The organism is Variovorax sp. GW821-FHT10C12, from assembly GCF_059415405.1.
On record NZ_JBWKNE010000005.1, the window covers coordinates 1 to 56,630 of the forward strand.

Consider the following 56,630-nt stretch of genomic DNA (forward strand, 5'->3'; position numbering starts at 1 on the left):
GACGTCAGAGCTTCCAGCGTCTCTTCTGCAAAGAATCGAGCTCGAATCAGCTCGAAATACGGCGTCCCAGCAAGCCATGCATCCCACTCAGCGGGTGACACCGCATGCAACTCCAGAAGTTTGAACTTCATCAGCACTTTCATCGCATGACGTGCGTGCTTCTCCGGGTCTCGTTGCAAGCCAGCTAAACGCTTGCGCGCCGTCTGCAACGCGCGCTCGACATCCGCGAAGACGCCTCCGTGCCCTGGAATCACCTGCTGAGGCGCCAATTGAGCACCACCTAAAACAAGAAAGCCCGATGAGATGAACTCATCGGGCTTTCTATTGAGCTTTCAAGGCCCGCACTTCGCAGGCTGCGAGAGCCTGCGAGAAGAAATGACTCAGGCCGCCAGCCGCTGCTCAATCGCAGCCTTCGTCTCCGGCAATTCCTTCGGCAGATGGTGCGCCAGCTGCTGGAACAGCTCCGTATGCAGCTTCAGCTCGGCTTGCCAAGCAGCCTTGTCGATGCTCGTGACCGTCGCGAACTGCTCGGCGCTGAAATCCAGGCCGGTCCAGTTCAGGTCTTCGTAGCGTGGGCTCACGCCGGTGATGTGCTCAACGCCTTCCGTCGCCTTGCCTTCCACGCGGTCGATCATCCACTTCAGCACGCGCATGTTCTCGCCGTAGCCTGGCCAGACGAACTTGCCGTCCGCGCCCTTGCGGAACCAGTTGGTCGTGTAGATCTTCGGCAGCTGGGCGCCCGAGGCTTCCAGCTTCTTGCCCAGGTCGAGCCAATGCTGGAAGTAGTCGCTCATGTTGTAGCCCATGAACGGCAGCATGGCGAACGGGTCGCGGCGCACCACGCCCTGCTGGCCGGCGGCTGCAGCGGTGGTTTCGGAGCCCATCGTGGCGGCCATGTAGACGCCTTCGACCCAGTTGCGGGCTTCGGTGACCAGCGGCACGGTCGTCGAGCGGCGGCCGCCGAAGATGAAGGCGTCGATCTTCACGCCCTTCGGGTCGTCCCAGGCTTCGTCGAGCGCGGGGTTGTTGGTGGCGGCGACGGTGAAACGCGCGTTCGGGTGCGCGGCCTTGGCGCCGGTTTCCTTGGCGATCTGCGGCGTCCACTCCTTGCCTTGCCAGTCGATGCAGTGCGCGGGCGCGTCGCCCATGCCTTCCCACCAGACGTCGCCGTCGTCGGTCAGCGCCACGTTCGTGAAGATCACGTCACGGTGCAGGCTGGCCATGCAGTTCGGGTTGGTCAGGTCGTTGGTGCCCGGGGCCACGCCGAAGTAGCCGGCTTCCGGGTTGATGGCGCGCAGCGTGCCGTCGGCTTGCGGCTTGATCCAGGCGATGTCGTCACCGATGGTCGTGACCTTCCAGCCGTCGAAGCCCGCCGGCGGGATCAGCATCGCGAAGTTGGTCTTGCCGCAGGCGCTCGGGAAGGCGGCGGCCACGTGGTGCTTCTTGCCCTCTGGGCTGGTCACGCCGAGGATCAGCATGTGCTCGGCCAGCCAGCCTTCATCGCGGCCCATGTTCGAGGCGATGCGCAGTGCGAAGCACTTCTTGCCCAGCAGCGCGTTGCCGCCGTAGCCCGAGCCGTAGCTCCAGATCTCGCGCGTCTCAGGGTAGTGAACGATGTACTTGGTGGTGTTGCAGGGCCAGGTCACGTCCTTCTGGCCGGCCTCGAGCGGCGCACCCACGGTGTGGACGCAGGGCACGAACTCGCCATCGGTGCCCAGCACCTCGTACACGGCCTTGCCCATGCGGGTCATGATGCGCATGTTGACGGCCACGTAGGGGCTGTCGGACAGCTCGATGCCGATGTGTGCAATGGGCGAGCCCAGCGGGCCCATGCTGAAGGGCACCACGTACATGGTGCGGCCCTTCATGCAGCCGTCGAACAGGGGCTGCAGCGTCGTGCGCATCTCGGCCGGGGCCATCCAGTTGTTGGTGGGGCCGGCGTTTTCCTTCTGTGCGGAGCAGATGAAGGTGCGGTCTTCCACGCGCGCGACGTCGCTCGGATCGGACATCGCGAGGAACGAGCCCGGGCGCTTGGCGGGGTTCAGCTTCTTGAAGGTGCCGGCGTCGACCAGTTGCTGGCAGAGGCGGTCGTATTCTTCCTTGCTGCCGTCGCACCAGTGGACGGCATCGGGTTTGCACAGTGCGGCCATGTCGGCCACCCAGGCGATCAGCTTGGCGTTCTTGACGTATGAGGGCGCCTGAATGGGAAGGCCCTTCATCGTGGGTGCGTTCATCGGAAATCTCCTAAGTTGAAAAATCGTCTTTCCGAACGGGGCGCCGCGCCGGGTCAGTCACGGAGGTCCGTTTGAGAAAACGTTTCGCTTTGGGAGATTGCGTCAACGCGGGCCGCACAGCCCGCGGACAAAAGCGCGAAAGCCTGTCAGCTCAGGCGAGAAAAACGGCGATCGACGCCAGCAGCAGCATCAGCACGCCGCCAGCCAGCGGGAGCACGAGCGGCATCAGGTGAACGACCGATTCGACGGCGTCATGTTCAGCGGCGGCAGCGTGGCCGTGCTCGGCGGGGGTGGGATGGGACATCGGGAAATACCTCGAATACGCAAATGACAACGCATCAAATGCAGTCAACCGCAAATGACAAAACTCCCGCCATTTTACCGGCGAGGCGCCCTTAGCGGGTCTAGGGGGTTGCGAGGAGCCCTCAGTGCTGCTCCACCGCTTCGAAACCGGCGTCTTTCAGGGCGCTCAACACGCTCGCCAGGTGGGCCCGGCCGCGCGTTTGCAGCACCAGCTCGACGTCGACATTCTGCGCCGCCAGCATGGTGAAGGCGCGCTGGTGGTGCACTTCGTCGACGTTAGCGCCCGCTTCGGCCACAGTGGCCGTGATCTGGGCCAACGAGCCCGGCACGTCGCGCGCGCTGACGCGCACCCGGGCGAGCCGCCCGGCGCGCACCATGCCGCGTTCGATGATGGCCGCGAGCAGCAGCGGATCGATGTTGCCGCCCGACAGCACCAGGCCCACGCGCTTGCCGCGAAAGCGTTCCGGGTGGCGGATCAGCGCCGCCAGGCCTGCCGCGCCGGCGCCTTCGACCAGGGTCTTTTCGATCTCGAGCAGCATCAGCACGCCCTGCTCGATGTCGCCTTCGTCCACCAGCAGCAGGTCGTCGACCTTGGCGGCGATGATCTCCTGCGTCAGCACGCCGGGCGTGCCGACCGCGATGCCTTCGGCGATCGTGCTCGTGCCTTGCGCGTGGTGCGTGCCCTTGACGGCATTCACCATCGCCGGAAAGCGCTGCGTCTGCACGCCGACGATCTCGATGCCGGGCTTGATCTCGCGCGCCGCGACCGCCATGCCGGCGATGAGCCCGCCACCGCCGACCGCCACCACCAGCGTGTCGAGGTCGGGCACCGCGTCGAGCATCTCGAGCGCGATCGTGCCCTGGCCGGCAATGATGGCTTCGTCGTCGTAGGGGTGCACGAAGGTCAGGCCTTCGCGCTCGGCCAACGCCAGCGCATGGGCGCGCGCTGCGTCGAGCGTGTCGCCGTGCAGCACCACCTCGGCGCCGAAGCCGCGCGTGCGCTCGATCTTCACGCCGGGCGTGAAGCGCGGCATCACGATGAGTGCGCGCAGGCCCAGCCGCTGCGCGTGATAAGCCACACCCTGCGCATGGTTGCCGGCCGACATGGCGATCACGCCGCGCGTGCCGCCTTCAGAAAGATCGACCAACTTGTTGCACGCCCCGCGCTCCTTGAACGAGGACGTGAACTGCAGGTTCTCGAACTTGAGGAACACCTGCGCGCCCACGATTTCAGAGAGCGTGCGCGACTCCACGCAGGGCGTGTTGAGCACCTGGCCCTGCAGGCGCGCCGCGGCGCGACGGATAGCTTCGATTCCGACCATGGCGCGCATTGTGGCTGGAATCCAGCGGATCAGGGTTTTTACTCTTTCGGCGTCTTCCCGAAGCCAAAAGTCTGCGTTATGGTCGCTCCAAGTATTTCCTCGCAGGAGGTTGCCTGATGGTCAAGCGTGCGGGTGTCGATGTGGTGGCTGCTGCGGTGCGCGGGCAGGCCTTGCCTTCGCCCGGCCTCAAGGAAGCACCGGTGCTCGAGCTCATGTGCTCGCACTTCGTGCTCACGCTCGCCGCCAAGCAGGGGCCGCGCTTCAATGTGCGGCGCGATATCAACGGATTGCTCTCGCTCACCGGGCGCCACCTTGTGTGGCCCGCCGCGGTGTTGCAGCGATTGCGCGAGTTCCTGGGCCGCCGCTGTGCGGGCAACGAAGCGTGGAAGGGCGTCGAAGACTTCGACGGCCGCACGCTGCTCGAACGCCACGGCGTGTGGCGCGGCCCGTATGAAGAGGGCACGCTGTTCTTCTACCTCGACGAGTACGCGAAAGACCAGCCGAAAGACCTGCTCTCGGTCCTGGCCGTCACGCGCGACTGGCTCACGCACGCGCTGCGCAAGCAGTCGACGCTGGTCGAGAAGAACATCGACGCGCTCGCCGGCCTCTTGCAGCTCAACAAGGCCGAGCGCGCGCTGCTCCTGTACGGCACGCTCGCGCGCTACCAGCGCGACCTGCGCTCGCTGCTGGTCGAGTTCAAGGTCAACAACGCGCCCGAGGCCTATGCCGCCATCGCCGACATCGCGGGCGTCAACGCGAGCGAGGTGGGCGAGGCGCTGCGCGCGGGCTCGCGGCTGGAGCGCATCGGCCTCGTCGAAAATCTCATCTCCGAGCACAACATCACCGACCTCGCCGACCTCATGAAGGTCAGCGAGAAGCTGCCGCCCGTGCTCATGCGCGAGTACCGCGACCACAACGAGCTGATGGCCGTGTTCACGCGGCCCTCGGCCAAGAGCGCGCTCACGCCGTACGACTTCTCCTTCGTGCAGGAAGACGCACAGATGCTCGTCACGCTGCTGCGCGCCGCCGTCGCGCGCAAGGAGCCCGGCGTCAACGTGCTGCTCTACGGCCCGCCCGGTACCGGCAAGACCGAGCTGGCCAAGGTGGTCGCGCAGGCCGCGGGCCTCGAACTCTTCGAGGTCGAGTACGCCGACCGCGACGGCAACTCGCTCAGCGGCCGCGACCGCTACCGCTCGCTGCAGATCGCGCAGGTGTTTCTCAAGGGCAGCGCCCAGGCCGCGCTGCTGTTCGACGAGGTCGAGGACGTCTTCCCGCCCATCAGCACCGAGGCCGCGCAGTTCATGGCGCGCGCCGAGCAGATCCCCGCGCCCGCCAGCGGCAGCGTGAGCGGCAAGGCCTGGGTCAACCAGATCCTCGAGGCCAACCCCGTGCCCACGCTGTGGGTCACCAACCGCATCGAGCAGATCGATCCGGCCTTCCGCCGCCGCTTCGCCTACCACCTGGAGCTCAAGTCGCCGCCGCCCGGCGCGCGCGAGCAGCTCGTCAAGAAGACGCTCGAAGGCGTGGTCGTGTCCGAGGCCTTTACCGCCAAGCTGGCCGAGCGCAAGGGCCTCACGCCCGCGCAGATCCGCACCGCCGTGCGCTTCGCCGGCCTGGCGAAGACCGACGAGGCCTCGGTCGAGGCCCTCATCGAGCGCCAGCTGCGCAACGCCGACCTCGCGCTGGGCACGCTCGACAAGAGCCCGGCCGAGCGCCGCAGTGTCACCACCTACGACCTGGACATGCTCCATGTCGAGACCCGCTTCGAGATCCCGCGCATCGTCGAGGCGCTGAAGGCGCGCGGGCACGGCACGCTGTGCTTCTACGGCGCGCCCGGCACCGGCAAGACCGCGCTGGCCGAGCACATCGCCAAGGCCGTGGGCCGCCCGCTCATCGTCAAGCAGGCCAGCGACCTCATGAGCAAGTACGTCGGTGAGACCGAGCAGAACATGGCCGCCATGTTCAAGGAGGCCGAGTCCGAGAAGGCCGTGCTGCTGCTCGACGAGGCCGACTCGTTCCTGCAGGACCGGCGCGGCGCGCAGCGCACCTACGAGGTCACCGAGGTCAACGAGATGCTGCAGGGCATGGAGCGCTTTCGCGGCGTGTTCGTGTGCACCACCAACCTGCTCGACCGGCTCGACCAGGCGGCGCTGCGGCGCTTCACCTTCAAGATCAAGTTCATGCCGCTCACCGCGGCGCAGCGCGAACGCATGTTCGTCACCGAGGCGCTCGCGGGCGACGCGGCCCTGCTCACGGGCGAGGTGCGCGCGCGGCTGGCGCTGCTGGCGCAGCTGTGCCCGGGCGACTTCGCGGCCGTGAAGCGGCAGACCGACATCCTCGCGGCCGAGTTCTCGGCGGCGGAGTTTCTCGAGCAGCTCGAAGCCGAGCACCGGATCAAGCCCGAGGTGCGCGAATCGCGCGGCATGGGCTTCATCCAGTAGCGGGCGGGCGTCCCGCCGCAGCCCCCCAACACAACAAGCAGACACTGTCCGCCATCGCGGACGCCAGGAGGAACCGATGGCTTTTCGCAAAGCAGATGCGTCGCGGCGCTCGCGGGCCGTGGCGGCCACCGCAGGGGCCATGGCGCTTGCGCTGGCTGGCCTGCTGGCGGGGTGCGGCGGAGGAGGCGGGGGCGGAGGTGGCGGCGGTGGGTTCCCGATCGGCGTGGTGCCGACCCCCACCCCCGGCGGCGGCGGTGAAAGCGGCGGCATCGTCGCGTCCTCGACCGTCGCCGGCCAGTGCGCCGCGCCGCGCCGGGGCATCAACCCCGAGACCCGCGTTGCCTATCCCGACACCGCCGGCACCGTCGACAACGAAAAGAGCTGGGTGCGCGGCTGGATCGACGAAACCTACCTTTGGTACAACGAGGTGCCTACGACTCTCAAGGCCTCGGACTACGCCACGCCGTTGACCTGGTTCAACGTGCTCAAGACGCCCGCCACCACACCCTCGGGCCAGCTCAAGGACCGCTTCCACTTCTACCTCGACACCGAGGCGTACCGCCTGGAGTCGGAGGGCGGCGTGTCGGTCGGCTACGGCATGGAGACGGCGGCCGTGCGCAGTTCGCCGCCGCGCAACATCCGTCTCGCCTTCGTCGAGCCGGGTTCGCCGGCGGCGTCGGCCGGCCTGGCGCGCGGGGCCAAGCTGGTCGTCGTCGACGGCGTCGACGTGGTGGCCAGCACCGGGCAGGCCAACGTCGACATCATCAACCGCGCGATCTCGCCGCAGGCCCTCGGCGAGAAGCACACCTTCACCTTCGAGGTGAGCGGCACGCGCGGCAGTCCGATCGAGCTCACGGCCCAGCGCATCACGAGCAGTCCGGTGCTGTACACCCGCACCATCGGGCCGGCCGGCAACCGCGTGGGCTACCTGCTGTTCAACGACCACATCTCGACCGCCGAGGGGCAGCTCGTCACGGCCATGAACACGCTCAAGCAGGACGGCGGCATCCAGGACCTCGTGATCGACATGCGCTACAACGGCGGCGGCCAGCTGCGCATCGCGAGCCAGCTGGCCTACATGGTGGCCGGGCCGGGCCCGACGAACGGCAAGACCTTCGAGCTGTTGACCTTCAACGACAAGAATCCGTACCGCCGCACGCTCGCCGAGAACCTCACGCCCTTTCTTACGACCACCCGCGTCAACCAGCCCCTGCCCACGCTGGGCCTGTCGCGCGTCACGCTGCTGACGGGCCGCAGCACCTGCTCGGCCAGCGAGTCGGTCATCAACAGCCTGCGCGGCGTGGGCGTCACGGTCAACCTCGTGGGTGCCACCACCTGCGGCAAGCCCTACGGCTTCATCCCGCAGGACAACTGCGGCACCACCTACTTCGCGGTCAACTTCAAGGGCGTCAACCAGGCCGGTTTCGGCGACTACGGCGATGGCTTCGCGCCCAATGCCAGCTGCGCCGTGGCCGACGACTTCGACCACCTCCTGGGCGACGCCGCCGAAGGCCGGCTGGCCGCGGCGCTGCGGTTGCGCGACACCGGGTCGTGCACCGCACCGACTGCGTCCGCCAAGGCCGCGGATGTCTCGGGCCTGGAGAAGGCCGCCACGTCGGCCGAAGAAGAGGAACCCTTCCTGCGCCCCCGCTCGCCGCTGCGCGAGAACCGGCTGATCGACCCCGTGCCCAACCCGGGTTGATGACACCCTGACCCCCGCGCGAGGCCGACGCTCCGGCCTCGCGGAAAACCCCTAGCCGCACCCCATTGCCCGCCTGCGGCCTGCCATTTAGAGTTTGGCAAACGTTTGCGCAAAGGTTTGCGCAAACGTTTTCACTCCCTGGCGCTCCTCTGGAAACCGGGCTTGAAACCAAACACTTAGGAGAAGCAGATGCGCAAATGGACAGTGACGACCTTCTGGCTCGTCGTCGTGGCCGTGCTCACGGCATGCGGCGGCGGGGGCGATGGTGGTGGCGGCATCGGCCTGGCGCCCGGGTACGCGGCGACGCCGGTGGCTCAGAAGGTCATCATCGACAGCGACTACAACACCATGAGCGACGACGGCCAGCTCGGCGTCATGGCCGCGCAGCTGCAGGCCGAGGGCAAGGTGCAGGTGATGGGCATCAGCGTGGTGTCGGGCAACCAGTGGCTCAAGCAGGGCGTGGCCGACGCGCTGATGTCGGTCGAGCGCCTGGGCGTGGGCCAGCGCATCGGCGTCTACGTGGGCGAAAACTACGCGCTGAACCATACCTTCGCGGACATCGAGGCCGAAATGAAGGCCGGCGCGGGCGGCGACGGCTACCTGGGCGCCTGGAGCGGCCCCGAGCCCAAGACCGACGCCGACCTCAAGCCTTCGCCCGACGGCTTTGCCACCCGCACCGTGGTGCAGCGCAAGAGCGCGGTCGATTTCATCATCGACACCGTCAAGGCCAACCCGAACGAGATCACCCTCCTGGCCATCGGCCCGCTCACCAACATCGCGCTGGCCGTGAAGAAGAGCCCCGAGATCGTGCCGCTGATCAAGAAGATCATCTACATGGGCGGCGCGGTCGACGTGGCGGGCAACACCACCCATTTCGCCGAGTTCAACTGGTGGTTCGACCCCGAGGCCGCGCAGTTCGTGGTGCGCCTGCCGATCCCGCAGGTGGTGGTGCCGCTGGACGTGACCGACACCGTGTTCCTCACCAAGCCCATCTACGACCGCATCGCGCACCCGGCCAAGCCCACGGCCGTGACCGAGGTGTTCCGCAAGCTCAACGGCTACGGCTTCAGCGGCACCAATGGCTTCGAGAACAACCCGAACTACACGCAGAACATCTGGGACACGCTGGTGCTGGCCTACCTCATCGATCCGCGCTACGCCACGCAGACCGTCGAGCGCTATGTCGACGTGGTCGCCAAGCCCGGCGCCGCCGACAACGGCCGCTCCATCGGCTACACCACGCCGCCCGCGGGCGTGCCGCTGCAGAAGATGACCGTCGTGAAGAAGTTCGACAACGCGCGCTTCTTCGAGCTCTACATCGACCTGCTCACGCGGCCGGTGCCGATCACGCTGCCGGCGACCGGCTCGTAAACCGCCTGCCGTCCACAGCCTGCGCGACTGGCCGGAGCGCCGATACTCCGGCCCTCGAACAGGGAACACACGCATGCTGATCGGCATCGATATCGGAACCTCCGCGGTCAAGATCGTCCTGACCGACCTGCAACTGCTGCAGGTCGTCGCCACGGTCGATCGGCCGCTCAGCTCGCAGTACCCGCAGCCGCTGTGGTGCGAGCACGACCCCGACCAGTGGTGGGCCGCCGTGGCGGATGGCCTCGACGAGCTGGCGCGCTCGCACCCGACGGCCATGGCCGGCGTGCAAGGCATCGGCCTGTCGGGCCAGATGCACTCGCTGGTGCTGCTCGACGCGGCCGACCGCCCGGTGCGCCCCGCGATCTTGTGGAACGACGGCCGCGCCGCCGCCGAGGCCGCCGAACTGATGCAGACCGACCTGGCCCTGCGCCGCGCCGTCGGCGTGCAGCCGATGGCGGGCTTCACCGGCCCCAAGCTGCGCTGGCTGCGCACCCATGAGCCCGAGGCCGTGGCGCGCGCCCGCTCGCTGCTGCTGACCAAGGACTACGTGCGCCTGCAGCTGTCGGGCGAGAAGGTGACCGACGTCACCGACGCGGCCGGCACCTGGCTGTTCGACCAGGCGCAGCGCCGCTGGTCGCCGCAGGCGCTCGTCGCCTGCGGGGTCGATCCCGCCTGGCTGCCGCGCGTGGTCGAGTCGTGCGAACCCTGCGCCACCGTGCGCGACACGCTGGCCGCGCGCTGGGGCCTGCCGCGCGGCGTGCCGATCGCCGGCGGCGCGGGCGATGCCGCGGCGGGCGGCGTCGGCATCGGCGTGGTCGGGCCGGGCGACGGCTTCGTGTCGCTCGGCACCTCGGCGCAGATCCTGGTGGCCGACACCGCGCACCGCCCCGACCCCGAGCGGCTGGTGCACGCCTTCTGCCACGCGCTGCCGCAGCGCTGGTACCGCATGGCGGCGCTGCTCAACGGCGCGAGCCCGCTGGCCGCGCTGGCGTCGTGCACCGGCGGTGCATCGGTCGGCGCGCTGCTGGCCGAGGTCGAGGCCGCGTACACCGGGCCGTCGCGCCTGCTCGCGCTGCCTTATCTGTTCGGCGAACGCACGCCGCACAACAACCCCTTCGCGCGCGGCGCGATCGTCGGCCTGTCGGGCGCCACCACGCGCGCCGACCTGATGCAGGCCGTCTGCGAAGGCATCGCCTTCTCGCTCGCCGATGGCCTGGAAGCGCTGAGCGCGCAGACGGCGCGGCCCGAGCGCCTGGCGCTGATCGGCGGCGGCGCGCGCTCCGCCTTCCTGGCGCAGCTGATCGCCTCGGTGCTCGATGTGCCGCTGGTGCTGTACGAATCCGCCGACCGCGGCCCGGCCTTCGGTGCGGCGCGGCTCGCGCGGCTGGCGGTCACGGGCGAAGACCCGGCGGGTGTGGTCGTCGCGCCGGCCGTGCGCCAGGTGCTCGCGCCCGACGCCGCCCTGCACGCGGCCTACCAGCCGCGGCTCGAGGCCTTCCGCACGCTCTACCGCGCGATGGCGCCGGTCTGGGCGTCGGTGGCCTGACGAGGCGCTCGCCGGCTCAGTCCGGCGTGAGCCCGGCGGTGTCCACCACCTTCTTGTACACGTCGAACTCGGCGGCGATCTGCTGCGTGAATTCCTGCGGCGTGTTGCCGACGACGAAGGAGCCGGTGTCCTGGATGCGCTTGCGCACGGCAGGCTCTTCGAGCGACTTGCGCGCCGCCGCATGCACCTTGTCCACCACGTCCTTGGGCAGGCCCTTGGGGCCCACGATGCCGTAGTACGCCATGCGGTTCACCGGCGCGAGCCCGACCTCCTTGAAGGTCGGCACGTCGGGCAGGTCCTTCAGGCGCTCGGACGCCGCCACGACGATCGGGATCAGCCGGCGGTCCTTGATGAAGGGCAGCGCCGACGGCAGGTTGTCGAAGATCATCGCGACCTGGCCCGCGACGGTGTCGTTGAGCGCCGGGCCCGACCCCCGGTAGGGAATGTGCGTGACCGACGCGCCGGCCATGCCCTTGTACAGCTCCATCTGCAGGTGCCCGATGCTGCCCGTGCCTGCGGTGGCGTAGGCGTACTTGCCGGGGTTCTTCTTCAGCACCTCGATGAAGCCCTTGTAGTCCCGGGCCGGAAAGCTGGGGTGGACCGCAATGACATTGGGCGTCGCCGCCAGGTTGATGATCGGCGTGAAGTCGGCCTTCGGGTTGTACGGCACCTTGGGGTTGATGGCCGGATTCGCCGCCGTCGTCGACACCGTGCCGATGCCCAGCGCGTAGCCGTCGGGCGTGGCGCGCGCGGTCTCGGCGGCGCCGATCGCGCCGCCCGCGCCCGACTTGTTCTCGACGATGACGCTCTGCCCCAGGTGCCTGCCCAGGGGCTCGGAGATGACGCGCGCAATGATGTCCGTCGTGCCGCCCGGCGCGAACGGCACCTGCAGCTTGACGGGCTTGTCGGGGTAGCCCTGCGCATGGGCGGGCACGGTCGCTGCCAGCAGGCAGGCGAGGGCGAACAGGGTGGGTTTTTTGGGCAAGGTGTCTTCCTCCTCTTGGATTGATGGGATGGGGGGTGAGGGCGCAGGTCAGGGGCGCCGCGGAATCAGGCAGCTCGCGTCGAGCTCGCCCGGGTCGTTGACGCCGAGCATGGCCATGTTCCGGTCGACCTCGTCCCGCAGCAGCCGGATCGCGTGCGTGACGCCCGCGTGGCCGCCCACGGCGGCGGCATACATGAACGGGCGGCCCGCGAACACAGCCTTGGCGCCCAGCGCCAGCGCCTTCAGCACGTCGCTGCCACGCCGCACGCCGCCGTCGACCATCACGGGCAGCTCGCCCGCGGCGTCGAGCACTTGCGGCAGCGCGCGCAGCGCGGGTGCCGCGCCGTCGAGCTGCCGGCCGCCGTGGTTGGAGACGATGAGCCCATCGGCGCCGAGCTGCCGCGCGCGCCGCGCATCGGCCGGATGAAGAATGCCCTTCAGGATCAGCGGCCCGCGCCACTGCTGCCGGATGCGGGCGATGTGGTCCCAGTGGATGTGGTCGCGGCCGGTCGTGTCGCGGATCGCGGTGCTGGAGAAAAGAGGCGCGCCGCGCGTGGCGAACGAGTTCTCGAAATGCGGCATGCCCTGCGTCACGAAGGTCCGGGCGAGCGTGCCGAGCAGCCAGCGCGGCCGCACGAGGCCGTCCCATGCCAGCCGCAGGCTGGGCCGCAGCGGCGTCGTGAAGCCGGCACGCACGTTGTTTTCGCGGTTCGCCCAGACGGGAATGTCGACCGTCACGACCAGGTGGCGAAAGCCCGCGTCGGCGATGCGCGCCACCAGGCCGTCGATGCGCGCCGCATCGCCTGGCAGGTAGGCCTGGAACCACGTGCCGGGCGCGGCCTGGGCCACTTCTTCCATCGGAATGAGCGAGGTGCCGCTCATGACCGCGGGAATGCCGGCCGCCTGCGCCGCCTGCGCGAGCACCAGGTCGCCGCGGTAGGCCGACAGCGCGCTGATGCCGACCGGCGCGATCCCGAAGGGCGACGCGTAGCGCTGGCCGAACAGCGTGACCTCCTGCGAGCGCCGGGAGACGTCGACCAGCACCCGGGGCAGGAAGTCGTGCGCGTCGAACGCGGCGCGGTTGGCGTCCAGCGAGCGGTTGTCTTCCGCCGCACCGGCGATGTAGCCGAACAGCGGGCGTGGCAGGCGGCGCCGGGCCGCGTGCTCGAAGTCCTGCAGCGACAGGATGCCGGCCAGGCGGCGCGGCGTCGCGGCAGCAGCCGCCGGGGCATGCGCCGGCGCGGTGCGCGGGGCATCGAAGGTGCGCGAGAAAACAGTCATGTCCGCCATCCAGTCAGTCGTTCGGTCCGCGCGGACTGTAGGGGGGCAGAAGGTTTTAAAAAAGCGAATTTATGGTAATTTGTCATTTCGCTTTTTTCGAAATGACCGAGGGAGACGGCGCATGACGCTGAAGCAACTGGAGGCCTTCTACTGGGCCGCGACCTGCGCCAGCTTCGCGCTCGCGGCGCAGCGGCTGCACCTGTCGACCTCGTCGCTGTCCAAGCGCCTGGCCGAGCTGGAGGTGTCGCTCGGCGCGCCGCTGTTCGACCGCGCCGGGCAGCGGGCCACGCTCACCGACGCGGGCGAGCGCTTCCTGCCGCGCGCCGCCGCTTTGCTGCTGGCGGCCGACGAAACGAAACGGTCGATCGGCGCACCCGCCAGCCTCGGTGGCCGTTGCACCTTCGGCATCGGCGAGCTGAGCGCGCTGACCTGGCTGCCCCAGCTCGTCGCGCACGTGGGGCGGCACCTGCCCGACCTGCGCCTGGAGCCGCACGTCAACTTCGGTTCGGTGCTGGACGAGCGCCTTCGCAACGGCGAGCTCGACTGCGCGGTGATCGCGGGGCGCTCACCGCACCACGGGCTGATCTCGTCGCACACCGTGGGCCAGGCGCATTTCGTGTGGGTGGCCGCGCCCGCGCTGGCGGGCAAGACCACGACCCTCGGCGCGCCGCTGCTCGCGCAACATCCCATCGTGACGCTGCCGACCGGCGCGGGCACCAGCCGCCTGCTCGACGAATGGCTCATGGCCGAGAACCTCGAGGCGCCACACCGCCTCAGCTGCAACAGCTGGGGCGCCGTCGCCGGCCTGCTGATCGAGGGGATCGGTGTCGGGTTCCTGCCGGAAGGCTGGGCGCGCCTGCTGTCGCGCCGCGGCGACCTGCGCATCCTGAAGACCCGCCAGGCCTTGCCCGCGCTGACCTACACCTTCCAGAAGCGCAGCAACGACGAGCGCCATCTGCTGACGGCCATGCGCGCCGCGGTGCTCGCGTCCATCGATTTCTCGAAGGCCGCCCGCCTGCTCTAGCCGGAGAGCGTTAGAAGGCCTCGCACACGCGAAGCACTTCAGAGCCGTAGGCCTCGAGCTTCTTCGTGCCGATGCCGCTGATGCCCTGCAGGTCTTCCAGCGTCGCGGGTGCGCGCTCGGCAATGGCGGCCAGCGTGGCGTCGTGGAAGATCACGTAGGCCGGCAGGTTGTGTTCCTTCGCCACCTCGGCGCGCCAGGCCTTGAGCGCCTCGAAGCGCTTCTTGCCGGTGTCGTCGAGCGAGGCGGCTGCCGGCGACGGTGCGCCCTTGGCCACCTTCTCGCGCCGGGGCTTGCGCTCGGCCGGCGACGACACCGACTCGCGCAGCGACACCGAGGTCTCGCCCTTGAGCACCGCGCGCGAGCCCTCGGTGAGCTTCAGCGTGTTGAACGCCTCGGCGTCCACCGCCAGCGCGCCCGTGGCGATCAGCTGGCGCAGCACGCCGCGCAGCGCCACCTCGCTGAACTCCGCGCCGATGCCGAAGGTGCTGATGCGCTCGTGGCCGAACTGCTTGACCTTCTCGGTCGCCTTGCCGCGCAGGATGTCCATGATGTGGCCCGCGCCGAAGCTGATGCCGCTGAGCTGCTGCACGCGGTAGATGGTGCTCAGCAGCTTGCGCGCGGCATCGGTGCCGTCCCACACCTGCGGCGGGTTCAGGCAGTTGTCGCAGTTGCCGCAGGGCGTGCTCTTCTCGCCGAAGTAGCCCAGCAGGCGCACGCGGCGGCAGTCGCTGGCCTCGGCCAGCGAGAGCAGGGCGTCGAGCTTGCCGCGCATCACCTGCTTGAACTCTTCGCCGGCCGGGCTCTCGTCGATCATGCGGCGCTGGTTCACCACGTCGTTCAGGCCGTAGGCCATCCAGGCGTCGGCGGGGGCGCCGTCGCGGCCCGCGCGGCCGGTTTCCTGGTAGTAGCCCTCGATGTTCTTGGGCATGTCGACGTGGCCGACGAAGCGCACGTCGGGCTTGTCGATGCCCATGCCGAAGGCGATGGTCGCGACCATCACGATGCCTTCTTCGCGCAGGAAGCGGTCCTGGTGCTTCTGGCGCACCGCGGCGTCCAGGCCCGCGTGGTACGGCAGCGCGTTGATGCCGGCGCCCTGCAATGTCGTCGCGAGGTCTTCCACGCGCTTGCGTGACTGGCAATAGACCACCCCCGCGTCGCCCTCGTGCTCGCGCTCGATGAAGCGCAGCAGTTGCGTGGTGGCGTCCTTTTTCTCGACGATGGTGTAGCGGATGTTCGGGCGGTCGAAGCTGGAGACGAACTGGCGCGCCTCCTCGAGCTGCAGCCGCTCGACGATGTCGGCGCGCGTGAGGTCGTCGGCCGTGGCCGTGAGCGCGATGCGCGGCACGCCCGGGTAGCGCTCGTGCAGCACGGTGAGCGCGCGGTACTCGGGGCGGAAGTCGTGGCCCCACTGGCTCACGCAATGCGCCTCGTCGATGGCGAACAGCGAGAGCTTGCCGCGCTCGTTCAGCGAATCGAGCTGTGACAAAAAGCGCGGCGTGTTCACGCGCTCGGGCGCCGCGTACAGCAGCGTGATCTCGCCGCGCAGCATGCGGCGCTCCACGTCCTGCGTCTGCTCCCAGTCGAGCGTGGAATTGAGGAACGCCGCGCTCACCCCCGCCTCGTGCAGCGCGCCGACCTGGTCGTGCATCAGCGCGATCAGCGGCGACACCACCACCGACACGCCGCGCCCCGCGCGCTGCCGCGCGATGGCCGGGATCTGATAACAGAGCGACTTGCCGCCGCCCGTGGGCATGAGCACCAGCGCGTCGCCGCCGCCCACCACGTGCTCCACGATGTCCTGCTGGGCCCCGCGAAAGCGCGCGTAGCCGAACACGTCGTGAAGGATGTCGGCGGGGGCCGCGCTGCCGGGGCTGCTGCCGTCGCTGGAGGCGTCGAAGGGGCGGGGAGCGAGGGAGGACACAGGCGGGGGTGCGAAGGGCGGGAGAGGGGGAGAAAAGGGCCGGAGCCGGGGCGGACGCCGATTGTCCCCCAGCGGCTCCGATATGACTGTGGCACGGCGTTTGCAATGGTGAACCCCGTCCCGGCACCCCTCTTGTCTAGACAGCAAACTGGGGCATTTCTCTCGGAGATGCACCAAAACAGGACTTTCGGGTTATCCTGTATAGACAAGTTGGGGCGCCTGGCAACAATGCGAGGCGTGCTGCCCACATCCCCCGGGCATGTATCGCCGAGTCACCTCTCTCAAAAAATGGAACCAGGAGTCCCCATGGTCAAGACGGTAGTTGTGAAAGTCGCTTCGCTGCTGGCAGCAGGTGCATGTGCAGCGGGCATGGCCGGAACGGCCGCCGCCCAGGACACGAAGATTTCGCTCGGCATGTCCGGCTGGACCGGCTTTGCGCCGCTGTCGCTGGCCGACAAGGCCGGCATCTTCAAGAAGAACGGGCTGGACGTCGAACTCAAGATGATCCCGCAGAAGGACCGCCACCTGGCGCTGGCCTCCGGCGCGATCCAGTGCGCGGCCACCACGGTGGAGACGCACGTGGCCTGGAACGCCAACGGCGTGCCGATCGTGCAGATCTTCCAGATGGACAAGTCCTACGGCGCCGACGGCCTGGCCGTGCGCAACGACGTGAAGAGCTTCTCCGACCTCAAGGGCAAGAGCATCGGCGTGAGCGCCCCGGGCACCGCGCCGTACTTCGGCCTGGCCTGGATGCTCAGCAAGAACGGCATGAGCCTGAAGGACGTGAAGGTGGTCTCGCTCGAGCCGCAGCCCGCTGCGCAGGCCTTCGTGGCCGGCCAGAACGACGCCGCCATGACCTACGAGCCCTACCTGTCGACCGTGCGCGCCAACCCCGCCGCCGGCAAGATCCTGGCCACCACGCTCGACTACCCGATGGTGATGGACACCGTCGGTTGCGCCCCCACCTGGCTCAAGACCAACGGCAAGGCCGCCGCCGCGCTCACCAAGTCGTACTTCGACGCGCTGGACCTGATCAAGGCCGACCCGGCCAAGGCCAACGAACTCATGGGTTCGGCCGTCAAGCAAAGCGGCGAGCAGTTCGCCAAGTCGTCGGCCTACCTGCGCTGGCAGGACAAGGCCGCCAACCAGAAGTTCTTCGCGGGCGAGCTCACCAGCTTCATGAAGGAAGCCGCGGCCATCCTGCTGGAGGCCGGCGTGATCCGCAAGGCGCCGGAAGACTATGCCGCCACCTTCGACGCCAGCTATGTCAAGTAAGGCCTTGCCGCAGATGCAACCGATGACCGCCGCTCCGGCGCGCGCCGTGACGCCGCCGCCCGCGCCTCCCGTGCGGCGTCGCGTGTTCGCGCCGCTCGAACCCATCAGCGCGTCCGCGCGCACGATGCTGGGGCTGGGCTTCTTCGTGCTCTTCGTGGTGGTGTGGGGCATCGCCACGCTGGGCGGCTTCGTGTCGCCCACCTTCCTGGCGAGCCCGATCACGATGGTCAAGGAGGGCTGGCTGCTCTTCACCGAGTACGGCTTCATCGGCGACATCGGCATGACCGTGTGGCGCGTGTTCGGCGGCTTCCTGCTGGCGGCCGTCATCGCGGTGCCGCTGGGCGTGGCCATGGGCACCTGGAAGACGGTCGAGGCCTTCTTCGAGCCCTTCGTGTCGTTCTGTCGCTACCTGCCGGCCTCGGCCTTCATTCCGCTGCTCATCCTGTGGGCGGGCCTGGGCGAAATGCAGAAGCTCCTGGTGATCTTCATCGGCTCGTTCTTCCAGATCGTGCTGATGGTGGCCGTCACCGTGGGCGGCGCGCGGCGCGACCTCGTCGAGGCCGCCTACACGCTGGGCGCGAACAGCCGCGGCATCGTGGCGCGCGTGCTCATTCCGGGCGCCGCGCCCGGCATCGCCGAAACGCTGCGCCTCGTGCTGGGCTGGGCCTGGACGTATGTGATCGTGGCGGAACTGATCGGCTCCTCGTCGGGCATCGGCCACATGATCACCGACAGCCAGGCGCTGTTGAACACCGGGCAGATCATCTTCGGGATCATCGTGATCGGCGTCATCGGCCTGTTGTCCGACTTCGCTTTCAAGGCGATGAATCGCCGTCTGTTTGCATGGGCTGCACTGTGAAGAACCAACTCTCCATCCAGGGCGTCTCGCGCGTCTTCACCGGCACCAAGGGCCAGCGCACGCAGGCGCTGCAGCCGATCGACTTCGAGGTGAAGGAGAACGACTTCGTCACCATCCTCGGCCCCTCGGGCTGTGGCAAGTCGACGCTCTTGCGCATCGTGGCGGGGCTCGACTTCCCGACCACCGGCCAGGTGATGCTCGACGGCGAGCGCATCGAAGGCCCCGGCGCCGACCGCGGCGTGGTGTTCCAGAGCTACACGCTCTTCCCGTGGCTCACGGTGGCGCAGAACATCCGCTTCGGCCTGCGCGAGCGCGGCATGAGCGAAGCCGACCAGAAGGAGCGCAGCGAGTTCTTCATCGCCAAGGTCGGCCTGCGCGGCTTCGAGCACCACTTTCCCAAGCAGCTCTCGGGCGGCATGCAGCAGCGCACCGCCATTGCGCGCGCGCTGGCCAACGACCCCAAGATGCTGCTGCTCGACGAGCCCTTCGGCGCACTCGACAACCAGACCCGCGTGCTCATGCAGGAGCTGCTGCTGGGCATCTGGGAGTCGGCGCAGAAGACGGTGCTGTTCGTCACGCACGACATCGACGAGGCGATCTTCATGGCCAACCGCGTGGCGGTGTTCAGCGCGCGGCCGGGGCGCATCAAGACCGAGATCGCGGTCGACTTCCCGCACCCGCGCAGCTACACCATCAAGACCTCGCCCGAGTTCATGGACATCAAGGCGCGCCTGACCGAAGAAATCCGCGCCGAGTCGATGGCCGCCGCGGAACATTGAAAGCACGATGAAACGCGACCTGCCGTCCCTCGCGCTCTATGCGCAAGTCAAGGATCACATCTCCCGCAAGATCCAGGACGGCACGTGGCCGCCCGGCCACCGCCTGCCTTCCGAGAACGAGCTGGTCGCGCAGTTCGGCATGGCGCGCATGACCGTGAACCGCGCCCTGCGCGAACTCATGGAGCAGGGGCGCATCGTGCGCGTGGCCGGTGTCGGCAGCTTCGTGGCCGAGAACAAGCCGCAGTCGACGCTGCTGCAGATCGCCAACATCGCCAGCGAAATCCGCCAGCGCGGCCACGACTACCGCTGCGAGATGCTCGCGGTCGAGCGCCTCGCGGCCTCGCCCGACGTGGCCGCCTGGCTCGACCTGCGCGCGGGCGACTCGGTGTTCCACAGCGCCTGCCTGCACCTGGACAACGACACGCCCGTGCAGCTCGAGGAGCGCTACGTCAACCCGCAGGTCGTGCCCGACTTTCTCGAGCAGGACTTCACGGCCGTGCCGCCCAGCGAGTACCTAGTGCGCAACGTGCCCTTCGACCAGATCGAACACGTCGTCGATGCCGTGCTGCCCAGCGCCGAACAGGCCGAGCGGCTCGCGATGGCGCCCACCGACCCCTGCCTGCTGCTGACGCGCCGCACCTGGATCCGCAACACGCCCGTGACCTGGGTGCGCTGCCTGCATCCCGCTTCGCGCTACAGCCTGGGCAGCCGATTCAAGTCCGACGGCAACCCCACCTTCGGCTGAATATGACGCTCCCCCAGTCTTCGCGCACTTCGTGTCGCTTCGCCAACCCCCTCGCCGGGGGCAACACCAGCGGCCCGGCAAAGCCGGTTCCGCGGTGTTCCACGAAGGGACCGTGAGTCTTTTTTAAATGTCCAAAGGACAAGGTTTTCTCTCGCAACCACTTGTATAGACAGGTTCACATGCCAAGCAATCACACCGCCACTTCCCACGCCACATTGACCCTCACGCCCGGCAAGGTCGACCTTGCGATGCTGCGACGCATCCAGGCCGGCGGCGTGCACCTTGCGCTCGACCCGTCGGTGCAGGACGGCATGGCCAAGGCCGAAGCCGCGGTGCGCCACATCGTCGAGAACGACGAGGTGGTCTACGGCATCAACACCGGTTTCGGCAAGCTCGCCAGCACGCGCATCGGCAACGACCACCTGGCCGAGCTGCAGCGCAACCTCGTGCTGTCGCACAGCGTGGGCACGGGCGAGCCGCTGGCCGCGCCGGTGGTGCGCATGATCCTCGCGACCAAGGCCGTGAGCCTGGCGCGCGGCCACTCGGGCGTGCGGCCCGCGCTGGTCGATGCGCTGCTGGCGCTGTTCAATGCGGGCGTCACGCCCAGCATTCCGTGCAAGGGCTCGGTCGGCGCCTCGGGCGACCTCGCGCCGCTGGCCCACATGGCCTGCGTGCTGATCGGCGAAGGCGAAGCCACGCTGGCCGACGGCCAGAAGGTGAGCGGCGCCGAAGCCATGCGCAGCATCGGCCTCGAGCCCTTCGTGCTCGGCCCCAAGGAAGGCCTGGCGCTGCTCAACGGCACGCAGGTGTCGACCGCGCTGGCGCTGGCCGGCCTGTTCGGCGCCGAAGACGTGTTCGCCGCCGCGCTGATGTCGGGCGCGCTGTCGCTCGAAGCCATCCAGGGCTCGATCAAGCCCTTCGACGCCCGCATCCACGCCGCGCGCGGCCAGCCCGGCCAGATCGCCGTGGCCGGCGCCGTGCGCACGCTGCTCGACGGCAGCGAGATCGTTCCCTCGCACGCCGACTGCGGCCGCGTGCAGGACCCGTACTCGGTGCGCTGCATCCCGCAGGTGATGGGCGCCTGCCTCGACAACCTGGCCCACGCCTCGCGCGTGCTGGTCATCGAAGCCAATGCCGCATCGGACAACCCGCTCGTGTTCTGCGACACCGGCGAGGTGATCTCGGGCGGCAACTTCCACGCCGAGCCCGTCGCCTTCGCGGCCGACATCATTGCGCTGGCCGTGAGCGAAGTCGGCGCCATCGCCGAGCGCCGCCTCGCGCTGCTGCTCGACAGCGGCCTGTCGGGCCTGCCGCCCTTCCTGGTGCGCGACGGCGGCCTGAACTCCGGCTTCATGATCGCGCAGGTCACGGCCGCCGCGCTCGCCTCGGAAAACAAGTCGCACGCGCACCCCGCCAGCGTCGACAGCCTGCCGACCTCGGCCAACCAGGAAGACCACGTGTCGATGGCCACCTTCGCCGCGCGCCGCCTGGGCGACATGGTCAACAACACCGCCGTGGTGGTGGGCATCGAAGCGATGGCCGCCGCCCAAGGCATCGAACTCAAGCGCAAGCTGAAGAGCTCGCCGCTGGTCGAAGCGGAGTTCGCCCGCATCCGCCAGAAGGTCGCGTTCCTCGAGACCGACCGCTACCTCGCACCCGACATCGAAGCCATGCGCCTGTGGGCGCTCGCGGCCGACCTGCCGGCCGCGCTGCTCGACATCCTGCCCAGCCACTCGAAGTGATCCGTACCGACCGCCACCCGACAAGGAGAACCACGCCATGAACGCACCCGACAAATTCGCCCTGAACACTCCCACCGGCGCCGATCCGCGCCATGACCCGACCCGCGTGATCCGCGCCCCGCGCGGCACCGAGCTCAACTGCAAGAGCTGGCTCACCGAAGCGCCGTACCGCATGCTGCAGAACAACCTCGACGCCGAGGTGGCCGAGCGCCCGCAAGACCTCGTGGTGTACGGCGGCATCGGCCGCGCCGCGCGCGACTGGGCCTGCTACGACCAGATCCTCGCCTCGCTGAAGGAACTGGAAGACGACGAGACGCTGCTCATTCAATCGGGCAAGCCGGTCGGTGTGTTCAAGACGCATGCCGATGCACCGCGCGTGCTGCTCGCCAACTCCAACCTCGTGCCGAAGTGGGCCAACTGGGAGCACTTCAACGAGCTCGATCGCCAGGGCCTCTTCATGTACGGCCAGATGACGGCGGGCAGCTGGATCTACATCGGCAGCCAGGGCATCGTGCAAGGCACCTTCGAGACCTTCGTCGAAGCCGGCCGCCAGCACTACAACAACAGCCTCGCGGGCAAGTGGATCTTGACGGCTGGCCTGGGCGGCATGGGCGGCGCGCAGCCGCTCGCGGCCACGCTGGCCGGCGCCGTGTCGCTGAACATCGAGTGCCAGCAGTCGAGCATCGACTTCCGCCTGCGCACGCGCTACGTCGACAAGCAGGCACGCGACATCGACCACGCCTTCGAGCTCATCCAGCAGCATTGCGATGCCAAGGAAGCCGTGTCGATCGCGCTGCTGGGCAACGCGGCCGACATCCTGCCCGAGCTGGTCAAGCGCGCGAAGGCCGGCGGCCTCAAGCCCGACCTCGTGACCGACCAGACCTCCGCGCACGACCTGATCAACGGCTACCTGCCCTCGGGCTGGACCGTGCCGCAATGGCAGGCCGCCATGAAGGACGCGTCGCAACACGACGCGCTGAAGAAGGCCGCCGCCAAGTCGTGCGCCGTGCACGTGCAGGCCATGCTCGACTTCCAGGCCATGGGCATCCCCACGGTCGACTACGGCAACAACATCCGCCAGGTCGCGTTCGACGAAGGCGTGAAGAACGCCTTCGACTTCCCGGGCTTCGTGCCGGCCTACATCCGTCCGCTGTTCTGCGAGGGCAAGGGCCCGTTCCGCTGGGTGGCGCTCTCGGGCGACCCGGAAGACATCTACAAGACCGACGCCAAGATCAAGGAGCTGTTCCCCGACAACACCCACACGCACCGCTGGCTCGACATGGCGCGCGAGCGCATCGCCTTCCAGGGCCTGCCCGCGCGCATCTGCTGGCTCGGCCTGGGCGAGCGCCACATCGCCGGCCTGGCCTTCAACGAGATGGTGAAGAACGGCGAGCTCAAGGGCCCCATCGTCATCGGCCGCGACCACCTGGACACCGGCTCGGTCGCCAGCCCGAACCGCGAGACCGAAGCCATGAAGGACGGCACCGACGCCGTCTCCGACTGGCCGCTGCTCAACGCCCTGCTCAACACGGCCGGCGGCGCGACCTGGGTCAGCCTGCACCACGGCGGCGGCGTGGGCATGGGCTACTCGCAGCACTCGGGCGTGGTGATCGTGTGCGACGGCACCGACGCGGCGGCCAAGCGCATCGGGCGCGTGCTCTTCAACGACCCGGCCACCGGTGTCATGCGCCATGCGGACGCGGGCTACGACATCGCGGTCGCCACGGCGAAGAAGCAGGGCCTCAAGTTGCCGATGATCAAGTAACGCCGGCAGGCGCCGCAGGTGAAGTAAAAAAGCGGGTCACCGACACCCCGACAAAGAAGGAGACCCGACGATGACCCTCGATGCTTCCGACCTGCAGCGCCGCGTGCGCGAACGCGTGGACGACGCGCTGGTGGCGCAGTTCCAGCGCGACGGCGCGGTCTGCATCCGCCAGCTGCTCACGGCCGACGAACTCGCGCTGCTGCGTGACGGCATCGAGGCGAACCTGGCGGCGCCCAGCCCGCGCGCCAAGGTCGCGAGCCGGCCCGACGACCCGGGCCGCTTCTTCGAGGACTTCTGCAACTGGCAGGAGATCGACGCCTTCGGCCGCTTCATCCGGCAGGCACCGCTGGCGCCCCTCGCGCAGCGGCTCATGGGCTCGGACACCGTGCGCCTGTACCACGACCACCTGCTCGTGAAGGAGCCCGGCACGCGTCAGCGCACGCCGTGGCACCAGGACCAGCCCTACTACAACATCGAGGGCATGCAGAACGTCAGCATGTGGATTCCGGTCGACCCGGTGTCGCGTGCCGCCACGCTCGAGTTCGTGGCCGGCTCCCACAAGGGGCCGTGGCTCATGCCGCGCACCTTCATGGACAACCACGCCAAGTGGTTCCCCGAAGGCAGCCTCGACGACCTGCCCGACATCGAGGGTGCGCGCGAGCGCTTTCCCATCGTCGGCTGGGACATCGAGCCGGGCGACTTCGTCTGCTTCCACATGCTTACCCTGCATGCGGCGGCCGGCGTCGAGGGGCCGAACCGGCGCCGCGTGTTCTCGGTGCGCTTCCTGGGCGACGACATCCGCCACGCCCCGCGCAGCTGGAAGACCTCGCCCGATTTCCCGGGCCTGGCCGAGCGCCTGCCGGCCGGCGCGCCGATGGACGATCCGCTCTTTCCGCTGCTGGTGCGCTGAGTCCGACCCGCTTGGTAAGACGAAGGTAGAAAGAAAAAACGCGCTCATTCCCATCGAGTGGGAATTCGGGCTTGGTCGTGAGAACGGCGAGCAAGATACTGCACGCCGCATCCACTTTCGACCGCCCAGCGATTGCCCCCGATGACGACCCCCCTTGACGCTCCCGCCCACAACGACCGCGCGCTGTTCGTGCTGTCGGTGCTGGCGCAAAGCAAGGCGGCGATGACGGCGGCCGAGCTGGTGCAGGCCACCGGCCTGTCGCAGAGCACGCTGTACCGCCAGGTCGCCACCTTGCGCCGCTGGGGCTTCGTGATGGAGTCCGAGGGCCGCTACTCGCCGGGGCCCGTCAGCGTGCAGCTGGCCAGCGGCTTCGACGGCAACTCCGACCTCGTGATGGCCGCGCGCGCCGACATGCGCGTGCTGGCGCAGCAGAGCCACGAGAGCGTGGCGCTCGTCACCCTGGTGAACGAGCGCGTCGTGTGCCTGGAGATGATCGACAGCGAACAGTCGCTGCGCTGCTCCTTCGACCGCGGCCGCAGCGTGCCCGCGCGCGACGGCGCCAGCGCCAAGTGCCTGCTGGCCCACGCGCCCGACGACGCGCGCGACCTGCTGCTCGACGGCCTCGACGAAGCCCCCGAACGCCGCGCCGAGCGCGCCGCCGAACTCGACGCCATCCGCGCCGCCGGCCATGCCGTGACCCACGGCGAGGTCGATGCCGGCGTGTGGGGCGCGAGCGCGCCGGTGCTGGCCGCGGGCCGGCGCCTGCGCGGGGCGATCACGCTCATGGCGCCGCTCACGCGCGTCGAAGGCATGGAAGCTGCATTGGTCCACATGACCGTCGTCACGGCGGCCCGCATCTCGCGCGCACTGCAGTAGTCGCCGCTTTTCTTTTTCTTTCTCCCTCCCTCACCTCCACGAAAGCCCTCCCATGAACACCCGTCGCACCCTCGTCGCCGCCGCCCTGTCCGGCCTCGCCTTCTTCGGTTTCGCTGGCGCCGCGCAAGCCCAGGGCGAGCCGCTGCGCGTGGCCACCGACGCCACCTTCCCTCCGATGGAGTTCGTGGAAAACGGCAAGCGCACCGGCTTCGACGTGGAGCTGGTGGAAGCCATCGGCAAGACGCTGGGCCGCAAGATCGAGTGGATCGACATCGACTTCAAGGGTCTCGTGCCGGGCCTCATTTCGAAGCGCTTCGACATGGCCGTGTCGGGCATCTACATCACCGACGAGCGCAAGAAGGTTGTCGACTTCACCGTGCCGTACTACGCCGGCGGCCTCGTGGTCATGGTGAAGGACGGCAACACCACCATCAAGAAGCCGGCCGACATCAACGGCAAGAAGGTCAGCGTGCAGGTGGGCACCAAGTCGGTGGCCTACACCAAGGAGAAATTCCCGCAGGTGCAGCTGATGGAAGTCGAGAAGAACCAGGAGATGTTCAACCTCGTGGACATCGGCCGCGCCGACGCCGCCGTCACCGGCAAGCCCGCGGCCTTCCAGTACGTGCGCACGCGCGGCGGCCTGAAGGTGCTCGACGAGCAGATCACCACCGAGGAATACGGCATGGCCATCCGCAAGGACACGCCCGAGCTCACCAAGGCCGTGAACGGCGCGATCGAGAAGCTCAAGGCCGACGGCACCTACGCGGCCATCGTCAAGAAGTGGTTCAGCGCGAACGCCAAGTAAGCGCGCCATGGACTTCGATTTCTCGCCCGTCTGGCAGGGCTGGCCCGACCTGCTGCGCGGCGCGCTGGTCACGGTGGAGATCACCGCCTGCGCGCTGGCGCTCGGTTGCGTGCTGGGCCTGCTGGTCGGCATCGGCCGGCTGAACCCGAAGCGGCGCTGGATCTACGGCGTGTGCACCGCCTACGTGGCGGCGATTCGCGGCACGCCGCTGCTGGTGCAGCTGTTCATCCTGTTCTTCGGCCTGCCGCACTTCGGCATCCTGCTGCCCGCCTTTGTGTGCGGCGTGCTGGGGCTCGGCGTGTACTCGGGCGCCTACGTGTCCGAGATCGTGCGCGGCGCGATCCAGTCGATCGACAAGGGCCAGACCATGGCCGCGCAATCGCTGGGCATGACGCCCGGCGTGGCGATGCGCCAGATCGTGCTGCCGCAGGCCGTGGTGCGCATGATTCCGCCGCTGGGCAACGAGTTCATCGCGCTCATCAAGAACTCGGCGCTGGTGTCGCTGCTCACGATCCATGACGTGATGCACGAAGGCCAGAAGATCATCAGCGTGTCGTACCGCTCGCTCGAGGTGTACCTGGCCATCGCGCTCGTGTACTTCATGCTCACGGGAACGATGACCTTGATCCTGCGGCATTTCGAACAGAAGCTGCGCCAGGGCGGGTTGATGCGATGAGCGTGCAGCGTTTTTCGCGCGCGACCCTGCGCGCCACGCCCTGGAAGAACGGCGGCGGCACCACGCAGGAAATCGCCAGCTGGCCGCCAGGCGCGGGGCTTGACAGCTTCGGCTGGCGCGTGAGCATCGCCACCATCGCGTCGCCGGGCCCGTTCTCGGTGTTCCCGGGCATCGAGCGCCAGATCATGCTGCTCGAAGGCGACGGCGTGCGCCTCTTCACGCACGACGGCCGCGTGTCGCACCGGCTCGACGTGCCGCACCAGCCCTTCGCCTTCTCGGGCGACGACCCGATCGACTGCACGCTGCTCGGCGGCGCCTCGAACGACTTCAACGTGATGGCGCGCGGCGGCCAGTGGCGCGCCGAGGTGCAGGTGCTGGAACGCGCCGCCGACATCGCGCCCGCGCCGCACGGCGTGCTGCTGGCCTTGCGCGGCGAGTGGCGCTTGAATGACGGCGAGGCCCTGGGCGAAGGCGAGGGCCTGTGCTGGACCGACGCCGCGCAGGCATGGCAGGCCGCACCGGTGAGCGACGGCGCGCGGCTGGTGGCCGTGCGCTTCCTGCCGGCCTGAGCGGCCCAAGCAAAGAACAGGAGATGACGATGACACCCCCCAGCGAATTCCCCTCGGCCGACGGCCTGTGGACCGGCCTGCGCCTGGCGCCCGGTGCGGCGCCCGGCCTGACCTTGGCGCCCGACGCCGAAGCCGCCCTCGTGGTCGCACAGGGCACGGTCCGCTGGGTCGGCGCGCGCGCCGACCTGCCCGCCGAATTCGCGGGGCTCGCGCCGCACGACGGCGGCGGCGCGCTCGTCACGCCCGGGCTCGTCGACTGCCACACGCACCTGGTCTACGGTGGCCAGCGCGCCAACGAGTTCGCGATGCGGCTGGCGGGTGCCACCTACGAAGAGGTGGCGAAGGCCGGTGGCGGCATCGTCTCGTCGGTGCGCGCCACGCGCGAGGCCGACGAAGACACGCTGTTCGCCCAGGCCGCCGCGCGCCTCGAGCAGCTGCTGGCTGACGGTGTGTGCGCCATCGAGATCAAGTCGGGCTACGGCCTGGCGCTCGCGCACGAGCGCAAGCAGCTGCGCGTGGCGCGGCGCCTGGGCCAGGCCTACGGCGTCACCGTGCGCACCACCTTCCTCGGTGCGCACGCGCTGCCGCCCGAGTACGCGGGCCGCAGCGGCGACTACATCGACCTCGTCTGCAAGGAGATGCTGCCTGCGCTCGCCGCCGAAGGGCTGGTCGATGCGGTCGACGTGTTCTGCGAACGCATCGCCTTCTCGCTCGCGGAAACCGAGCAGGTCTTCCAGGCCGCGCAGGCGCTGGGCCTGCCGGTGAAGCTGCATGCCGAGCAGCTCTCGGACATGGGCGGCGCGGCGCTGGCCGCGCGCTACGGCGCGCTGTCGTGCGACCACATCGAGCACCTGTCGGCCGACGGCATCGCGGCCATGCGCCAGTCGGGCACCGTGGCCGTGCTGCTGCCCGGCGCCTACTACACGCTGCGCGACACGCACCTGCCGCCCATCGACGCGCTGCGCGCCGCGGGCGTGCCGATGGCCGTGTCGACCGACCACAACCCCGGCACCTCGCCGACGCTGAGCCTGCTGCTGATGGCCAACATGGCCTGCACGCTGTTCCGCCTCACCGTGCCCGAGGCGCTGGCCGGCGTCACCGTGCACGCCGCGCGCGCGCTGGGCCTGCAGGACACGCACGGCGCCATCGCGCCCGGCATGCCCGCCAACTTCGTGCTCTGGAACCTGCACGACGCCGCCGAGCTGGCCTACTGGTTCGGCCAGCAGCCGGTGCGCGTCGTGGTGCGCCAGGGACGCATCGCCATCGGAGCCACCGAATGACACACACGCTTTTCGCAGCCGATGCGCTGCTGCCCGCAGGCTGGACGAAGAACGTCCTGCTGACGTGGAACGACGCCGGCCAGCTCACGCAGGTTCAGTCCGCCGCGCAACCGCCAGCGGGCGCGCAGGTGGCGACCGGCCCGGTGATCCCGGGCATGCCCAACCTGCATTCGCACGCCTTCCAGCGCGCCTTCGCCGGACTCACCGAGCACCGCGCCGAGCAGCAGGACAGCTTCTGGAGCTGGCGCACGCTGATGTACCGCTTTGCCGCGCGCCTCGGCCCGCAGCACATGGAGGCCATCGCCACCTGGCTCTACGCCGAGATGCTCGAGGCGGGCTACACCAGCGTGTGCGAGTTCCAGTACGTGCACCACGACACCGACGGCCGCCCCTACGCCGACGACGCGGCGCTGAGCCGCGCGCTGCTGCGCGCCGCGCAGAACACGGGCATCGGCTTCACGCTGCTGCCCGTGCTCTACCAGACCAGCGGCTTCGGCGACCAGCCGCCCACCGAGGGGCAGCGCCGCTTCATCCGCTCGACCGAATCGATGCTGCGCCTGCTCGACGCGCTCAAGCCCGACTGCGACGCGCAGGGCGCGCGCCTGGGCCTGGCGCCGCATTCGCTGCGCGCCGTGCCGCCCGAGGCGCTGCGCGAGGCGCTCGCCGGCCTGGACGCCATCGACCGCACCGCGCCGGTCCACATCCACATCGCCGAGCAGACGAAGGAAGTGGACGACTGCGTGGAGTGGAGCGGCCTGCGCCCGGTCGAATGGCTGCTCGACCACGCGGCTGTCGACGCGCGCTGGTGCCTCGTGCACGCCACGCACATGAACGACGCCGAGTACGAATACGCGGCCCAGAGCGGCGCGGTCGCGGGCCTGTGCCCGACCACCGAGGCCAACCTGGGTGACGGCATCTTCGACTTCGCGCGCTGGCGCAGCCACGGCGGCGCCTGGGGCGTGGGCTCCGACAGCCATGCCAGCGTCAACGCGGCCGAAGAACTGCTGATGCTCGAATACAGCCAGCGCCTGGGCCGGCGCCAGCGCAACGTCGGCGCCAGCGCGGCGCAGCCGCACGTGGCCACCGCGCTCACGCTCGAAGCCGTGCAGGGCGGGGCGCAAGCGGCGGGCCGTGCGGTCGGCGGGCTGGCCGCGGGGCAGCAGGCCGACTTTGTCGTGCTCGATGCCCATCACCTCGCGCTGCAGGGCCTGTCGGCCCCTGACATGCTCTCGGCCCATGTGTTCGCGAGCCACCGCACCTCGGCCGTCGACGCGGTCTGGGTGGCGGGCCGCCCGCGCGTCACGGCCGGGCGCCACGCGCTGCATGGCGATGCCGCAGCCGCCTTCGTTGCCGCGCGCACCCAACTCCTCAAGGACTGAATTCCCATGGCCTTCACCACCACCGAACCGGCGTTCCGCTTCCGCCAGGGCACGCGCCCGCTGCTGATCTCGATGCCGCACGTCGGCACGCACGTGCCGCCCGCGCTGGCCGCCCGCTTCACCGACGAGGCGCGCCACGTGCCCGACACCGACTGGCACCTCGAGCAGCTCTACGACTTCGCCGACGCGCTCGGCGCCTCGGTGCTCGTGGCCACGCACTCGCGCTACGTGGTCGACCTGAACCGTCCGCCGGACGGCGCCAGCCTGTACCCGGGCCAGAGCGTCACCGGCCTGTGCCCGGTCGACACCTTCGACGACACGCCGGTCTACATGAGCGCCGCCGAGCAGCCGTCGGATGCCGAGATCGCCGAACGCCGCGAGGCCGTCTGGCGTCCGTACCACCAGCAGCTGCAGGCCGAGCTTGACCGCCTGCAGGCCGCGCACGGCACCGTCGCGCTGTGGGACGCGCACTCGATCCGCTCCGTGCTGCCGCGCTTCTTCGAAGGCAAGCTGCCCGACCTGAACCTGGGCACCGCCGACGGCAAGAGCTGCGACCCCGCGCTGGCCGCCACGCTGCGCGGCATCGCCGAATCGGCGCCGGGCTACACCGGCGTGCTCAACGGCCGCTTCAAGGGCGGCCACATCACGCGCCAGTACGGCAACCCGGCCGGCGGCGTGCACGCGGTGCAGCTGGAGATGACCCAGTCGAGCTACATGCAGGAAGCGCTGCCCTTCGACTACCTGCCCGACGTGGCCGCGGGCGTGAAGCCGCATGTGCGCCGGATGCTGGAAGCGGTGCTGGCCTTCGTCGAAGGCGGCGCCCGGTGAGCGCCGCCATCCACGCGTTCGCGCGCCCCGAGGTGCCGCCGCTGCCGCCCTACAACGCGGGGCTGTCCTCGGACGCCGTGCGCGCGCGCTACGGCGTCAGCGAGATCGCGCGGCTGGCGAGCAACGAGAACCCGTACGGCCCCAGCCCCGCGGTGGCGCGGGCGCTGGTCGACCTGGCGGCGCGCGCGGGCACCTACCCCGACGCCAACTCCACGGCGCTGCGTGCCGCGATTGCGCAGCGCACCGGTGCGCAGCCCGGCGAGGTGGTGATCGGCAATGGCTCCGAGGACATCCTGCAGATGCTGTGCCAGGCGCTGCTGTCGCCGGGCGACCGCGTGCTCACGCAGCGCCCGGCCTTCGGCCTGCACGAGATCTACCCGCGCATGATGGGCGCGCAGGTCGAGCTGCTGACGCTCACGCCGGAACTCGGCTTCGACGTCGACGCCTGGTGCGCCGCGCTCGCGCGCGGGCCCAAGGTCGTGATGCTGGCCAACCCCTCGAACCCGGTCGGCTGCATGTTCGATGCGGCCGACTTCGCGCGCCTGCTCGCGGCGGTGCCCGCGGGCACGCTGCTGGTGGTGGACGAGGCCTACTACGAATATGCGCGGCTGGCGCCCGGTTACCCCGACGTGCTCGCCCTGCTGCGCGCATGGCAGGCGGCCGGCGAAGGCCGCTCCCCCTGGATCGTGCTGCGCACCTTCTCCAAGGCCTGGGGCCTGGCCGGCCTGCGCGTGGGCTACGGCATCGCGTCCGACGCGGCGCTGGTGCAGCTGCTCGACCGCGTGCGCACGCCCTTCAACGTGAACCTGGCGGCGCAGGCCGCGGCGCTGGCGGCCTGGGGCGACGAGGCCTTCATGGCGCAGGCGGTGGCGCGCACCGTGCAGCAGCGCGAGGTGCTGGCGGCGCAGCTTCGCGCCCTGGCCGGGTCGGTCTGGCCGGGCCTGCGCATCGCGCCTTCGGCGGCCAACTTCCTGTTCGTCGACCTCGGGCGGCCCAACGCGCCGGTCAACGAGGCCCTGCTGTCGCGCGGGATCATCGTCAAGCCCTGGAAAGAGCCGGGCTTCGAGACCTTCATCCGCGTCTCGGTGGGCACCGACGCGGACAACGCGCGCTTCGTGCAGGCGCTGGCGGAGATCGCGGGCGGGCAAGGCTGACGCCGGCAAGACCCGCCTGCGCGCCGGGCCAGACCGGGGTTTTTACAATCGCGGACATGACCAAGCCCCTCATCTATACCCGCGGCCAGGCGCTGCCGGGCATCCTGGCCAGCCGCATTGCCATCCTCGACGGCGCGATGGGCACGATGATCCAGCGCTTCAAGCTCACGGAAGAGCAATACCGCGGCGAGCGCTTCAAGGACTTCGAGCGCGATGTGAAGGGCAACAACGAGCTGCTGTCGCTCACGCGCCCCGACGTCATCACCGACATCCACGAGGCCTACCTCGCGGCCGGCGCCGACCTCATCGAGACCAACACCTTCGGCGCCACCACCATCGCGCAGGAGGACTACAAGATGGCCCACCTGGCGCGCGAGATGAACCTCGAATCGGCCAAGCTGGCGCGCGCGGCCTGCGACAAGTACAGCACGCCCGACAAGCCGCGCTTCGTGGCCGGCGCCCTCGGCCCGACGCCCAAGACCGCGAGCATCAGCCCCGACGTGAACGACCCGGGCGCGCGCAGTGTCGATTTCGAATCGCTGCGCGCGGCGTACTACGAGCAGACCGAGGCATTGGTCGAAGGCGGTGCCGACGTGATCCTGGTCGAGACCATCTTCGACACGCTCAACGCCAAGGCCGCGCTGTTCGCGGTGGACGAGTACTTCGACAACAGCGGCCAGCGCCTGCCGCTGATCATCAGCGGCACGGTGACCGATGCGTCGGGGCGCATCCTCAGCGGCCAGACCGTCACGGCCTTCTGGCACAGCGTGCGCCATGCGCAGCCGCTGGCCATCGGCCTGAACTGCGCGCTGGGCGCGACGCTGATGCGCCCCTACATCCAGGAGCTGGCGCGCGTGGCGGGCGACACCTACATCAGCTGCTACCCGAACGCCGGCCTGCCCAACCCGATGAGCGACACCGGCTTCGACGAGACGCCCGACGTCACCTCGCGCCTGCTGCACGAGTTCGCGGCCGAGGGGCTGGTGAACATCGTGGGCGGCTGCTGCGGCACCACGCCGGACCATATCGCGGCGATCGGTGCGGCGGTGGCGCCTGCGAAGGGGCGTGCACTCAACAGCAACGGCTTCTACAAAGAGGCCGCCTGAAGCCAGGCGCCACGCGCGCCCTCGGCTGATTGACGGCTCCCCGCCCCACGCCTACGCTGGGGCGCACAGGAGCCTCCCATGAACGCCACATCCTTCTTGCGCCGCGCTGCCTTGGGCGCGTTCGTCCTGCTGCTGCCGTTCGCGGCGGCGGCGCAGCAGGCTTTCACGCGCGGCGCGGTCAACATGCGCGCCGGACCCTCGGGCGACTACCCGCTGGTGGCACGGCTCGGGCCGGGGCAGCCGGTCGACGTGGTCGGCTGCACCAGCGGCTACGGCTGGTGCGACGTGGTGCTGCCCGACGGCGGGCGCGGCTGGGTCTGGGCAAGGAACCTCGACTACGCCTACCAGCAGCAGCGCGTGCCGCTGGCCACCTACGGCGCGGTCATCGGCGTGCCGATCGTGAGCTTCGTGATCGGCAGCTACTGGGCCGACTACTACCGCGACCGCCCCTGGTACGGCGACCGGCGCTGGTGGGGCCAGCGGCCCCCGCCGCCGCCGATCGCGGGCTGGCGCCCGCCGCCGCCCGTGCACCCGGGCTGGCAGCCTCGGCCCTGGCCGCCGGGGCCTGGGTTCCGTCCACCTCACGGACCAGGGGTTCGTCCCCCGCACGGGCCGGGCATCCGGCCGCCCGTCGATCCGGGGTTCCGCCCGCCGCGCCCGCAGCCGGGCTTCCGGCCCGGGCCGCCGCCGGGCGTGTCGCATCCGCATCCGGGCGGGGGCCGGCCCGGTGGGGGTGGCGGGGGTGGAGGAGGGCGTCCGCACGGTGGGGGCGGTGGGCACGGCGGTGGAGGCGGGCACGGCCACGGCCACGGAAAGAATTGACCCGGCTCACACGGCCGGCGTTTCGATGCCGGCCGCCGCCTGCCGGTCGCGCGCGATCAGCGCCACGAAGCGCTGCGCCCCCAGCCCCAGCGGCCGTTCGCGCGACCACACCACGTCCACCCACAGGTCCAGCCCGTTGCTGAGGTTCTCGAACGGAATCTCGACCAGCGCGCCCGCCGCCACGTGCGGCCGCGCGAAGTTGCGCGGCAGCCAGCCCCAGCCCAGCCCGGCGGTGATCAGGCTCAGCGCGGCCAGCGCGTTGTCGGTGCGCCAGACATGCCGCGCGAACACGAAGCGCGGGTCGCTGGTGGCCAGGTCGCGCCCCGCGACCACGATCTGGCGCGTGTTGGTCAGGTGCTCCTCGCGCAGGCGCCCGCCGGCCGCGGCGCGCAGCACGGGGTGCTCGGGCGCCATCACGGCCACCATGGTGTCGCTGCCCACCTCCTGGAAGCCCTCGCGGCCGTCGAGGCTGGGGCGCTCGAACACCAGCGCCAGCTGCGCCCGGCCGCTGTGCAACAGCGCCAGCGCGTCGGCCTGCGGCGCGGCCAGCACCTCGACCTGCAGCAACGGGTAGTCGTCGGCCAGCGCGGCCAGCGGCCCGCTCCAGGGTGCGGCCAGCAGCTCGGGCGCGATGGCCAGCGTGAGCCGGTCTTCCAGCCCCTGCGTGAGCGCCAGCGCCTGCACCTGCAACTGCCGCAGCTGGGCCGCGAGCAGCCGTGCCTGCGGCTCGAGCGAGCGCGCGGCCGACGTGGGCTGGGGCTCGCGGCCGCTGCGGTCGAACAGCGGCAGCGCCAGCTCGGCCTCGAGGTGGGCGATGGCCATGCTCACGGCCGACGGCACCTTGCGCAGCGCCCGCGCGGCGGCCGAGAACGAGCCGTGGTCGATCACGGCCAGGAAGACCTCGACGTTGTCGCTGGAGAAAGCCATGGCGCCCGATCTATCAATAAAACTGAAACAAGTTAACTTTTTATATCAACTAAAAGCAAATAAAGTCCCTCCATCGCAGTCAAACACACAGAGAAACAGTCATGCAGGGCCTTCAGCGTCGGATCGTTTACATCTCCCTCTACGAGGGCATCGCCATCGTGGCGGCCAGCGCCGGCCTGGCCCTGATGTCGGACGCGGGTCTCGGCCACTCGGGCCTGCTGGCCGTGGGCGCCTCGGTCATCGCGGTGATCTGGAACCTGACCTTCAACGCCCTGTTCGAGCGCTGGGAGTCGCGCCAGGCGGTGCGCGGGCGCAGCCTGAAGCGCCGCATCGCCCACGCCATCGGCTTCGAGGGCGGCCTGATCGCCTTCCTGGTGCCGATGCTGGCCTGGGGCCTGGGCGTGTCGCTCTGGCAGGCGCTGGTGATGGACCTGGGCCTGGTGGTGTTCTTCCTGGTCTACACCTTCGTCTTCAACTGGGCCTTCGACCGCGTGTTCGGCCTGCCGGCCTCGGCCATGGGCGAAGCGCAGCCTGCGTAAGCCTGCGCTTACTTAGCCGATTCACCTCGCCGGCTTGGACGCGGCGGCCGAGCGCATCGCCAGGGCACCGCTCAGGCGCAGGCGCTCGTTCTCGTTGAAGAGCGTCTCGCGCAGCTGGGCCCGCTCGGCCTCGGGCGCGCTGGCGTAGCGGTCGAGCCGCGCATTCCATTCCTGGGTTTCCTGGTCGAGCGTGGCCAGGCCGCGCGCCACCTCGTAGCCGTAGGTCTCGCTGCGCGCGGCAAAGCGCTCCTGGGGGCTGGCGCCGCGCGCCTGCAGCGCCTCGGTCTGGCGCATCACGTCCAGATGGGCCACCGCCTCCTTGCGCACCTCGCGCTGCGCGGGTGACAGCCAGGCCTGCTCGCTCTGCGCGAGCGCCGCGGCGCGCTGCTCGGGCGTGAGGTCGGGGTTGGACAGCAGTTCCATCTTCTCGGCCATGAACCGGTCCTGCCGGATCTGGTCACCGAACAGGCCTTCGATTTCCTCGGGCGCGAAGAACTGCCGGCGCACCGCTTCGCGCGCCTCCAGGCTGCGCCGCAAAAAGGCCGGGTCGCCGGGCGCGGGCGGCTGCAGGGTGCGCAGGGCTTCCTGCATGTCGACGTAGCGCTCGAGCAGGCCGAGTGCGCGCACGCGCCAGTCTTCGCGCAGGCGCTGGGCGAGCAGGGCGGGCGCGCGGGCCATCAGCGTGGCCTTGCTGTCGGCCTGCGCTTCGGCGAGCACCTGGTCGAAGAGGGTGATGAGCTCGCTGGTGAGGAGGGCGTCGGGGGCCGCGGCGGTGGACTGCGCCGGCTGGGGCACGCCGGGCACCGCGACCGCCGTCGTGGCGCGGGGCGCGGCGGCCTGCGGTGCATCGACCGCCCCGGGGCCGAGCGCCAGCCAGCCGGTCCCCGCGGCCACCAGCGCGACCGCGCCGATGGTCAAGGCCACACCGCGCATGCGCAGCGTCCTCAGAGCCCCGCGCTCTTGAGTCGCGCGGCCTGTTCCCTGAACAGCTCCGGCGGCTTCTTCTCGTAGTACGGGAACTGGCTGCCGTAGGTGTTGCCGAAGGCCTGGTTCACCTCGTCCAGGTGGTTCTGGCGGTAGTCGCCCAGGTGGGTGCCCAGGCGCGTGGTGCAGACCGCGAGCAGGCCGTCGTTGGCCTCGCCGAAGAAGAACAGGCTGCCCAGCGTCGACAGCGCCGTGTCGCTCGGGTCGAACAGGTTGAAGCTGGTCGACACGCCCGACCACGAGTAGTAGCGCACGCCGTTGGCCACGGCCGCACCGCTCTTCACGTCGCACGACGAGCCCGGCGCGGGGCGCCCCTGCGGGAACTTGGCGTCGAAGGCCGCGCCGCCCGCCGTGGTCAGCGAGGCCAGCGCGTTCAGCGGCACTTCGGGCAGCTGGCTCGGGTCCTTGCCCGAGAGAAAACCGATCAGCCCCGTCAGCAGGCCGACGGCCTTCACCACCAGGGTCTGGCCGATGCCGCCTTCGGGCAGCTTGGCCAGCAGGTCGGCCACCTTCGAGCCGCCGTTGGCGCCGCCCACCGAGGTGACCGAGGCCACCATGTCGGGCGCCACCGCCGCCACGTAGCGCACCGTGGGCGAGCCCTGCGAATGGCCGATGAGGTTGAACTTGAGCGTGGGGTTCTGCTCCAGCGCGCGGATGGTCTTGAGCTCCTGCAGCAGCTGCTCGCCGCGGATCTCGGAGGTGTTGGTGCCCGACACCTGCGCCACGTACACCTTGGCGCCCGCGGCGGCCAGCCGGCCGGGGATGTCGTAGAAGTAGTCGACGCCCAGCAGGTTGTCGAAGCCCAGCAGGCCGTGGACCAGCACGATCGGGTACCTGGTCTTCGCCGTGTCGGAGGTGACGCGGGCCTCGACGCGCGTGGCGCTGTCGCCGGCGGCGGCATGCGCCGGTGGCGCGTGAACCGCGAGGGCCGCGGCGGCCAGGAGGCCGCAGCTCAAGGCCACGGCGCGCATCGGGGTGGCTGCATGCTGCAACCGGACATTCCACTTCCTGGCCATCGGCGAACTCCCTTACGTTTGGTTAAAAACACGAACGTTCGTTCAGAAACGGTGGGCGCATTCTGTTGACACGTGCAGGAATGAAAACTGGGGTTTTCCCAGGGCGCAATCGAATCGACCTAAAATGCGCGACTTCCCAAGGAGCGTTGCAGCGGTTCGCCACAGAGGCGAATCGTCAGGCTTGGGGCGACAACGACGCTCGCCTGTCCGACTCTTCCGCAGGTGAGGCCATGTCCCAGATTCCCGCATCCGTTTCCGCTCCCGTCGCTCCCCCTCCCATGAAGCTGTCCGGCCTCGAACCGGTCGCCATCGGCGAGGGCACGCTGTTCGTCAACATCGGCGAGCGCACCAACGTCACCGGCTCCAAGGCCTTCGCGCGCATGATCCTCAACGGCCAGTTCGAGGACGCCCTGGCCGTCGCGCGCCAGCAGGTCGAGAACGGCGCCCAGGTGATCGACATCAACATGGACGAGGCCATGCTCGACAGCAAGGTCGCCATGGTCCGCTTCCTGAACCTCATTGCCAGCGAGCCCGACATCGCGCGCGTGCCGGTGATGGTCGACAGCTCGAAGTGGGACGTCATCGAGGCTGGCCTGCGCTGCATCCAGGGCAAGGGCATCGTCAACTCCATCTCCATGAAGGAGGGCGTCGACAAGTTCAAGCACGAGGCCAAGCTGGTCAAGCGCTACGGTGCCGCCGCGGTGGTCATGGCCTTCGACGAGAAGGGTCAGGCCGACACCTACGCACGCAAGATCGAGATCTGCGAGCGCGCCTACCGCGTGCTGGTCGACGAGGTGGGCTTTCCGCCCGAAGACATCATCTTCGACCCGAACATCTTCGCGATCGCCACCGGCATCGAGGAGCACGACAACTACGCGGTCGACTTCATCGAAGCCGTGCGCTGGATCAAGCAGAACCTGCCGGGCGCCAAGGTGTCGGGCGGCGTGAGCAACGTGAGCTTCAGCTTCCGCGGCAACGACCCGATGCGCGAAGCCATCCACACCGTGTTCCTGTACCACGCCATCCAGGCGGGCATGGACATGGGCATCGTCAACGCCGGCATGGTCGGCGTGTACGACGACCTGGAGCCCACGCTGCGTGAGCGCGTGGAAGACGTGGTGCTCAACCGCCGTCCTGATGCGGGCGAGCGCCTGGTCGAAGTGGCCGAAACCGCCAAGAGCGGCGCCAAGGACGAAAGCAAGCGCCTCGAATGGCGCGGCACGCCGGAGCAGCCGGTGCACGTCAACCAGCGCCTGTCGCATGCCATGGTGCACGGCATCACCGACTTCATCGTCGAGGACACCGAAGAGGCCTACCAGCAGATCCTGGCCAAGGGCGGCCGCCCGCTGCACGTGATCGAAGGCCCGCTCATGGACGGCATGAACATCGTGGGCGACCTGTTCGGCGCCGGCAAGATGTTCCTGCCGCAGGTGGTCAAGTCGGCACGCGTCATGAAGTCGGCCGTGGCCCACCTGCTGCCCTACATCGAAGCCGAAAAGCTGCGCGACGAGGCCGCCGGCCGCGACGTGCGCACCAAGGGCAAGATCATCATCGCCACGGTGAAGGGCGACGTGCACGACATCGGCAAGAACATCGTCACCGTCGTGCTCCAGTGCAACAACTTCGAAGTGGTGAACATGGGCGTGATGGTCCCGTGCCACGAAATCCTGGCGAAGGCGAAGGTCGAGGGCGCGGACATCGTGGGCCTGTCGGGCCTCATCACGCCCAGCCTCGAAGAAATGCAGTACGTGGCCGGCGAAATGCAGCGCGACGACCACTTCCGCATCAAGAAGATCCCGCTGCTCATCGGCGGCGCCACCACCAGCCGCGTGCACACGGCCGTGAAGATCGCGCCGCACTACGAAGGCCCCGTGGTCTACGTGCCCGATGCCTCGCGCAGCGTGAGCGTGGCGCAGTCGCTGCTCTCCGACCAGGCCACCGCGTACATCGACGAGATCAACGCCGACTACGAGAAGGTGCGCACGCAGCACGCCAACAAGAAGCAGGTGCCGATGTGGCCCTTGGCCAAGGCGCGCGCCAACAAGACGCCCGTCGACTTCGCGAACTTCGTGCCCACCGTGCCCAAGTTCATCGGCCGGCGCGTGTTCAAGAACTTCGACCTCACCGAGCTGGCCAAGTACATCGACTGGGGGCCGTTCTTCCAGACCTGGGACCTGGCCGGCCCGTTCCCCGCCATCCTGAAGGACGAGATCGTCGGCACCGAGGCCGTGCGCGTGTACGCCGACGGCCAGCGCATGCTCAAGCGCCTCATCGAAGGGCGCTGGCTCAGCGCCAGCGGCGTGGTCGGCTTCTGGCCCGCCAACACCGTGAACGACGACGACATCGAGCTGTACACCGACGAGACGCGCAGCGAAGTCGCGCTCACCTGGTACGGCATGCGCCAGCAGACCGAGAAGCAGATGATCGACGGCGTGATGCGTCCCAGCCGTTGCCTGGCCGACTTCGTCGCCCCCAAGGACAGCGGCGTGAAGGACTACGTCGGCGTGTTCGCCGTCACGGCCGGCCTCGGCGTCGAGAAGAAAGAGAAGTTCTTCATCGACGACCTCGACGACTACTCGGCCATCATGCTCAAGGCCCTGGCCGACCGGCTGGCCGAGGCTTTTGCCGAAGCCATGCACCACCGCGTGCGTACCGACCTGTGGGGCTACGCGCCCCACGAGGGCCTGAGCAACGACGACATGATTGCCGAGAAGTACCGCGGCATCCGCCCCGCGCCCGGCTACCCGGCCTGCCCCGACCACAGCGTGAAGGGCCCGATGTTCGACCTTCTGAATTGCGCGGACATTGGCATGACCCTGACGGAGAGCCTCGCTATGATGCCCGCCGCCAGCGTGAGCGGCTTCTACCTCGGGCACCCCGATGCGACGTACTTCAACGTCGGCAAGATCGGGCACGACCAGTTGCAGGACCAGGCCGCGCGGCGCCGCACGAGCGAAGCGGAGCTCGAGCGCCTGCTGGCGCCGAACCTTTGAACCTGCCGGCCGGTCGGCGCGACCGGAGTGACCGGCCACGGGAGTTGATATTCAGAAGCTGATCTTTGCCGCCGCGCACTACGCCCAGTTCGCGATCTTCGTGATTGCCTGCTGGGGTGCCGGCCGCGCGGTGCTCGCGCGCCTGCGCCCGCCCTCGCGCCGCGACGCCTGGCTCGAGGCGGCCATGTCGGCCGCGCTCGGTGTCGGCCTTTACATCTGTGCCTTTCAGGCGCTGGCCATCTTCGGGCTCTTTCGCCGCGAGGCCACGCTGGGGCTGATCGGCGCGGGCGTCCTGGCCGCCGCGTGGCAGTGGCGCGGCTGGCGCGCCGAGGTGCGGGCGCTGCGCGCGGCCGCGCCCGCCACGCCGCCGTGGACCCGCTTCGAACGCATCGCCGCCATCGCGCTGGCGCTGGTCGCGCTGCCCGCGCTGGTGGCGCCGCTCGCGCCGCCGGCCGCCTTCGACGAGCTGATGTACCACCTGCCGTATGCACGCCTCGTGGCGCAGCAGGGCACGCTGGGCATCCACGACTGGCTGCGCTACCCCTGGTTTCCGTACAACTACAACCTGCTGTACGCCGCCGCGCTGCAGGTGGGCGACGACGTGCTGCCGCACTTCCTCAACGCCTTGGCGGGCGCGCTGTCGGTGCTGATGATCTTCCGCATCGGCATCCTGCACGCCAACCGGCTCACGGCCTGCATCGGTGCGGCCATCTGGCTGGGCATGGGCGACTACGCCAACGCGCTGATCGACATGGGCGTCGCGCTGTTCGTGCTGTCGGCCTTCGTGGCGCTGTGGTGGTGGCGCGAGTCCGAGCCGCTGCGCGACGGCACGCGCTGGCTGTCGCTGGCGGCGTTCTGCCTCGGCGTGGCGGCGGGCTCGAAGTACCAGGCGCTGATCTTCCTGCCGCTGGTGGCGGTGTTCGTGGTGCGCCACGAGCGTCGCGTGTGGCGGGCCTGGGCGCCTGCGCTGCTGTGCTTCCTGATCCCGTGCATCTACTGGTACGCGCGCAACGCCATCATGACGGGCGACCCCTTCAACCCGATCGGCGCGCGCGTGTTCGGCTTCACCGAGTGGACCCCGGCCGACTACGTGCAGCAGGTGGCCGACGTGCGCGTCCACGCCGAGATGCCCAACGCGCTGATCTGGCCCGTGTTCCTCGCGCCCTTCAGCGTGTGGTGGAAGCGCTCCGCTGCCGTGCGCGCGGCAGGCTGGTTCTGCCTGTACTCGGTGGCCGTGTGGGTCGTGACCTCGCGCTACCCGCGCTACCTGACCGCCTCGTTCCCCTTGCTGGCCCTGACGGCAGCCGTGGGCTGGCAGGCACTGGGGGTCTGGATCGTGGCCGGCGTGCGCCGCCTGCGTGGAGCGCAGGCGGCTGCCGCACCCGCCGGTCCGCGCAGTGGCGCCGGCGTCGGCGACTGGGTCGTGGTGCTGCTGCTGGCCGTGCTGGCGGCCGTGTCGGTCGGGCAGACCGCCAAGAAGGTGGCGATGGTTTCGCCCACGCCCGAGAGCCGCGACGCCTTCCTGCGCAAGCATGTGCCGGGCTACGCGGTGATGGACTACCTGCGCGCGAACGCGAAGGGCCGGGTCTACCAGATCGCGCTCAACGAGGCGATCTACTACGGTCCCAATCCGATCTGGGGCGACACGCTCGGACCGTGGCGCTACACCGATTTCGGCAAGCTCTCCGGCGCCGACCTGGCGCGCAAGCTCGCAGGCCTGGGGTTCGTCGCCGTCGTGCTGCCGGACAGCGTGGTGCCCGTGTTCAGCGCGCGTACCGACTTCGACAAGTACTTCGCCGTGCAGTATGAAAAAGACGGCGCCCGGGTCTACCGTATTCTTTCCGCTGCACCATGACCGATCCTGATTTCTCCTCGCACCGAGCCGGCAGTCAGGCTGTGCCGCGCATTGCCGCGGTCATTCCCTGCTTCAACGAGGCCCTGGCCATCACCCAGGTGATCGAGGGCTTCCGGGCGGCCCTGCCCGGTGCCGAGATCCACGTCTTCGACAACAACTCCACCGACGACACGGCCGCCGTGGCCCGCGCGGCCGGCGCGATCGTCACGCACGTGGCCGCGCGCGGCAAGGGCAACGTGGTGCGGCGCATGTTCGCCGACGTCGAGGCCGACATCTACGTGATGGTCGACGGCGATGCCACCTACGACACCACCGCCGCGCCGCGCCTCATCGCGCGGCTGGTCGAGGGCAACCTCGACATGGTCGTCGGCAGCCGCGTGGACGACGGCCAGGACGCGCTCACCTACCGCGCCGGCCACCGCTTCGGCAACTGGCTGCTCACGGGCACCGTGGCGCAGCTCTTCGGCGGCGGCCTCACCGACATGCTCTCGGGCTACCGCGTGTTCTCGCGCCGCTATGCCAAGTCGTTCCCCGCGCTGTCGCAGGGCTTCGAGATCGAGACCGAGCTGACCGTGCACGCGCTCGAGCTGCGCATGCCCTACGCCGAGGAAGCCACCGCCTACAGCACGCGCCCCGAAGGCTCGCACAGCAAGCTCTCGACCTACCGCGACGGCTGGCGCATCCTGAAGACCATCGGCAAGCTCTTCGTGAGCGAACGGCCGCTGCAGTTCTTCTCGATCGTCGCGGCCGTGCTCGCACTCGGCTCACTGGCGCTGGCCGTGCCGCTGTTCATGACCTACGCCCACACCGGCCTGGTGCCGCGGCTGCCCACGGCCGTGCTCGCCACCGGCGCGATGCTGGCGGCGCTGCTGTCCTTCGTCTGCGGCGTGGTGATGCACACCGTCACACTGGGCCGGCAGGAGGCCAAGCGGCTGCGCTACCTGGCGCAGCCCTGCGTGCGCGAGAGCCTGCGCGCACGCTGATGCCGTCATGAAGATCGGGCGCGAGTTCCTCTCGTTCGCCGTGGCCGGCGTGATCGGACTGGCGGTGGACGTGACGGTGCTCTACCTGCTGGCGCCGCTCCTGGGGTGGTACGGCGCGCGCGTCGTGTCGTTCCTGGCCGCCGCCACCACCACCTGGCTCTACAACCGCCGTTACACCTTCGCGGCGAGCGCCGCCACGGGGCGTTCGGTCTGGCGCGAATACCTGGGCTACCTCACGACCATGCTGGCCGGCGCCGTGCTGAACTACGGCACCTACGTGCTCACGCTGCACTGGGTGGAGGGCCGCTGGGCCGCCGCGCTCGGCGTGGCGCTGGGCAGCCTCGCGGGCATGGGCGCCAACTTCCTGTCGGCGCGCTACCTGGTCTTCCGCTCGCACCGCAGCGGCGGCTGAGGCCGCCGCCGGGCGCGCTCACTCAGGCGCGTTCAGTGCCCGCCCGACACCACCACCGGAATCTCGGTGGCCGGCGGCGTGTTGCGGCTGCGACCGCAGCGCACGAGGCCGTCGATCATCACCATGCCCACGCCCGGGATGTCGCCCAGCTGCACGCTTTCGAGCAGGCCCGGCGCGGGCGAATGCTGGGCGCGGTCCATGAACACGAAGTCGGCCGCGCGGCCCACTTCGATCAGGCCGCAGTTGAGCTTGCGGATCTTCGCCGTGTTGCCGGTGGCGAAGCAGAACACCAGCTCGGCCGGGATGTTCGCGATCGACGACAGCATCGCCACCATGCGCAGGATGCCCAGCGGCTGCACGCCCGAACCGGCCGGCCCGTCGGTGCCGAGGATCACGCGGTGCGGGCACTTGAGTTCGAGCGCGGCCTTGGCCGCCGCGATGGCGACCTTCTCGTTGCCGTTGTGCACGATCTCGATGGCGCGCGTGCTCTTCTCGCACAGCTCGCACACATGCGCTTCGGGCAGCGAGGTGTGGCCGCCGTTGATGTGGCCGATGATGTCGGCGTCGGCCTCGAGCACCACGTCCTTGTCGATCAGGCCCGAGCCGGGGATCGACGGGCCGCCCGTGTGGATCGTGCTCTGGATGCCGTACTTGCGCGCCCAGGCCACCATTTCCTTGGCCTCGTAGCCGGCCTTCACCGAGCCCAGGCCCACTTCGCCCAGCAGGCCCACGCCGGCCTCGGCGAGTTCCTTGAAATCGCTCTCGACCATGCCCTTTTCGATGACCGGCGCGCCGGCCAGCACCTTCACGCCGCCGGGGCGGAAGTTGTCGAAGGCGCGCTGCGCGGTGATGGCCAGCGCCTTCAGGCCGACGATGTCCTTCGGTCGGCCGGGCAGGTGCACCTCGCCGGCGGAAATCATGGTGGTCACGCCGCCGTGCATGGTGGAGTCGATCCAGCCGATCTGGCCCTGGCGCGGCGTCCAGTCGCCGAACACCGGGTGCACGTGGCTGTCGATGAGGCCGGGCGCGACGCAGGTCTTCTTCGCGTCGATGACGGTGACGGCGCCTTCGAGGTCGCAGTCTTTCTCCTTGCCGACCGCCACGATCAGGCCGTCGTTCACCACCAGGGTGTCGGCGTCGAGGATGGGCTTGTCGATGTCGCCCGAGAGCAGCAGCCCTATGTTCTTGATGACGACCTTGCCCGACTTTGCGCCGGCTGCGATTTCTGCCATTTCGTTGTGTCCTCGTCGTGGGGGGGGGAAGGGGTTCTGTTGTCCGATGCCTCGTCCGCACGCACGGTGCGCAGCAGGGTCTCGATCACGAAATCTTCCCAGTGCGCGACGGCTTCCGGCGACTCCATCGGCTCGCCGAGGAAGGCCGTGAGCGTGTGCCGGTTCGAGGTGTAGAAATAGCCGGTGGACGCGATCAGCAGGTAGATGTCGCGCGCCACGAGGTCGGTGCGGAACAGGCCCTGGGCCGCGCCGCTGGCAAGGATTTCCGAAATGATGGCCACCGCCCGCGACGAGTACTCGCGCGCCCGCAGCGACTTCGAGATGTGCCGGCCCTTGTGCAGGTTCTCGGTGTTCAAGAGCGTGACGAACTCGGGGTTCTTGCGGTAGTAGCCGAGCACGAAGCGGATGACTTCGGTGAGCGCTTCCACGGGCCGCGAGGCGTCGAGCGCAATGGCGGCCTCGGCGTCGTCCATGCGCTGGTAGATGCCTTCGAGCACCGCGATGAACAGGCCCTCTTTGCTGCCGAAGTAGTAGTAGATCATCCGGTCGTACGACTTGGCGGCCTTGGAGATCTTCTCCACGCTGCCGCCGTCGTAGCCGTACTTGGCGAACACCTTGGTCGCCGCCTTGAGGATGCTGTCGCGCGTGGCCTGGGCCGCGGCCTCGCGCACGCCGGTGCGGCGCTGGGGCTTGGGCTTGCTGACGGAGCGGGAGTCGGCCATCGTGCGCGCAGCGCCTCTGTGTCGGGTCTTACTTCTCGGCGAAGGCGCGTTCGACCACGAAGTCGCCGGGCGTCGAGGTGTTGCCTTCCTTGAAGCCGCGCTTTTCCAGGATGTGCTTCAGGTCGACCAGCAGGCCGGGGCTGCCGCACAGCATCACGCGGTCTTCCTCGACGTTCAGCGGCGGCAGGCCCAGGTCGTCGGTGAGCTTGTTGCTCTCGATCAGGTCGGTGACGCGGCCCTGGTTGCGGAACTCCTCGCGCGTGACCGTGGGGTAGTACAGCAGCTGCTTGGCGATCATCTCGCCCAGGATCTCGTGCTTGGGCAGGTGGTCGGTCACGAGGTCGTGGTAGGCCAGCTCGTCGACCTGGCGCACGCCGTGCACCAGGATGACCTGCTCGAACTTCTCGTAGGTGTCGGGGTCGCGGATGATGCTCATGAACGGCGCCAGGCCGGTGCCCGTGCCGAACAGGTACAGGCGCTTGGCCGGCAGCGTGTAGTCGATGAGCAGCGTGCCCGTGGGCTTGCGGCCCACGATCACGGTGTCGCCCACCTGGATGTGTTGCAGCTTCGAGGTGAGCGGGCCGTCTTCCACCTTGATGCTCAGGAACTCGAGGTGCTCCTCGTAGTTCGGGCTCACGATGCTGTAGGCGCGCAGCAGGGGCTTGTTGTTGACCTTCAGGCCGATCATCGTGAAATGACCGTTCGAGAAGCGCAGCGCCGGGTCGCGCGTGGTGGTGAAGGTGAACAGGCGGTCGGTCCAGTGGTGGACGCTCAGGACGCGTTCTTCGCTGAATGCACTCATACGGAACTCAAGTGTTGGTTGAAGACAGAAAAGGGTGGCTGAGCCGAAATGCACGCCTTTGGGGCGTCCGCCATCGGCCGGCTAGCAACCCTGCATTGTCGTTGGTCGGAAAAACCCCGATGAACACCGCGAGAAAACACCATTGCAAGCATCGGGCCTGTTTGCTACATTGACCTTTGATGTAGTGAACGCAACATGAAAGTGTAGGGGATGCTACACAAACGAAAGCCGCCGCACAAGCACCTGCACGGCACGTTTGTTGCAAACCTCCGGGGCCTGAAGACCCGCTCCGACAGCACCACACCACGAGATCGCCCCGATGACTGAACACACCAAGACAGACGGACTGCCCGGCATCGACATGCCCCTGGTCGCGCAGGCCGGCGGCGCCGCCTTCGGCAAGGCGCCGCCGCGCAACGAGAAGATGAGCACCGCCAAGGTCGAGTGCAACGCCTGCCCGGTGCTGTGCCAGATCTCCGACGGCCGCACCGGCGCCTGCGACCGCTACGCCAACCGCCAGGGCGTGCTGGTGCGCGTCGACCCGGTGGTGCTGCTGCGCCGCACGCTCGCCAGCGAGCAGCCGGCGCTCGTGCCCTTCGACCGGCCCGGTGCCGACGCGACCGAGGCGGACACGACGCCCGACTGGAACGGCGACCTGCTGCACGCCGACGAGGTCTTCGTCACCGGCGTGGGCTCGTCCACCACCTACCCCGACTACAAGCCGGCGCCCTTCATCGTGGCTTCGAAAGCCCAGGGCGTCGACATGGTCACCGTCGTCACCGAAGGCATCTTCAGCTACTGCAGCTTCAAGGTGAAGATCGACACCGACCGCTTCCTGGGCGCCGAGCAGGCCAACGTGCGCTACAAGGGCGAGGTCGTGGGCCATGTCACCACGGCCGAGTACGGCTCGCAGATGCTGTCGCTGGGCGGCGTGCACCACCTCACGGGCGGCAGCAAGAAAGAGGGCCGCATGACGGCCGAGCTCATGCAGCTCTTGGGCAACAAGCAGGCGGTCGAATGCACCATCGACGGCGGCGCCAGCCTCGTCATCCAGGCCGGCAAGGCGCCCATCGTCAACGGCGTGGAAGAACAGCGCATGCGCGTGGGCTGCGGCTCGGCCGCCGTGGGCATCTTCGCGCGCCAGTTCGCCGGCGTGGCCGACGAGGTGGTGGTGGTCGACGACCACATCACCGGCGTGCTCACCGAGCACCAGGCCGGCCGCTGCCTCGACATGACGCCCTCGGGCATCCAGATGCTGGGGCGCAAGTCCACGCCGGGGCGCTACTTCCAGGTCGCGAACCCGGGCAACGGCTGGGGCGGCACCGACATCGCCGACCCGCTGGCGATCATCGACGGCTGGGAAGAGGGCGTGGCCCGCCCCGGCCTGCGCCTGCTCATGACCTCCACCACCGGCGAACACGCGCAGTGGTACGTGCTCGACGAGGCGCTGAAGCCCATCGAACAGGAAATGCCGCCCGAGGTGCGCCGCATCGTCGACCGCATCGGAGAGAACTGCGAGCCTTCTCTGTGCACCGTGCTGTTCCTCGGTGGCGCCGGCGGCAGCCTGCGCGCGGGCGTCACCGAGAACCCGGTGCTGCTCACGCGCGCCATCAAGCGCGCGCTGGTCAACGTCACCTGCGGCGGCGCGCCGGCCTATGTGTGGCCCGGCGGCGGCATCACCGTGATGGCCGACGTCATGCGCATGCCCGACAACAGCTTCGGCACCGTGCCCACGCCGGCCATCGTCGCGCCCATCGAGTTCAGCATGCGGCGCGACGACTACGAGGCGCTCGGCGGCCACGTCGAACACATCTTCCCGCTCGAGCAGGCGCTCGCGCGCGGTGCGTGGCAGGAAGACGGCGCACCGCTGGCGCGCCAATGGCTCGTCATCGACGATGCCAATCCGTGGCCCCTGGGCCATGCCCCGATGCTGGGCTGACACCATGTCCGCCCAACGCACGGCGCTCGACGCGGGCCGCTGGCACTTCAACCACGGCCCGATCGACATCGTGGCCGAAGCACACGGCGACCCGTACGCCGTCGCGGCCGCGCACGACGCGGCCTGGGCGCGCTTCGGCCATGTGCTCGACGAACTTGTGCGCGAGCTGCCGCAGCTGCGCCTGCCCGTGGCTGCACGCCAGCGCCCGCGCGGCGTGGTCGCGCGCCGCATGTGGGACGCCTGCGATGCGTTTTCGCCGCTGTTCCTCACGCCCATGGCGGCCGTGGCCGGCAGCGTGGCGCAGGAACTCATCGCCTTCTACGACCGGCCCGGCATCGAACGCGCCTGGGTCAACAACGGCGGCGACATCGCGCTGCACCTCGCGCCCGGCCACACGGCGCGCGTGGGCCTGTTCGCCGATCTCGCGCGCTTCGACTGGCGCGACAGCGGCATGCTCACGACCGACGGCCAGTTCGAGCTGCACGCCGACCAACCCGTGCGCGGCGTCGCCACCAGCGGCTGGCGCGGGCGCAGTTTCTCGCTGGGCATCGCCGACAGCGTGACGGTGTTGGCCGCCACCGCGGCGCAGGCCGACGCCGCCGCCACCGTGATCGCCAACGCCGTCGACGTGGCCGACGCCGCCATCCAGCGCAGGCCCGCCAGCGCCTGCAAGGACGACAGCGACCTCGGCGACACCCTCGTCACCGTCGACGTGCCGCCGCTGGCGCCCGCGCAGGTGCACCATGCACTCGATGCGGGCGCGGCGTGCGCCCGCGCGTTGCAGAAAAGGGGGCTCGTGTGGGCCGTTCTGCTCGTTTGCCAGGGGCAGTGGCGGCGGGTGGAACCCTTATGCTCGAAGTCGCTGGACATCGCGCTGCCCGAAGCAGTTGGTTCAGTATTTGCTTAACGAAAAGCAAGGTTCTTTTTCATGATCGAAATCCGTCGCGTCTTCACCCATGTCGAGCACATCCACCACGAGTTCGGACCGCGTGCCGAAACCCCGCTGGTGCGCGGTGCCATCGGCGCGGTGCTGACCAATCCTTTCGCGGGCCGCTACGAGCCCGACATCCTGCCGATGATGGCGCTGCTCGACCCCGTGGGCGTCGACATGGCGCACCAGCTGCACGCCGCCATGGACGTGCCGCTCGAACAGATCGCCACCTACGGCAAGGGCGCCATCGTCGGCGCCGACGGCGAGCTGGAGCACGGCGCGCTGTGGCATGTGCCCGGCGGCTATGCGATGCGGGAGCTGCTCGGCTGGAAGGGCAGCCGCGCCGCCTACACCGCGGGCAAGGCCGAAGAGAAAGCCGGCCAGCCCGGCAACGCGCTGTCGATCGTGCCCTCGACCAAGAAGGTCGGCCCGCCCGGCGCCGCGCTCGACGTGCCGCTCACCAACATCAACGCGAGCTACGTGCGCGGCCAGTTCGATGCCATCGAGGTGCGCGTGCCCGGCGCGCCGATGGCCGACGAGATCGTCTTCATCCTCGCGATGAGCACCGGCTACCGCGTGCATGCGCGCGTCGGCGGCCTGCTCGCCAAGGACATCAGCAAGTGGGACGGCCTGCGCTGACCGCACAAGACAAGAGACAAGACAAGGAACACACAGACATGACCGCCAACATCCGCAAGCTCGTCATCCAGGTCGATGAAACCCGCAAGGAAATGGGCCAGGACGTGACGCCGCCCACGCGCCGCGCCGTCGCCATCGCCGTCATCGAGAACCCCTACGCCGGCCGCTACAGCGAGAACCTCGACGAGCTCATCGCCATCGGCGAAGAGCTCGGCGCGCTGCTGGGCCAGAAGGCCGTGAAGGCGCTGGGCATCGAGCCCGGCCAGGCGCAGAGCTACGGCAAGGCCGCCATCGTCGGCGAGCGCGGCGAGCTGGAGCATGCCGCCGCGATCCTGCATCCCAAGCTGGGCGCGCCGCTGCGCGTGGCGGTCGAGAAGGGCGCCGCGCTCGTGCCCTCGGCCAAGAAGCAGGGCACGCTGGGCACCGCCATCGACGTGCCGCTGGGCCACAAGGACGCCGCCTTCGTGCGCAGCCACTTCGACGCCGTCGAGGCCCGCGTGGCCGACGCGCCGCGCGCCAACGAGATCGTCGTGGCCGTGGCCGTCACCGACAGCGGCCGTCCGCTGCCGCGCGTCGGTGGCCTGCAGGTCAGCGAGATCAAGGGCGAAGACGGTCTTCGCTGACCTGTCATTGCATCGTCACCCGCATCGTGTTTTCTGTTCGAACTTCTAGGAGCTTCCCGATGAATCCATTGCGCCTTGCCTTCTGCGCCGCTTCCGTCGTCACGCTGGCCACCGCCCTCGTCCCCGCGCATGCGCAGGGCGTGATCAAGATCGGCGAAATCAACAGCTACAAGGCGCAGCCCGCCTTCCTCGAGCCCTACAAGAAGGGCATGGAACTGGCGGTCGACGAGATCAACGCCAAGGGCGGCGTCAACGGCAAGAAGCTGGAGCTCATCAGCCGCGACGACAACGCCAACCCCGGCGACGCCGTGCGCGTGGCCGAAGAGCTCATCTCGCGCGAGAAGGTCGACGTGCTGGCCGGCGCCTTCCTGTCGAACACCGGCCTGGCGCTCACCGACTTCGCCAAGCAGAAAAAATTCTTCTACCTCGCCGCCGAGCCGCTCACCGACAAGATCGTCTGGAGCAACGGCAACAAGTACACCTACCGCCTGCGCCCCTCGACCTACATGCAGGTCGCGATGCTCGTGCCCGAGGCCGCCAAGCTCAAGAAGAAGCGCTGGGCCATCGTGTACCCCAACTACGAATACGGCCAGTCGTCGGTCGCCACCTTCAAGACGCTGCTCAAGGCGATCCAGCCCGACGTCGAGTTCGTCGCCGAGCAGGCGCCGCCGCTGGGCAAGGTCGATGCGGGCAGCGTGGTGCAGGCCCTGGCCGATGCCAAGCCCGACGCCATCTTCAACGTGCTGTTCGGCGCCGACCTGTCCAAGTTCGTGCGCGAAGGCAACACGCGCGGCCTGTTCAAGGACCGTGAGGTCGTGAGCGTGCTGACCGGCGAGCCCGAGTACCTCGACCCGCTGAAGGACGAAGCGCCCAACGGCTGGGTCGTCACCGGCTACCCCTGGTACGGCGTGAAGACCGCCGAGCACAAGGCCTTCAACGACGCCTACCAGGCCAAGTTCAAGGACTACCCGCGCCTGGGCTCGGTGGTGGGCTACAGCGCCATCTACTCGATCGCCGCCGGCGTGAAGAAGGCCGGCAGCACCGACACCGAGAAGCTCGTCGCGGCCTTCAAGGGCCTGCAGGTCGACACGCCCTTCGGCAAGATCAGCTACCGCGCACAGGACAACCAGTCCACCATGGGCGCGTACGTCGGCAAGACCAAGAACGACGGCGGCAAGGGCGTGATGGTCGACTACGTGTACCTCGACGGTGCCAAGTTCCAGCCCACCGACGACGAAGTGAAGAAGATGCGCCCCGCGGACTGACCACGCGCGGCTCCTGCAACGCGCCTGCCGTCGGTCGATGACGGCAAGGCGCGGTGTCTCCAGTTTCCTCAGGGTCCCTCATGAGCTTTTCAGGCTTCGTTGTTCAGTTGCTCAACGGGTTGGCTGGCGCGTCTTCGCTGTTTCTGGTGGCGGCCGGCCTCTCGTTGATCTTCGGCGTGACGCGCATCGTCAACTTCGCCCATGGATCTTTTTTCATGGTGGGCATCTACACCGCGTACACGCTGGTCGAGAAGCTCGGCCCGAGCGTGGGCTTCTGGCCTGCGCTCTTGATCGCCGCGCTCGCGGTGGGCGTGCTGGGTGCGCTCATCGAGGTGCTGCTGCTGCGCCGCATCTACAAGGCGCCCGAGCTGTTCCAGCTGCTGGCCACCTTCGCGCTGGTGCTGGTCATCAAGGACGCGGTGCTGTGGCTCTGGGGCCCTGACGAGCTGCTCGGTCCGCGCGCGCCGGGCCTGAAGGGCTCGGTCGAAATCCTCGGGCGCCAGTTTCCTTCCTACGACCTGTTCCTGATCGTCGTCGGCCCGCTGGTGCTCGGCCTCGTGTGGCTGCTGCTCACGCGCACGCGCTTCGGCACGCTGGTGCGCGCCGCCACGCAAGACCGCGAGATGGTCAGCGCGCTGGGCGTCAACCAGGCCTGGCTCTTCACCGCCGTGTTCGCGCTCGGCGCGCTGCTCGCGGGCCTGGGCGGGGCGCTGCAACTGCCGCGCGAACCCGCCACGCTGGAGATGGACCTGAACACCATCGGCGCCGCCTTCGTCGTGGTGGTGGTCGGCGGCATGGGCTCGCTGCCCGGCGCCTACGTGGCCGCGCTGCTCATCGCCGAGATCAAGGCCGTGTGCATCTGGCTGGGCGTGGTGCAGATCTTCGGCATCGACGTGTCGTTCTCCAAGCTCACGCTGATGGTCGACTTCCTCGTGATGGCCATCGTGCTGGTGTGGCGCCCCTGGGGCCTGTTCGGCCGGCCGCAGGCGCCGAGCCGCTACGTCGGCATGCAGGAAGAGCCGCTGCGCCGCCCGAGCACCGCCTACATCGTGGCCGCCGCCGGGCTGGCGCTGGTGCTGGCCGCGCTGCCGCTGCTGACGGCCGGATCGCCCTACACCACGGTGCTGATGATCGACCTGCTGATCGCCGCGCTGTTCGCCACCAGCCTGCACTTCATCATGGGGCCGGCCGGCATGCACTCCTTCGGCCACGCCGCCTACTTCGGCCTCGGGGCCTACGGCGCGGCGCTGCTGGTGCGCGCGCTGCATCTGCCGATGGAGTTGGCCCTCGTGGTCGCGCCGCTGGTGGCGGCGCTCGGCGCCTTCGTCTACGGCTGGTTCGCCGTGCGGCTGTCGGGCGTGTACCTGGCGATGCTCACGCTGGCCTTTGCGCAGATCACCTGGGCCGTCACCTACCAGTGGGACAGCTTCACGGGCGGCAGCAACGGCCTGACCGGCGTGTGGCCGTCGGAGTGGCTGTCGAACAAGCAGGTGTACTACTGGCTCACGCTGGTGCTCGTGGGCGCGGGCGTGTGGTGGCTGCGCCGCGTGCTGTTCTCGCCCTTCGGCTATGCGCTGCGCGCGGGCCGCGACTCGGTGCTGCGCGCCGACGCCATCGGCATCGACGTCAAGCGCATGCAGTGGGCGGCCTTCGTCATCGCCGGCACCGTGGCGGGCCTGGCCGGTGCGCTCTATGCGTTTTCCAAGGGCAGCATCTCGCCCGAGAGCCTGTCGGTCGGCAAGTCGGTCGACGGCCTCGTGATGGTGCTGCTGGGCGGCATCCAGACGCTGGCGGGGCCGGTGGTCGGCGCCGTCACCTTCACCTGGCTGCACGACACCGTGGCGCGCAACACCGACTACTGGCGCGCGATGCTCGGCGCCATCATCCTGATCCTGGTGCTCTTGTTCCCGCAGGGCATTGCAGGCTCGATCAAGCAGCTCGTCGATCGCTGGCGCGCACCGAAGCATGATGAAGCAGACGCCAAGCTCAAGGAGGTGAAGGCATGAGCCTCCTCAAAGTCACCAACCTCGGCAAATCCTTCGGCGGCGTGAAGGCCGTCGACGGCATCAGCTTCGAGCTGCCGCCCGGCGAGCTGCTGGCGCTCATCGGCCCCAACGGCGCCGGCAAGTCGACCACCTTCAACATGGTGAACGGCCAGCTCAAGGCCGACCAGGGCTCGATCACGCTCGACGGCCACGAACTCGTGGGCCGCAAGCCGCGCGAGATCTGGCGCAAGGGCGTGGGCCGCACCTTCCAGATCGCAGAAACTTTTGCCTCGCTCACCGTGGTCGAGAACGTGCAGATGGCGCTGCTATCGCACGACCACAAGCTGTTCTCGATGTGGCGCCGTGCGGCCGACCACAAGCGCGACGAGGCGCTGGCGCTGCTCGACCAGGTCGGCATGAAGGCGCAGGCCGACCGGCCCTGCAGCGTGCTGGCCTACGGCGACGTGAAGCGCGTCGAACTTGCCATCGCCATGGCCAACTCGCCCAAGCTGCTGCTCATGGACGAGCCCACCGCCGGCATGGCGCCCCAGGAGCGCAACTCGCTCATGGCGCTCACCAAGGACCTCGTCATCCAGCGCGGCATGGCCGTGCTCTTCACCGAGCACAGCATGGACGTGGTGTTCGCGTACGCCGATCGCATGATCGTGCTGGCGCGCGGGCGCCTCATCGCGCAGGGCAAGCCGCTGGAAATCCGCGACCACCCGAAGGTGCAGGAGGTGTACTTCGGCAGCGGCAAGACCTTCGAGAAGATCGCCGAGAAAGCCGCAGCGCTGGGAGTTACCGCATGAGCACGCACGAACCTCTTCTCGAAGCCAAGGCCCTGTGTGCCTGGTACGGCGCCGCGCAGATCCTCTACGACGTCGACCTCGAAGTGCGACGCGGCGAAGTCGTCGCGCTCATGGGCCGCAACGGCGCGGGCAAGTCGACCACGCTCAAGACGCTCATCGGCATGCTCACCAAGCGCCGCGGCGCCGTGCGCTTCCTGGGCCACGACATTTCGAAGAGCGAGCCGCACCACGCGGCGCGCCTGGGCCTGGGCTTCGTGCCCGAAGACCGGCGCGTGTTCACCGACCTCACGGTGATGGAAAACCTCGAGGTCGGCAAGCAGCCCGCGCGCCAGTGGGCCGACGGCACGGCCGCGCCGCTGTGGACGCCCGAGCGCCTGTTCCAGCTGTTCCCCAACCTCGGCGAGATGCCCAACCGCCCCGGTGGCCGCATGAGCGGCGGCGAGCAGCAGATGCTCACCGTGGCGCGCACGCTGATGGGCAACCCCTACCTCGTGTTGCTCGACGAGCCCTCCGAGGGCGTGGCCCCCGTCATCGTCGAGCAGATGGCCAACATGATCCTCGAGCTCAAGGCGCAGGGCGTGAGCATCCTGCTGTCGGAGCAGAACATGCACTTCGCCGAGCTGGTCTCCGACCGCGCCTACGTGCTCGAGAAGGGGCAGATCCGTTACCACGCCACGATGGCCGAGTTGGCGGCCAACGAAGAAGTGCGCAGGGCTTACCTCAGCGTCTGACCGTTTCCTTTCCTCAACCACCGGAGTCCACACCATGCATCGCAGAACCGTCTTGAAGTCCGCCGCTGCCCTTGGGCTCGTCGGCAGCCTCGGCAGTTTCGGTCTCTCGTCCGCTTTCGCGGCCGGCAAGATCAAGCCCGGCGGCAAGGCCGCGCTGATCGTGGTCGACGTGCAGAACTGTTTTCTCGACGGCGGCACGCTCGCGGTGAAGGGGGGCAACGAGGTGATCCCGGTCATCAACGCGCTGGCGCCCGCGTTCCAGAACATCGTCGTCACGCAGGACTGGCACACGGCGGGCCATGCCTCGTTCGCCAGCACCTACAGCGGCAAGAAGCCCTTCGAGACCACGAAGCTCAACTACGGCACACAGGTGCTGTGGCCCGACCACTGCGTGCAGGGCACCGACGATGCGGCGCTCGGCAAGGAGCTGAAGGTGCCGACCGCGCAGCTCATCATCCGCAAGGGCTTCCACAAGGACATGGACAGCTACTCCGCCTTCGAGGAGGCCGACCACAAGACGGCCACCGGCCTGGCCGGCTACCTCAAGGCGCGCGGCATCAAGACCGTGTTCGTCACCGGCCTGGCCACCGATTTCTGCGTGGCCTGGACCGCGATGGACGCGCGCAAGGCCGGCTTCGAGGCCTACGTGATCGAAGACGCCACGCGCGGCATCGACCTCAACGGTTCGCTGGCCGCCGCCTGGAAGCAGATGACGGCCAAGGGCGTCAAGCGCATCCAGTCGGGCGACATCCAGGCCGGCTGACGACCCCGAAGTCCGCGGCGCCGCCGCGGCAACACCCCTCCGACGACAACAACAAAGAGACAGACGACGCATGAAGCTTTCGATTTCAAGGCGCACCCTGGTGGCGGGCGGCGCGGCCCTGGCGCTCGGCCCCGGCCTGCTGCGGCCGGCGCGCGCGGACAACGGCGTGACGGACAGCACCATCCGCATCGGCCAGTCGGCCGTGTTCAGCGGCCCGGCGAAAGACTTCGGCGTCGACTACCGCGCGGGCATCCAGCTGTACTTCGACCGCGTCAACAAGTCGGGCGGCATCCACGGCCGCAAGATCGAACTCGTCACCTACGACGACGCCTACGAGCCCGCGAAGACGGCCACCAACACCGCCAAGCTGATCGACGAGGACAAGGTCTTCGCGCTCACCGGCTACGTCGCCACGGGCAACCTCGCGGCCGCGATGCCGCTGGCCGAGAAGGCCGGCGTGCCGATGTTCGCGCCGCTGGTGGGCACCACGTCGTTCCGCACAAAAACCAACCGCTACCTGTTCCACGTGCGCGCGGGCTACGACCTGGAGCTGCGCAAGATCATCAGCCACCTCTCGACCCTGGGCATCCAGTCGATCGCCGTGGTCTACCAGGACAGCGCCTTCGGCAAGTCGAACCTCGCCACCTGCGAGCAGCTGGCCGCCGAATACAAGGTGAAGGTGGTGCAGACGCTGCCCATGGCCATCGCGGCCGAAGACGCCAAGCAGGTGATCGGCGGGCTCGCCGAGGGCCGCCCCGGCGCCGTCGTGATGATTATGGC

At 69.0% G+C, this 56,630-nt stretch carries 49 protein-coding genes, 1 pseudogene and 1 riboswitch (1 of these 51 running past the window's edge); of the genes and pseudogenes, 37 read left to right on the top strand and 13 right to left on the bottom strand.

Annotated features, from left to right (window positions below; translation table 11 throughout):
* From AC07OH_RS21360 to AC07OH_RS21375, 4 genes and pseudogenes are all read right to left on the bottom strand, one after another.
* A pseudogene (locus AC07OH_RS21360) lies at nucleotides 1-269 on the bottom strand (MBL fold metallo-hydrolase); the annotation flags it as partial.
* 111 nt (nucleotides 270-380) lie between these two features.
* On the bottom strand, nucleotides 381-2,234 hold the full coding sequence (locus AC07OH_RS21365; RefSeq protein WP_492682313.1) for a phosphoenolpyruvate carboxykinase (GTP): 1,854 nt from the start codon (nucleotides 2,232-2,234) through the stop codon (nucleotides 381-383).
* 151 nt (nucleotides 2,235-2,385) lie between these two features.
* A complete protein-coding gene (locus AC07OH_RS21370; protein WP_169805104.1) occupies nucleotides 2,386-2,538 on the bottom strand; it encodes a hypothetical protein in 153 nt (50 codons plus the stop codon).
* A 121-nt stretch (nucleotides 2,539-2,659) separates the two neighbouring features.
* Nucleotides 2,660-3,859 carry a threonine ammonia-lyase gene (locus AC07OH_RS21375; protein ID WP_307696570.1) on the bottom strand — a complete coding sequence of 400 codons (1,200 nt, stop codon included), beginning with the start codon at nucleotides 3,857-3,859 and terminating at the stop codon, nucleotides 2,660-2,662.
* Between the two features lie 116 nt (nucleotides 3,860-3,975).
* On the opposite strand from AC07OH_RS21375, the gene AC07OH_RS21380 reads away from it, so the two are divergent.
* The 4 genes from AC07OH_RS21380 (at nucleotide 3,976) to xylB (ending at nucleotide 10,919) form a co-directional block, all read left to right on the top strand.
* The gene (locus tag AC07OH_RS21380; protein WP_495302037.1) at nucleotides 3,976-6,300 is read left to right on the top strand and encodes an ATP-binding protein; all 2,325 of its coding nucleotides are present in this window, start codon (nucleotides 3,976-3,978) and stop codon (nucleotides 6,298-6,300) included.
* Between the two features lie 76 nt (nucleotides 6,301-6,376).
* Nucleotides 6,377-8,002 (top strand): S41 family peptidase, encoded by a 1,626-nt coding sequence (locus AC07OH_RS21385; RefSeq protein ID WP_495302038.1) that lies wholly within the window; start codon nucleotides 6,377-6,379, stop codon nucleotides 8,000-8,002.
* Between the two features lie 189 nt (nucleotides 8,003-8,191).
* Entirely contained in the window at nucleotides 8,192-9,373 is a 1,182-nt protein-coding gene (locus AC07OH_RS21390) for a nucleoside hydrolase (protein ID WP_495302039.1), read from the top strand.
* Between the two features lie 73 nt (nucleotides 9,374-9,446).
* Nucleotides 9,447-10,919 carry a xylulokinase gene (gene xylB / locus AC07OH_RS21395; protein ID WP_495302040.1) on the top strand — a complete coding sequence of 491 codons (1,473 nt, stop codon included), beginning with the start codon at nucleotides 9,447-9,449 and terminating at the stop codon, nucleotides 10,917-10,919.
* Between the two features lie 16 nt (nucleotides 10,920-10,935).
* On the opposite strand, the gene AC07OH_RS21400 is transcribed toward xylB, so the two are convergent.
* Both AC07OH_RS21400 and AC07OH_RS21405 read right to left on the bottom strand, forming a co-directional pair.
* Nucleotides 10,936-11,904: a tripartite tricarboxylate transporter substrate binding protein BugE gene (locus AC07OH_RS21400; protein WP_495302041.1), complete on the bottom strand. Its 969-nt coding sequence runs from the start codon at nucleotides 11,902-11,904 to the stop codon at nucleotides 10,936-10,938.
* A gap of 48 nt (nucleotides 11,905-11,952) precedes the next feature.
* Nucleotides 11,953-13,185: an alpha-hydroxy acid oxidase gene (locus AC07OH_RS21405; protein WP_495302042.1), complete on the bottom strand. Its 1,233-nt coding sequence runs from the start codon at nucleotides 13,183-13,185 to the stop codon at nucleotides 11,953-11,955.
* Nucleotides 13,186-13,306: 121 nt separating this feature from the next.
* On the opposite strand from AC07OH_RS21405, the gene AC07OH_RS21410 reads away from it, so the two are divergent.
* Nucleotides 13,307-14,209 (top strand): LysR family transcriptional regulator, encoded by a 903-nt coding sequence (locus tag AC07OH_RS21410; RefSeq protein ID WP_495302043.1) that lies wholly within the window; start codon nucleotides 13,307-13,309, stop codon nucleotides 14,207-14,209.
* A gap of 10 nt (nucleotides 14,210-14,219) precedes the next feature.
* Here AC07OH_RS21410 and recQ read toward each other — a convergent pair whose 3' ends face one another.
* Nucleotides 14,220-16,130: a DNA helicase RecQ gene (gene recQ / locus AC07OH_RS21415; RefSeq protein ID WP_495302044.1), complete on the bottom strand. Its 1,911-nt coding sequence runs from the start codon at nucleotides 16,128-16,130 to the stop codon at nucleotides 14,220-14,222.
* A gap of 306 nt (nucleotides 16,131-16,436) precedes the next feature.
* On the opposite strand from recQ, the gene AC07OH_RS21420 reads away from it, so the two are divergent.
* From AC07OH_RS21420 to AC07OH_RS21500, 17 genes are all read left to right on the top strand, one after another.
* Nucleotides 16,437-17,405: an ABC transporter substrate-binding protein gene (locus tag AC07OH_RS21420; RefSeq protein WP_495302045.1), complete on the top strand. Its 969-nt coding sequence runs from the start codon at nucleotides 16,437-16,439 to the stop codon at nucleotides 17,403-17,405.
* A gap of 13 nt (nucleotides 17,406-17,418) precedes the next feature.
* On the top strand, nucleotides 17,419-18,264 hold the full coding sequence (locus AC07OH_RS21425) for an ABC transporter permease (protein ID WP_370681937.1): 846 nt from the start codon (nucleotides 17,419-17,421) through the stop codon (nucleotides 18,262-18,264).
* The gene (locus AC07OH_RS21430) at nucleotides 18,249-19,043 is read left to right on the top strand and encodes an ABC transporter ATP-binding protein (protein ID WP_062481286.1); all 795 of its coding nucleotides are present in this window, start codon (nucleotides 18,249-18,251) and stop codon (nucleotides 19,041-19,043) included. The genes AC07OH_RS21425 and AC07OH_RS21430 overlap by 16 nt, the downstream gene beginning before the upstream one ends.
* 7 nt (nucleotides 19,044-19,050) lie before the next feature.
* A complete protein-coding gene (hutC, locus tag AC07OH_RS21435) occupies nucleotides 19,051-19,788 on the top strand; it encodes a histidine utilization transcriptional repressor HutC (protein WP_062481289.1) in 738 nt (245 codons plus the stop codon).
* A gap of 179 nt (nucleotides 19,789-19,967) precedes the next feature.
* Complete coding sequence (gene hutH / locus AC07OH_RS21440; protein WP_492682337.1) at nucleotides 19,968-21,530, top strand: histidine ammonia-lyase; 1,563 nt, start codon at nucleotides 19,968-19,970, stop codon at nucleotides 21,528-21,530.
* 37 nt (nucleotides 21,531-21,567) lie between these two features.
* Complete coding sequence (gene hutU, locus AC07OH_RS21445; RefSeq protein WP_495302046.1) at nucleotides 21,568-23,295, top strand: urocanate hydratase; 1,728 nt, start codon at nucleotides 21,568-21,570, stop codon at nucleotides 23,293-23,295.
* 70 nt (nucleotides 23,296-23,365) lie between these two features.
* On the top strand, nucleotides 23,366-24,205 hold the full coding sequence (locus AC07OH_RS21450) for a phytanoyl-CoA dioxygenase family protein (RefSeq protein ID WP_307589766.1): 840 nt from the start codon (nucleotides 23,366-23,368) through the stop codon (nucleotides 24,203-24,205).
* 141 nt (nucleotides 24,206-24,346) lie between these two features.
* Nucleotides 24,347-25,081 carry an IclR family transcriptional regulator gene (locus tag AC07OH_RS21455; RefSeq protein WP_070064051.1) on the top strand — a complete coding sequence of 245 codons (735 nt, stop codon included), beginning with the start codon at nucleotides 24,347-24,349 and terminating at the stop codon, nucleotides 25,079-25,081.
* 52 nt (nucleotides 25,082-25,133) lie between these two features.
* Nucleotides 25,134-25,886, top strand: coding sequence for a transporter substrate-binding domain-containing protein (locus AC07OH_RS21460; protein WP_390347413.1), 753 nt, complete (start codon nucleotides 25,134-25,136; stop codon nucleotides 25,884-25,886).
* Nucleotides 25,887-25,893: 7 nt separating this feature from the next.
* A complete protein-coding gene (locus AC07OH_RS21465; RefSeq protein ID WP_062482282.1) occupies nucleotides 25,894-26,562 on the top strand; it encodes an amino acid ABC transporter permease in 669 nt (222 codons plus the stop codon).
* Nucleotides 26,559-27,131: a HutD/Ves family protein gene (locus AC07OH_RS21470; protein WP_495302047.1), complete on the top strand. Its 573-nt coding sequence runs from the start codon at nucleotides 26,559-26,561 to the stop codon at nucleotides 27,129-27,131. The genes AC07OH_RS21465 and AC07OH_RS21470 overlap by 4 nt, the downstream gene beginning before the upstream one ends.
* A gap of 23 nt (nucleotides 27,132-27,154) precedes the next feature.
* Nucleotides 27,155-28,411 carry an imidazolonepropionase gene (gene hutI, locus AC07OH_RS21475; protein ID WP_495302048.1) on the top strand — a complete coding sequence of 419 codons (1,257 nt, stop codon included), beginning with the start codon at nucleotides 27,155-27,157 and terminating at the stop codon, nucleotides 28,409-28,411.
* Nucleotides 28,408-29,790: a formimidoylglutamate deiminase gene (locus AC07OH_RS21480; RefSeq protein WP_495302049.1), complete on the top strand. Its 1,383-nt coding sequence runs from the start codon at nucleotides 28,408-28,410 to the stop codon at nucleotides 29,788-29,790. Before hutI ends, AC07OH_RS21480 begins: the two co-directional genes overlap by 4 nt.
* A gap of 6 nt (nucleotides 29,791-29,796) precedes the next feature.
* Nucleotides 29,797-30,618, top strand: coding sequence for an N-formylglutamate deformylase (gene hutG / locus AC07OH_RS21485; RefSeq protein WP_495302050.1), 822 nt, complete (start codon nucleotides 29,797-29,799; stop codon nucleotides 30,616-30,618).
* On the top strand, nucleotides 30,615-31,772 hold the full coding sequence (locus AC07OH_RS21490; protein ID WP_495302051.1) for a histidinol-phosphate transaminase: 1,158 nt from the start codon (nucleotides 30,615-30,617) through the stop codon (nucleotides 31,770-31,772). Before hutG ends, AC07OH_RS21490 begins: the two co-directional genes overlap by 4 nt.
* 56 nt (nucleotides 31,773-31,828) lie before the next feature.
* Complete coding sequence (locus AC07OH_RS21495) at nucleotides 31,829-32,878, top strand: homocysteine S-methyltransferase family protein (protein WP_495302052.1); 1,050 nt, start codon at nucleotides 31,829-31,831, stop codon at nucleotides 32,876-32,878.
* Nucleotides 32,879-32,956: 78 nt separating this feature from the next.
* Complete coding sequence (locus AC07OH_RS21500) at nucleotides 32,957-33,700, top strand: SH3 domain-containing protein (RefSeq protein ID WP_495302053.1); 744 nt, start codon at nucleotides 32,957-32,959, stop codon at nucleotides 33,698-33,700.
* Nucleotides 33,701-33,706: 6 nt separating this feature from the next.
* On the opposite strand, the gene AC07OH_RS21505 is transcribed toward AC07OH_RS21500, so the two are convergent.
* Entirely contained in the window at nucleotides 33,707-34,627 is a 921-nt protein-coding gene (locus AC07OH_RS21505) for a LysR family transcriptional regulator (protein WP_495302054.1), read from the bottom strand.
* 101 nt (nucleotides 34,628-34,728) lie between these two features.
* Here AC07OH_RS21505 and AC07OH_RS21510 point away from each other — a divergent pair, with 101 nt between their 5' ends.
* Nucleotides 34,729-35,166, top strand: a complete 438-nt coding sequence (locus AC07OH_RS21510) for a PACE efflux transporter (protein ID WP_062473998.1) — start codon at nucleotides 34,729-34,731, stop codon at nucleotides 35,164-35,166.
* A gap of 21 nt (nucleotides 35,167-35,187) precedes the next feature.
* Here the strand turns inward: AC07OH_RS21510 and AC07OH_RS21515 are convergent, their stop codons facing one another.
* Nucleotides 35,188-36,099, bottom strand: a complete 912-nt coding sequence (locus AC07OH_RS21515) for a lipase secretion chaperone (RefSeq protein WP_495302055.1) — start codon at nucleotides 36,097-36,099, stop codon at nucleotides 35,188-35,190.
* A gap of 11 nt (nucleotides 36,100-36,110) precedes the next feature.
* The gene (locus AC07OH_RS21520) at nucleotides 36,111-37,166 is read right to left on the bottom strand and encodes an esterase/lipase family protein (protein ID WP_495302056.1); all 1,056 of its coding nucleotides are present in this window, start codon (nucleotides 37,164-37,166) and stop codon (nucleotides 36,111-36,113) included.
* A gap of 132 nt (nucleotides 37,167-37,298) precedes the next feature.
* Nucleotides 37,299-37,374, top strand: a riboswitch (S-adenosyl-L-homocysteine riboswitch).
* Between the two features lie 22 nt (nucleotides 37,375-37,396).
* On the opposite strand from AC07OH_RS21520, the gene metH reads away from it, so the two are divergent.
* The 4 genes from metH to AC07OH_RS21540 all read left to right on the top strand — a co-directional run bounded on the left by metH (nucleotide 37,397) and on the right by AC07OH_RS21540 (nucleotide 43,409).
* Nucleotides 37,397-40,159 carry a methionine synthase gene (metH, locus tag AC07OH_RS21525; RefSeq protein ID WP_492682353.1) on the top strand — a complete coding sequence of 921 codons (2,763 nt, stop codon included), beginning with the start codon at nucleotides 37,397-37,399 and terminating at the stop codon, nucleotides 40,157-40,159.
* 100 nt (nucleotides 40,160-40,259) lie between these two features.
* On the top strand, nucleotides 40,260-42,014 hold the full coding sequence (locus tag AC07OH_RS21530) for an ArnT family glycosyltransferase (protein ID WP_495302057.1): 1,755 nt from the start codon (nucleotides 40,260-40,262) through the stop codon (nucleotides 42,012-42,014).
* Entirely contained in the window at nucleotides 42,011-42,997 is a 987-nt protein-coding gene (locus AC07OH_RS21535) for a glycosyltransferase family 2 protein (RefSeq protein ID WP_495302058.1), read from the top strand. Before AC07OH_RS21530 ends, AC07OH_RS21535 begins: the two co-directional genes overlap by 4 nt.
* 7 nt (nucleotides 42,998-43,004) lie before the next feature.
* Nucleotides 43,005-43,409: a GtrA family protein gene (locus tag AC07OH_RS21540; protein WP_492682355.1), complete on the top strand. Its 405-nt coding sequence runs from the start codon at nucleotides 43,005-43,007 to the stop codon at nucleotides 43,407-43,409.
* 32 nt (nucleotides 43,410-43,441) lie between these two features.
* On the opposite strand, the gene AC07OH_RS21545 is transcribed toward AC07OH_RS21540, so the two are convergent.
* From AC07OH_RS21545 to AC07OH_RS21555, 3 genes are read right to left on the bottom strand one after another with little or no spacing between them, the layout of a single operon-like run.
* The gene (locus tag AC07OH_RS21545; protein WP_487848888.1) at nucleotides 43,442-44,641 is read right to left on the bottom strand and encodes an amidohydrolase family protein; all 1,200 of its coding nucleotides are present in this window, start codon (nucleotides 44,639-44,641) and stop codon (nucleotides 43,442-43,444) included.
* Nucleotides 44,587-45,363 (bottom strand): TetR/AcrR family transcriptional regulator, encoded by a 777-nt coding sequence (locus AC07OH_RS21550; RefSeq protein ID WP_492682359.1) that lies wholly within the window; start codon nucleotides 45,361-45,363, stop codon nucleotides 44,587-44,589. The genes AC07OH_RS21545 and AC07OH_RS21550 overlap by 55 nt, the downstream gene beginning before the upstream one ends.
* 28 nt (nucleotides 45,364-45,391) lie before the next feature.
* Nucleotides 45,392-46,165, bottom strand: a complete 774-nt coding sequence (locus AC07OH_RS21555) for a ferredoxin--NADP reductase (protein WP_062473986.1) — start codon at nucleotides 46,163-46,165, stop codon at nucleotides 45,392-45,394.
* A 319-nt stretch (nucleotides 46,166-46,484) separates the two neighbouring features.
* Between AC07OH_RS21555 and AC07OH_RS21560 the strand changes: the two genes are divergently transcribed.
* From AC07OH_RS21560 to AC07OH_RS21605, 10 genes are all read left to right on the top strand, one after another.
* On the top strand, nucleotides 46,485-48,104 hold the full coding sequence (locus AC07OH_RS21560) for a 6-hydroxynicotinate reductase (RefSeq protein ID WP_495302059.1): 1,620 nt from the start codon (nucleotides 46,485-46,487) through the stop codon (nucleotides 48,102-48,104).
* Between the two features lie 4 nt (nucleotides 48,105-48,108).
* Nucleotides 48,109-49,011, top strand: coding sequence for a UPF0280 family protein (locus AC07OH_RS21565; RefSeq protein WP_495302060.1), 903 nt, complete (start codon nucleotides 48,109-48,111; stop codon nucleotides 49,009-49,011).
* 21 nt (nucleotides 49,012-49,032) lie between these two features.
* The gene (locus AC07OH_RS21570; protein ID WP_495302061.1) at nucleotides 49,033-49,674 is read left to right on the top strand and encodes an amino acid synthesis family protein; all 642 of its coding nucleotides are present in this window, start codon (nucleotides 49,033-49,035) and stop codon (nucleotides 49,672-49,674) included.
* 38 nt (nucleotides 49,675-49,712) lie between these two features.
* Complete coding sequence (locus tag AC07OH_RS21575; RefSeq protein WP_159273450.1) at nucleotides 49,713-50,297, top strand: amino acid synthesis family protein; 585 nt, start codon at nucleotides 49,713-49,715, stop codon at nucleotides 50,295-50,297.
* 59 nt (nucleotides 50,298-50,356) lie between these two features.
* Nucleotides 50,357-51,562: an ABC transporter substrate-binding protein gene (locus AC07OH_RS21580; protein WP_062473975.1), complete on the top strand. Its 1,206-nt coding sequence runs from the start codon at nucleotides 50,357-50,359 to the stop codon at nucleotides 51,560-51,562.
* An 80-nt stretch (nucleotides 51,563-51,642) separates the two neighbouring features.
* On the top strand, nucleotides 51,643-53,568 hold the full coding sequence (locus tag AC07OH_RS21585) for an ABC transporter permease (protein WP_307589730.1): 1,926 nt from the start codon (nucleotides 51,643-51,645) through the stop codon (nucleotides 53,566-53,568).
* Nucleotides 53,565-54,356 carry an ABC transporter ATP-binding protein gene (locus AC07OH_RS21590; RefSeq protein WP_095949850.1) on the top strand — a complete coding sequence of 264 codons (792 nt, stop codon included), beginning with the start codon at nucleotides 53,565-53,567 and terminating at the stop codon, nucleotides 54,354-54,356. The genes AC07OH_RS21585 and AC07OH_RS21590 overlap by 4 nt, the downstream gene beginning before the upstream one ends.
* Nucleotides 54,353-55,087, top strand: a complete 735-nt coding sequence (locus tag AC07OH_RS21595; protein ID WP_139703387.1) for an ABC transporter ATP-binding protein — start codon at nucleotides 54,353-54,355, stop codon at nucleotides 55,085-55,087. The genes AC07OH_RS21590 and AC07OH_RS21595 overlap by 4 nt, the downstream gene beginning before the upstream one ends.
* 34 nt (nucleotides 55,088-55,121) lie before the next feature.
* Entirely contained in the window at nucleotides 55,122-55,850 is a 729-nt protein-coding gene (gene pncA / locus AC07OH_RS21600) for a bifunctional nicotinamidase/pyrazinamidase (RefSeq protein ID WP_192194426.1), read from the top strand.
* Between the two features lie 70 nt (nucleotides 55,851-55,920).
* Nucleotides 55,921-56,630: the 5' portion of an ABC transporter substrate-binding protein gene (locus tag AC07OH_RS21605; protein ID WP_495302062.1), read on the top strand. 451 nt of this gene lie beyond the right edge of the window; 710 of the gene's 1,161 nt are visible here — the first part of the coding sequence; the start codon lies at nucleotides 55,921-55,923; the stop codon falls past the right edge of the window.

Bases quoted from the DNA above. Each gene is read 5' to 3' on its own strand.
- AC07OH_RS21365 (WP_492682313.1), bottom strand. From the start codon at position 2,234: ATGAACGCACCCACGATGAAGGGCCTTCCCATTCAGGCGCCCTCATAC.
- AC07OH_RS21370 (WP_169805104.1), bottom strand. From the start codon at position 2,538: ATGTCCCATCCCACCCCCGCCGAGCACGGCCACGCTGCCGCCGCTGAA.
- AC07OH_RS21375 (WP_307696570.1), bottom strand. From the start codon at position 3,859: ATGGTCGGAATCGAAGCTATCCGTCGCGCCGCGGCGCGCCTGCAGGGC.
- AC07OH_RS21380 (WP_495302037.1), top strand. From the start codon at position 3,976: ATGGTCAAGCGTGCGGGTGTCGATGTGGTGGCTGCTGCGGTGCGCGGG.
- AC07OH_RS21385 (WP_495302038.1), top strand. From the start codon at position 6,377: ATGGCTTTTCGCAAAGCAGATGCGTCGCGGCGCTCGCGGGCCGTGGCG.
- AC07OH_RS21390 (WP_495302039.1), top strand. From the start codon at position 8,192: ATGCGCAAATGGACAGTGACGACCTTCTGGCTCGTCGTCGTGGCCGTG.
- xylB (WP_495302040.1), top strand. From the start codon at position 9,447: ATGCTGATCGGCATCGATATCGGAACCTCCGCGGTCAAGATCGTCCTG.
- AC07OH_RS21405 (WP_495302042.1), bottom strand. From the start codon at position 13,185: ATGACTGTTTTCTCGCGCACCTTCGATGCCCCGCGCACCGCGCCGGCG.
- AC07OH_RS21410 (WP_495302043.1), top strand. From the start codon at position 13,307: ATGACGCTGAAGCAACTGGAGGCCTTCTACTGGGCCGCGACCTGCGCC.
- AC07OH_RS21420 (WP_495302045.1), top strand. From the start codon at position 16,437: ATGGTCAAGACGGTAGTTGTGAAAGTCGCTTCGCTGCTGGCAGCAGGT.
- AC07OH_RS21425 (WP_370681937.1), top strand. From the start codon at position 17,419: ATGCAACCGATGACCGCCGCTCCGGCGCGCGCCGTGACGCCGCCGCCC.
- AC07OH_RS21430 (WP_062481286.1), top strand. From the start codon at position 18,249: ATGGGCTGCACTGTGAAGAACCAACTCTCCATCCAGGGCGTCTCGCGC.
- hutC (WP_062481289.1), top strand. From the start codon at position 19,051: ATGAAACGCGACCTGCCGTCCCTCGCGCTCTATGCGCAAGTCAAGGAT.
- hutH (WP_492682337.1), top strand. From the start codon at position 19,968: ATGCCAAGCAATCACACCGCCACTTCCCACGCCACATTGACCCTCACG.
- hutU (WP_495302046.1), top strand. From the start codon at position 21,568: ATGAACGCACCCGACAAATTCGCCCTGAACACTCCCACCGGCGCCGAT.
- AC07OH_RS21450 (WP_307589766.1), top strand. From the start codon at position 23,366: ATGACCCTCGATGCTTCCGACCTGCAGCGCCGCGTGCGCGAACGCGTG.
- AC07OH_RS21455 (WP_070064051.1), top strand. From the start codon at position 24,347: ATGACGACCCCCCTTGACGCTCCCGCCCACAACGACCGCGCGCTGTTC.
- AC07OH_RS21460 (WP_390347413.1), top strand. From the start codon at position 25,134: ATGAACACCCGTCGCACCCTCGTCGCCGCCGCCCTGTCCGGCCTCGCC.
- AC07OH_RS21465 (WP_062482282.1), top strand. From the start codon at position 25,894: ATGGACTTCGATTTCTCGCCCGTCTGGCAGGGCTGGCCCGACCTGCTG.
- AC07OH_RS21470 (WP_495302047.1), top strand. From the start codon at position 26,559: ATGAGCGTGCAGCGTTTTTCGCGCGCGACCCTGCGCGCCACGCCCTGG.
- hutI (WP_495302048.1), top strand. From the start codon at position 27,155: ATGACGATGACACCCCCCAGCGAATTCCCCTCGGCCGACGGCCTGTGG.
- AC07OH_RS21480 (WP_495302049.1), top strand. From the start codon at position 28,408: ATGACACACACGCTTTTCGCAGCCGATGCGCTGCTGCCCGCAGGCTGG.
- hutG (WP_495302050.1), top strand. From the start codon at position 29,797: ATGGCCTTCACCACCACCGAACCGGCGTTCCGCTTCCGCCAGGGCACG.
- AC07OH_RS21495 (WP_495302052.1), top strand. From the start codon at position 31,829: ATGACCAAGCCCCTCATCTATACCCGCGGCCAGGCGCTGCCGGGCATC.
- AC07OH_RS21500 (WP_495302053.1), top strand. From the start codon at position 32,957: ATGAACGCCACATCCTTCTTGCGCCGCGCTGCCTTGGGCGCGTTCGTC.
- AC07OH_RS21505 (WP_495302054.1), bottom strand. From the start codon at position 34,627: ATGGCTTTCTCCAGCGACAACGTCGAGGTCTTCCTGGCCGTGATCGAC.
- AC07OH_RS21510 (WP_062473998.1), top strand. From the start codon at position 34,729: ATGCAGGGCCTTCAGCGTCGGATCGTTTACATCTCCCTCTACGAGGGC.
- AC07OH_RS21515 (WP_495302055.1), bottom strand. From the start codon at position 36,099: ATGCGCGGTGTGGCCTTGACCATCGGCGCGGTCGCGCTGGTGGCCGCG.
- AC07OH_RS21520 (WP_495302056.1), bottom strand. From the start codon at position 37,166: ATGGCCAGGAAGTGGAATGTCCGGTTGCAGCATGCAGCCACCCCGATG.
- metH (WP_492682353.1), top strand. From the start codon at position 37,397: ATGTCCCAGATTCCCGCATCCGTTTCCGCTCCCGTCGCTCCCCCTCCC.
- AC07OH_RS21535 (WP_495302058.1), top strand. From the start codon at position 42,011: ATGACCGATCCTGATTTCTCCTCGCACCGAGCCGGCAGTCAGGCTGTG.
- AC07OH_RS21540 (WP_492682355.1), top strand. From the start codon at position 43,005: ATGAAGATCGGGCGCGAGTTCCTCTCGTTCGCCGTGGCCGGCGTGATC.
- AC07OH_RS21545 (WP_487848888.1), bottom strand. From the start codon at position 44,641: ATGGCAGAAATCGCAGCCGGCGCAAAGTCGGGCAAGGTCGTCATCAAG.
- AC07OH_RS21550 (WP_492682359.1), bottom strand. From the start codon at position 45,363: ATGGCCGACTCCCGCTCCGTCAGCAAGCCCAAGCCCCAGCGCCGCACC.
- AC07OH_RS21555 (WP_062473986.1), bottom strand. From the start codon at position 46,165: ATGAGTGCATTCAGCGAAGAACGCGTCCTGAGCGTCCACCACTGGACC.
- AC07OH_RS21560 (WP_495302059.1), top strand. From the start codon at position 46,485: ATGACTGAACACACCAAGACAGACGGACTGCCCGGCATCGACATGCCC.
- AC07OH_RS21565 (WP_495302060.1), top strand. From the start codon at position 48,109: ATGTCCGCCCAACGCACGGCGCTCGACGCGGGCCGCTGGCACTTCAAC.
- AC07OH_RS21570 (WP_495302061.1), top strand. From the start codon at position 49,033: ATGATCGAAATCCGTCGCGTCTTCACCCATGTCGAGCACATCCACCAC.
- AC07OH_RS21575 (WP_159273450.1), top strand. From the start codon at position 49,713: ATGACCGCCAACATCCGCAAGCTCGTCATCCAGGTCGATGAAACCCGC.
- AC07OH_RS21580 (WP_062473975.1), top strand. From the start codon at position 50,357: ATGAATCCATTGCGCCTTGCCTTCTGCGCCGCTTCCGTCGTCACGCTG.
- AC07OH_RS21585 (WP_307589730.1), top strand. From the start codon at position 51,643: ATGAGCTTTTCAGGCTTCGTTGTTCAGTTGCTCAACGGGTTGGCTGGC.
- AC07OH_RS21590 (WP_095949850.1), top strand. From the start codon at position 53,565: ATGAGCCTCCTCAAAGTCACCAACCTCGGCAAATCCTTCGGCGGCGTG.
- AC07OH_RS21595 (WP_139703387.1), top strand. From the start codon at position 54,353: ATGAGCACGCACGAACCTCTTCTCGAAGCCAAGGCCCTGTGTGCCTGG.
- pncA (WP_192194426.1), top strand. From the start codon at position 55,122: ATGCATCGCAGAACCGTCTTGAAGTCCGCCGCTGCCCTTGGGCTCGTC.